The sequence below is a fragment of the Nostoc sp. genome (genome assembly GCF_036917555.1).
In the GTDB taxonomy this organism is placed as follows: domain Bacteria; phylum Cyanobacteriota; class Cyanobacteriia; order Cyanobacteriales; family Nostocaceae; genus Nostoc.
In genome coordinates this window covers 1-57,671 of record NZ_JBALDD010000032.1, presented here as the reverse complement: position 1 = coordinate 57,671, position 57,671 = coordinate 1, and the positions used below count along the sequence as shown (strand labels likewise).

The window sequence follows — 57,671 nt, the reverse complement described above, 5'->3', positions numbered from 1 at the left end:
AACTGGCTGGAACCAAAAAATTCTTTAATTGCTGCTACCAGTGGTTTGGGGTTCACCAAGGAAGCAGGAGTCAGCACTTCGGCATCAGATACTGTCATCCGTTCCCGAATTATTCTTTCTAGACGATTTAAGCCCACCCGCACTTGGTTTTGCAGCAATTCACCGACGCTTCTCACCCGACGGTTGCCTAGATGGTCAATGTCGTCAATATTACCAATGTCATATTCTAGGTTGATCAGGTAATCCACGGCTGCCAAGATATCCCCAGCAGTCAACACACGCATTGTGTCTGGGACAGAAAGACGCAATTTTTTATTGAGCTTGTAACGTCCGACGCGGCCAAGGTCATAACGTTTCGGGTCAAAGAAACGGGAGTCTAGGAGTTGTTGTCCACCTAAGACTGTAGGTGGTTCACCAGGACGCAGTTTCCGATATAACTCCATTAGGGCTTCTTCTTCAGAAAATTGCCCTTCTTTTTCAATGGTTTTTTGGAAATATTCGGGGTGGCGTAAGGCGTCAAAGATTTCGTTGTCTGACAAACCTAAAGCTTTTAGGAGTACCTGCGCTGAGAGTTTGCGGGTTTTGTCGATGCGTACCCATACCAAATCGTTACGGTCTGTTTCAAATTTCAGCCATGCTCCCCGGTTGGGAATTAAGCTAGCTGAATAAGTACGTCGCCCGTTTTTGTCGATTTCTGATTTGTAATAGACTCCTGGCGATCGCACTATTTGGTTGACAATTACCCGCTCGGCTCCGTTAATAATAAATGTGCCGCGATCAGTCATCAAAGGCAAATCCCCAATGAATACCTCTTGCTCTTTGATTTCCCCAGTTTCTTTATTAATTAGACGTGTGGGAACATACATTTGGACAGCATAAGTACTATCCCGCCGTTTGGCTTCTTCGACGCTGTACTTCGGCTCCTTGAGTTTGTAGTTATGACCCAAAAAGTGCAGTTCTAATTTACCCGTATAATCTGTAATAGGACTAAAGGAGTTCAGTTCTTCTATCAGCCCTTCTTCTAAAAACCAGCGAAAGCTTGACCGCTGGATTTCAATCAAGTCGGGCAACAGAAAGGCGGGTTCCATATATGTTTCTTTAGTCATGCCTCTTCCTTTGTCAACCTGGTACAATTTTCCCTTGGACACTGCTGTTTGATGCTTCCCACTGCTAGCCAGTGTCCTTAGCTGTTTGGGAACTTTTTCTTACACACTTGTGATTTATAGGTGTAGACCGCAGCAATTAAATCTGGTTGGAATGAGCAATTTTGACAAGGGAGCAATCACCCCTAATAGGGACTAAGTAATGGGTACTCAGTACTATGGGAGCAGGTAAAAACTTGCTGAAAGTATTTTCCCCCTGCATCTCATGTTCAATGACGCCAGTTGCTTCTCCTATCGCAGACGCTACACGTAGCTTACTTCCTCGCAAGGGTACAAGTCGGCAAAGACGCCCAACGCACTGGCTTTCCAATGCCCATTTCAAAAAGAATATCCAGTTAAAATATTCCTGAATTTGATTTACTTTCTTCACTTCCCCTCCAAAAAGCGCGTTAATTCGCTGACGCAGCTCTACACAGTGTGTTGTTAAATCCACCCCGCTGTTGATACTCTCAGTGATATCTTAGATATCCTAAGACTGAGGGAACGCTCTGCACCTTGTCGATTTTGAATCAGAATCACTTCATTTTGCTGGATTATACTCACAAGGCAATTTTTGTTTAACGATTTTGAATAGGTTCAATACACACTAAACCGATGTTATGCAAAAGTCTAGCTCAATTTAGGTTGGTACGGTTAGTCTATGCGTGGAGAGCATCCGCTTGTAGAGATTTTGAGGATGGGCAAGCCATAATAGTATGATGGAAAATTAAGATGAAAAGTTTTATGCACCTTCCTTTATTATTATGGCGCAAGCAAAGTGTTTTTGAGGGAATAATATTAGCATATTTTTGTCCCCCTATAGTTTTATTTTTTTAACACAACTTAACAAAATATACTAGGACACACTTGATATTGACAGACTGAATAATTCACAGGCATTTTGTGTGGTTTGATGGGCGATCGCCTCTACCGTTTCCTGACGCAGTTTAGCTACTTGCTCGGCTACATAAAACACGTAGGCAGGCTCGTTGCGCCTCTCGCCCCGTTTCGGAACTGGAGCGAGAAATGGGCAGTCTGTTTCAATCAGTAGGCGATCGCTACTTACCATTGCAGCTGAGGATTGGATTGCTTTGGCATTTTTGAACGTTACCGTACCGCTAAAGCTTATATAGAAGCCTAAATCGAGAAACCATTGAGTTTCTTCAGGTGTTCCTCCCCAGCAATGCATTACACCCCGTACTCTTTCTCCTTTGAGTTGCTGCCATTTTTGCAACACGTCTCTGGTTGCCACGGCAGCATCACGGCAGTGGATAATCACTGGTAAGTTTAGTTCAGATGCGATCGCCAACTGGGACTCGAACACCATATACTGTTGCTCATAGTTATCAGCTTTGTAAAAATCCAGCCCCATTTCCCCAATTGCTACCACATTTGAGTCAGAACTCGCTAAAGTTTTGATTTTCTCGGCTGTTTCGCTATTCCATTTATCGGCATCTAAAGGATGTAATCCTACAGCAAAACTAATTTCGGGAAACTCTTGGGCTATGGATTGAATACTGGAAAACTCCTCTGGGTGAACACAGGAATGCACTAAACGCACTACACCTGCTTCTTGCCACCGCGATCGCACTGTCGCTAAATCCGGCTGGAAACTATCAAAGTTAAGATGTACATGAGTGTCTATTAGTTGCATCTTTTGTCCTTTGTTGTTTGTCCTTCGTGAATTATCGTTTGTTTTGTTACCAATGACTAAGGACAAATGACCAACGACTACTCAGCTGTTTGTGTCACGGGTTTTAGTCTGTGAGCCAATCTTGACTTTTTTCTTGCCCCATTGTTTGGGTGAAGAACACCTCGTTTGATCGCCTTATCAATTTTCCCGTAAGCCTCGGATAACCGAGCCTGCGCTTCTTGTTTTAATTCTGGGGTAGGATTAGCTGTATAAGCAGCTACAGCTAAGAGGTATTTCTTCATCAGCGTCTTGACTGCTGATTTGTAAGCTTTATTACGCAGTCGGTTACGTTCTGCGATTTGGGCACGCTTGAGAGCAGACTTTGTATTCGCCACAGTCAATTCCAAAAATACGATGATTAATTATGTACACACACTACTAGACTTACTAATATAGCATCCAAATTGCCAATGTTATAATTTCCTAAAAAAATTATGGGATTAGGCATTGGGCATAAATAAAGATCAATATTAGTATTAGTTCCATAGTTTTTACTCGCCAATTCAGTATTTCGTCAATTGAGGAAATGCGTTAAAATAAAATACATCCATTAAATAACTGTCAACCTAACTCATCACAACCTGATTAAGCAATGTGATTGTCAATAAAGATAATTTGTCCGTAAACCAGATGTATCATTTAGAGACAGAAACTGCAAAGAGCTAAATTTCAGGGATTCTCAAGTTAAGTAGAGGATCGATATATCGTGCCTGTACACACATTAACTAGTAAAAGTTAGGGAAATAAGTAAAAATTATACTCAGACCCTGCCCCCTGTAAATTCAGGGGATTGGATGTGTAAACATACCATCTGCACCCCACAAGAATTGAGGAAAAGGGTGTAAGGGTAGTGGGAAATGGCACACCTGCTTCCTGCCGCTAGCCAGTAAAGGCTTGTTGGATTGAGCAATTAAGTCGCCTTCTCAAGCAAACTATACGCTGGTAGCCTTGAGAGTATCAAAAAAATCCAGGTTAAGCTAGAGAAGAGAATTAGAGTCAGCTTGCACACCCCAGTGGGTCAAGAGCAATACTAAATCTCAGGTGGCAATATTATAATTTTGGCATTGTCCTTACTCCATGCTGCGAATTATTACTCAGCAGGCAGACGTTAGAGCAGAACTACAACGGATCTGCGATCGCACCCATGACGAACAGGTACTTCACAAAGAAGCAACGGTGCGGGAAATTTTGCAATCAGTAAAGCGCCAAGGCGACAAAGCTGTATTGCATTACACGGCCGAATTTGACAAACAAACCCTGAAAGCAGAAGAACTCCGAGTTACAGGCTCGGAACTGGATGCAGCCTATCAGCAGGTATCAAAGGAGTTGTTGGGTGCGATTCGGCTAGCTTGCCGCAAAATTGAAGCGTTTCATCGTCAGCGAGTACCAAAAAGTTGGGTACACTTTGGTGACGATGAAGTAGTACTGGGCAAACGTTACACCCCTGTAGACCGAGCCGGGTTGTATGTGCCTGGTGGCCGTGCCGCCTATCCCAGTACAGTGCTGATGAATGCAATTCCGGCTCATGTTGCTGCTGTACCCCACGTGGTGATGGTAACACCACCAGGCCCAGGGGGTGCTATTAACCCAGCAGTCTTGGTAGCTGCCCAAGAAGCAGGGGTGCAAGAAATTTATCGCATTGGGGGCGCACAAGCGATCGCTGCTTTAGCTTATGGTACAGAAACGATTCCGAAAGTGAATGTGATTACTGGACCTGGTAACATCTATGTCACCCTAGCGAAAAAACTTGTCTATGGCACCGTCGGTATTGATTCTTTGGCAGGCCCCAGCGAAGTGCTGGTGATTGCCGATGAAACTGCAAATCCAGTACATGTAGCTGCTGACTTGCTGGCCCAAGCCGAACACGATCCAATGGCGGCAGCGATTTTGCTGACCACAGATCCTGCTTTGGCGAAAAACGTACAATTAGCCTTGGAAAGACAGCTAGTGGATCATCCACGGCGAATAGACACAGAAAAAGCGATCGCTCACTACGGCTTGATTATCGTTGTGGAATCGCTCCAAGCCGCAGCAGAACTCTCAAATGAATTTGCCCCCGAACACCTGGAATTAGAAGTCAAAGACCCTTGGGCACTCCTACCACAGATTCGCCACGCTGGGGCAATCTTTTTGGGTTACTCAACACCAGAAGCTGTAGGAGACTATTTGGCAGGTCCTAATCATACCTTGCCAACTTCTGGTGCTGCCCGTTATGCTTCGGCATTAGGTGTTGAAACTTTCCTTAAACACTCCAGTATTATTCAATACTCACAAACCGCACTGCAAAATGTGGCTGGTGCCATTGATGTGCTAGCAACAGCAGAAGGTTTACCTTCCCATGCTGATTCAGTGCGACGCCGAATTCAGCAAGAATAGTGATTTGGAATGCTTAATTTTTTCTGATAACTCAAAGTTTGGATAGTGATACCTACGGTAAGCTATGCTAAAGCACGCCATTTCCTATCCTACCTTCAGTCACCCTTTAAACGTCCACAAGTCGGGCATTGCCGACAGTAGTTTCTGGGGAAGGAAAACCCTCTTCCAGAAACTCGTGAAAAGCTTCTCCAGAAAAGTTGCTACAACCCATTCGCATAAAAGTGGCGTAAAACTAGCTGACCTATGGCGTAGCCTCAAATATATAAATTAAGTTGTCAGATAAAAAATTAGTTTAGTGTCACTGCCGACTAATTTTGCTAGATACTTATGTATGTAAGAGGTCTACTCTTTAGGAGACGAGAGCAGTGCTAAATAGTGTTTTGGTAGCTCTGGACGGTTCGGATATTTCAGAACGAGTAATTCAAGCTTTAGATAATTTGGTGTTTTCAAAAGACGCCAAGGTTATTCTGTGTCATGTGTTTCTCACACCAGAGTCAGAAATGGAACTACCTGCTGATCGCCCTCAGCCAGAGTCCCCAACGTTTTCTTATTTTCATATTGAAAAGCAACTGCAATTATATCAGGAAAAATTATCAGTCAGAAGTGAGTTAGAGTTAGTAACTGGCGATCCGGCTGAAGAGATTATTCGTCTTGCCAATATTTATAAAACTGACTTGATCGTAATTGGCAGTCGGGGCTTGATGGGGATGAAACGAATTGTTCAGGGTTCTGTTAGCAGTCAAGTTGTAGAAGAGGCTAATTGTTCAGTGTTGGTCGTAAAACCAAGGTAAAGATTTACAAGGGGAAGCAATGGTTATAACCACCCCAAAACTAGCCTTTGAAGAATACCTGAAATATGATGATGGCACTGATACCCGCTATAAATTGGTCAAGGGAAAACTAATTCCCATGAGTCTAGAAAGTGGACAACATGGTGCATAAAAGTTTAAGAATTTTAACCTATGCAATTCTGTGTTCTCTGGATTTAGAGTCGTTAGATAAATTACTTTTAAACCGCAAAGCTACAGAGGAGGACACTTGCATGAGCGGGTTTCCCTACATGAGCAAAGTGTCCGTGGCGCAGAGAGAAAAAAGAGATTTTTCGAGTTACCTTGCAATGGCTAGCCGTAAAGACAAGGAAAATCCCTTTTCTACGTTCAGTCAATTCAACGTTCTTGAGTTGCTAAAAACTGACGCAAGCTCAACAAGCTGAGTGTTTGACCCAAATTCAAAGGCAAAATTGAAACTCCTTCCAACCGTGACTGTACCCAACCTTCTCCCCAGTACCATTCGTGGAACCCGTCAATGCCTCCGCTGAGTACTAAGCGAAGGCAGTTGGATTTGACAACGTTTACTTGATGATGAATGGCGACTGGCCCAGTCCAGGTTGTAAACTGGAATCCGGGAAGCAGTTCTTCTGGCATTCCTGGCGCAAAACGTTGCCCTAAAAGCCATTTTTTTAGTTGCACGGGATGCAGTAGACTGTCACGAATTGCATCTGTTGATGCTTCGATTTCAATCCGCAGTTGGCTTTGTTGAAAATTACCCAGCATTTTTCTCGGATTACCTAAAGATAAGACATCGCTATTTCTAATATTGCAAATACAATCACTGATTATGACTAGGTGACTTTTCTCGCAGCAGAGAACTTAGAATAGAAAAAGTCAACTTGTTAAGAAATGTAAGGTTATTCATGGCGGATCAGTTAATTCGTGCAACAGCAGCCGAAGGTGGAATTCGTGCCGTAGGTGCGATCACCACACGTTTAACAGAAGAAGCACGGCAGCGCCACAAGCTTTCTTATGTGGCAACGGCAGCACTGGGTCGGACTATGGCGGCAGGCTTGTTAATGGCTTCTAGTATGAAGCGAACTGGATCGAGGGTGAATGTCCGCGTTAAGGGCGATGGACCTTTGGGTGGCATATTAGTAGATGCAGGCTTAGATGGTACGGTACGCGGATATGTTGGGAATTCATCTGTAGAATTGCCTCCCAACCCCAAAGGTAAATTAGATGTTGGTGGTGCTGTGGGTGGCGGCTATCTCTACGTTGTGCGAGATATCGGTCGCGGTTATCCTTACTCTAGTACGGTAGAACTAGTTTCTGGCGAAATTGGTGATGATATAGCTCATTATCTAGTGAATTCCGAACAAACACCTTCGGCTTTAGTTTTAGGTGTGTTCGTGGGAGCAGCGGGAGTAACTGCTGCTGGAGGATTACTGGTACAAATATTGCCCAAAGCCGCCAGAGAAGAAGCTTTAGTAGAAACGTTGGAATCACGGGTTGCCGGTCTAGCAGGATTTACGCCATTGTTGCAAGCTGGGAAGACGCTACCTGAAATCTTTGGTGACTTATTGGGAGACATGGGGTTGGAAATCTTTTCCGAACGCCAAATGTTACGCTTCCACTGTGGTTGCTCTTTTGATCGCGTTTTGGGGGCACTGAAGATTTTGGGAGAAGCTGAACTGCAAGATATGATTATTAAGGATGATGGTGCTGAAGCAACTTGCGACTTTTGCGGCAACGTCTACCAGGCAAGTAGCGATCAGTTAGCTCAACTAATTTCCGATTTGCAAGCCGAATCTGCTGTTTGAAAATAAAGTATAAAATAGCACTGATTTTTGAGATTGATAATGGTACTCTGTGGAGAGAGATAATCAAAAAAGTAGCTTTTTAATGACGAGAAAGTTACTATGTCAACAATGGAATTATCAACCTAAAACAGAGCGCTATTCAATTATTTTGGTGTGAGAGATGACAGAGCGGGATATTCCAGACAGTTGGTCTTCAGCCAGTGGAAGAGAGCCAGATCAAAGCAAAAGATTATCCCGAACAGAACAATTCGGTGAAACTCAGCCATTTGATGTCCCAGCTACTGGTTCTACCTCCAAGTCAGTGAAGCGACGAAAAAAAAACCATACGAAAGGATTACCTATAAATAGTAATTCAGAAGAAACTGCCCAACTCAATAGTACTTCTGGGAAATGGCCACGCTGGATGAAAAGCTGGACATTGTGGCTAGTACTACTAATGTTGATTCCCGGCAGTGTAGGATTCTTGGCAATGGCAATGCTGCTAAAGTTGCCAGCTGCCCCTAATTGCCCATCGATTTTCTGGCCGCTAGCTAGTGCTTCTGTGCGGCTACATTGCGCTCAGTTAGCGGCTTCTAAGCAAACAGTGAACGACCTATTACAAGCGATCGCTCTGGTGAAGCAACTACCACAAAATCACCCGTTGCATGGAGAAATCGATCGTTTCATCGAAGAATGGTCGCGGGATATTTTGAAGCTAGCCGATCAAAGTTTCCAAACTGGGAATTTAGAGGAAGCGATCGCTACTGCTCAAAAAATACCCGAAGATTTAGCAGCTTATAAATTAGTCAATGAACAAGTTGACAAATGGCAGTCAATTTGGTCAAAAGCTGAAGCCACATACAACGGTGCGATCGCCGAAGTAAAAGAACGGCGCTGGCAATCGGCGTTCATGTTATCCGCTAAAATGCTACGTGTAGACAATCAATACTGGGCGGGTACTAAATACGACCAATTGAATCGTCTCATTGCCACAGCGCGAGAAGATGGCGATAAGTTAGGAAAAGCCGAAAGTTTAGCAAACAGCAAAGTAGTCGATAATATCCTAGAAGCGATCAAGTTAGCCGAGTCGATTGGGCAGGAAAGTTACATTTACCAAAAAGCTCAGGAAGCGATTCCGGGATTTGGACGCAAAATGCTGGAATTGGCACAGGGGAAACTAGACAAGCAGGATGCAGATGAAGCGCTGAATATTGCTAGGCAAATACCGGAAAGTACGAAACTACAAGGCGAAACTGATGACTTTATTGCCATAGCTGACGCGAAAAGGAGTGCTTGGATCGGTAATGTTTCTGGTTTAGAGGCAGCGATCGCTCAAGCACAACAAATCGATCCCTCCAGACCAGTGTATAACGAAGCACAGCAACTAATTGCTCGTTGGCAGTTGGAAATTGAAGATGTTGCTCATCTGGAAAAAGCAAGAATATTGGCTAGCCAGGGAACAGTCCCTAATTTAACAGCAGCGATCGCCCAAGTACAGCTTATTCCTGCGAGTAACCCTAGAGGCGCAGAAGCTAGACAAGAGATAGGTCGCTGGAATGCCCAAGTGGAGACAATTGAAGACCAACCTTATTTAGACCGTGCCGAACAGATCGCAATATTCGACGATATTAACTCCTTGCAAGCTGCGATCGCCCAGGCCAGCGAAATTCGTAGAGGTCGTGCTTTATATCCAGAAGCACGGAAAAAAATTCGTACTTGGGTAGGAAAGATTGAGCGAATTCAAGACCAACCTTACTTGGATCAAGCACAAGAACTGGCTCAAAGTGGAAATCTCACCGCCGCCATTAGCACAGCTCAACAAATTGCCTCATCAGGAAGGGCGCTTTCACAAGAAGCACAAGCTGCGATAAATGGCTGGGAAGGGGAAATCCGCACCAGAGAAAACTGGAAAAAAGCCCAGGAAGTGGGGGCAGCTGGCACTCCAGAAGCCTTGGTTGAGGCAATACGACTGGCGGATCGAGTTTCAAACAATAGCATCTTACGTATGGATGCCAATCAGGCTATTGACCAATGGAGTCAGCAATTGTTAGAAATAGCACGCACTCAAGGTCAGTCTGATATTGCTAGAGGCATTGACATTGCCAAATCGGTTCCACGCGGTAGTGCTGCTTACAGTGCAGCGCAAGAGCAAATTAAGACTTGGCAGGAATTTCTCAATCCTCAACCTGAACCTCAGCCTTCGTCTGTGCCGGAATCTCTACCATTTCCCCGATCAACTACTATTAATGGTCAGTGATCGTCTATTAGAACAATTTTCAAGTCAATAGACCATAGTGTGGCTACTCACTAAGCATCTCAATATCGCCGATAGTGAGCAGTATTACTAATGTTTATCCTCAGTAAGAGGTTGTTTGAAAAATTGTAAAGTATATATACTCAAAATCTCTCTCCCAGCCTGTCCCCGAAAGGTCGAGAGGGTTTCAAACTCCATTCCCTACAAGAGAATGGGGGCGAGGAAGGGTTAGGTTTTCGAGGCTTAGATGTTACAAAAATACTTTTCAAACATCCTTTAAGACGTTAAATTTTCTTACTGAAAATAAGCACGAAGCTATGACCATAGACAATCTAGGATTAAGCTCCTTAGCTTAACCAAGTCTTCAATTCTTAGTTGGGTTTCTGGCAAGCGGATTTCTGCCAAATAGCTTGATGATGGTTTCAGCAAATTCTTTATTATCGTAAAACTCATGCATCAAAGTAATAGGTTGGGAATAAAGTTGATCGCTGGAGAAGATCGACTTCCAATCTAGTTGAGTGTTATTAACAACTCCAATATCTTTCATCTTTTTCAGGAATTCATAAGCAATCAACCCTTGACCAATCGCAGATGGATGAATCCCATCTAAACTAAATAGTCCACCTTGTCGTAGTCGTCCAGTTGTGTCTGCGTGGTAGTATTTTGTATTCACCTGGGGATAGATAAACTTGAATTCTTCTGGGAATTTATATTGCACTTGTCCAGCATTTCGCTTGAAGGCAATTTGTTGTAAAGCATTGGCAAGATCGACAATATGATAGCGTGGTTGCGGATACCGACTGTTCTTACTCTTGACTAGTTCTTTGATTATTTCATTGTATGTACGAATACAGTCATCTATGTAAAGGGCATCTTGTAGCGTCAGGTATAAGGTTCCGGTTTCTCTAACTGTATCCTCTTCAAAGGGGAAATAAGTGTAGTATTTGTAGTAAACTGAAGGTTTATCCTCTCCTGGCACATCAATTTCAGTAGTCGAACCTACACCTTTTGCCAATGGCGCAATAGTTACAAGCGGTATTGTCCCAATGAAGACATTCCAATTAGGGTTGGTGTTATTTTGCATGATTCCATCAACCCGATTGAGCAATTCTCGATATTCAGCCTCGAAATCATTGGGATGCCACAGGTTCCATTGTTCTCTTACCTCACGGAATGATTTGGGATCTTGGCTTGGGTTGTTAAGAGTCTGATTTGGGTCATTGGGAGTTTGATTAATTTGTAAACCAATCACAGTTCCAAGCGCATTGTTTGCTCCTAACCAGAGAATTAAATTTTCAACTCCCCCTGGAGCGGTTGCATGATGCTTCAACCAATCAAGTTGGCTATAGTCGTTAAAAATAGGATTTAAAGACGGGTTGAGAACTTTAAGTGCAGTTCGATAGAAGGCAGCATTGGGCAGAGTCAAGAAACCAGGCTTGCCATCTCCTTTATCGTTACTAAGTTTAATTTGATACTTGCAAACATTGGGTGTTATCATCCAAGAATCAGCAATATCAAAGCCCTGAATTGCTACATTATGGAAGAATTCAATTCCTCCTGGATAAGGGTATTCAGCACTACCTGCTCCCCGTTCAAAGAAATCTTCAGTTTCATCTAGTACACTCTCAAGAGTTGGTAATATGGTGAGCCAATCTAGGGCGTTGATATCTGAGCCATATTTTTTCTCCAAACGTCGTAGAATCTTCTCAATATTGGCTGGTAGTCCGCCCACTAACCATTCAGGATAGAGATATTGAGTACCAACTGCTTGCCCCATTGACCTGGCAATCAAAGTTGAAAAACAAAGGTCTGTCCGGGCTGCTGCCAAAGACATAAAGCCTTGAGAAACACTGTCACCAACTGTAAATAGCCTCATTTAATACCTTCTTTATTACTTTTTAAGTGTAAAGACTAAGGTAAAAGTCGTGATTCCCAAAGTATATTCGGAATTTGACTATATTTTAATTTTAAAAAGTTTTAATTTATAATTTTGGAGGAGCGTATAAGTCAATACGCTTAGGTTAAGAAAAATTGCACTTACTGTCTTGAATATTAGCGAAGCCCAACATGACCAAGGTATTTGTTGGGCTTTGCTCGTCAAACGCCACTTGACGTGAGAATAAACTGCTGTTAGAGATGCTACGCGAATAAGTCAACGAAACTAACAACAGTTCCTTCTTTGAAAGCAAGACGCTGGACGTAGCTTGCTTAGACATCTTGCAAAAGTTACTTTTGCAAGATATTTGGGTGCATGTTAAAGGTTAAAGGAAAATTTCATACCTTTACCTTTTTCCCTTTTCCCCACAATGCCAAGAAGTCTCTTCTCCACAGGGGTACAAGTCGAGAAAACTAATGTTAGCACCTAGCTCCCTACTGACTTCAGGCGTGAGATGAGCTTAAACTCTTTATTCCCCGATCGCTTCTCCCCATTCTTTTATGACTGAAAATAGTGATGAGTAATCATCATCAGCAAATGACATTTTCACAGCTGTTTGCAAGATTTGCCGCACTCCTTTAATACTGCTAAGATCCAAATTCTGAGATTTCGCTTCCGAGATAAATAATTCCGTATCTTTAAGTAAGTGTTTTGTGGGAAAATTGGGATCGGCATAGTTGCCATCTAACATCCGTTGTAGCTTTTTGTCAAAGGTAGGTGCGTAGAGTGGACTGTCGCGCAAGATTTGCATAAACACATCCACATCGACACCTTGACGCTGGACAAAAGCTAGACTCAGCGCAAAGCTAGTTGTTAGAGAAGCTATTAGTTGATTTAGTGCCAATTTAAGTGCCGCCGCAGATCCCACTGGCCCAATAAATAAAGGTTCTGTCCCAAAATTTTGGAGTAACTTCAAGTGGCGTTCGTATTGTTCTGGCTCGGCTCCTATCATAACACTCAACTTGCCAGCTTTTGCTTCTGGGATACTCCCTAATACGGGCGCTTCTAAGTACTCACCACCACCGCCAACAACTGCATCTCTAATTTCCTGGCTTTCTGTGGGCGTAATTGTTCCCATTTGGATGATCGTGCGTCCTTCCAAAGTTTGCCAAGCAGTATCTGAAAGCAACACATTATAAATGGCTGGGGCATTAGTCAGCATGAGAATTACGCACTCAGCAGCACGAATGGCGTGGCGGGGATGTGTAGCAATTTCAGCCCCAGCTGCTTGTAGTGGTGCTAATTTTTCTGGGGTACGATTGTAGGCAACTAGCTGTATATCTGCGGCTAATAACCTTTGAGCCATTGGTAGTCCCATCAGTCCAGTTCCCAGAAATGCCACCTTCATTTTTTACGTTCCTTTAATACAGCATTACCGATCGCGAGTCTTTGAGGATCGCAGCTCATCGGACATCGCGTTTGTATTGTTTGATTCAAATTAGCTGGGAAGTAGTTATTTGAGATTTAAGATACAATTCTAAATCCCAGTTTTTCTACTCCCTAACTCTGGCAATCAACCACCGGCAGCAAAAGTTAACATAATTATCACTGAAAGTAATATACCAGGGGTAAGTAGTGTTGCTAGCATTAACAGGTCATGAGTGGACATAATTATTACTTTGGTAGTGTGTTTAACTTTACAGTAATCACTGTTATGCTAATTCAAATAAGACTGATAGTGCATTCTTAAATAGAGTTTTAACTTTTCTTTCTTTACGCTTACTCTGGCAGAGTCAATCCTTTTAATGGTTGAGAAATTTCTGTCTTGTCCAAACCTTTGCTCTGAATTAAGACTCCAAAGCCGCCGAGTCCTGTGGGATCTAGAAGTTGGTGTAGTGCGTCTCGCTGCTGTAGTAACTGCAAGAGAGGTTGCTTTTGATAAGAAAGGGCTGCAATACGATCGCCTAACCCCAACGCCATCAAAAATAATCCCTGCTGGATAAAACCAACATTCTTTAAGTTACACTTCTCACCCCAACGTTCCAAAGCTGTAAAGTCAACATGGGCAGTGATATCTTGTCGCCCAATATTAATATAAGGGTTGTCATGGAAACGATGCTGGTAATAACACTGTAACGTTCCCTGCGATCGCCTGGGATTATAGTAACGACTGGCGGGGTAGCCATAATCAATTGTTAACACATAGCCGCGCTGCAAGCGGTCTGCTACTATACTCAACCAGTCTAGAGCAGCTAAATTAATTTCACTACGGTAGCCATCTGGATATGCACTTTGGGTTAAGTTTATTTCCAGTAAATTCAAATGTTCAGCTAGTTGGAGCGTTGAAGGTTCCCCTGTGACTTCCACAAATGATGAGCATGGGGCATTGGTTTCTTTCTCATTCTGATCTGTGGTTACATAAATTTCTCGAAGTTCTCCTGTTTCTAGGATGAATTGATGCATGGGGAACGCATCTACTAACTCGTTAGAGAAAAAGCAACCAGCGATCGCATTTGGTGGTATCTCCTCTAAATTGCACCAACGCACAGGGAAATCTTGCAAGCGTTGCTGCTGTTCTTGTCTTAAAGTTGGAGACTTTTCAACAATGATATACTCCAGGGCGGTAAAAAAATCTGGGTAATGTAGCTGATGATATTTAAGGATATGCAAAGCTAACAATCCTTGACCTGCTCCCATTTCTACCAGAGAAAAGGGTACAGGTTTCCCTAAAATCTCCCACATTTGCAAAAATTGTTCTGCTAGTAACTCGCCAAAGTCAGAGCAGAGGTTGGGAGAAGTGAAAAAATCACCACCCTGAAAGCCAATTTTGACTGCATCGCTGGAATAGTAGCCATGTTCAGGATGGTATAATGCCATGTCCATGAATTCGGCGAAAGTAATTCGTTGCTGGGGAGTAGTGGTAATGTGATTGGCGATCGCAGCACACAATGCTGGATTTGAATCCATAAAATTTGAGGTTTGAGATTGGGGAATTGAGAAAAATAAATGAATTATGAATGATGCAAAACAAAATTCATAATTCATTATTTCCCTAACGGTCTATAAACCCCATGATATCGACCACTGTGGTATAAGCGCTGGCATTTATTGACAGACAAAACTGGGGAAGTTTGCAATTCCTACAATCGCCACCAAATGGTTGTGCCCCTCTTGACATAAAATCCTTATTTTGTCAATACTTCCTTCAAAGCAGAAATTGAGGGTGCAAAGAAATAGCCGCCACCAGTGGAAATTACCCAGTCTTCAGGTGCAGTCAACTCTTTAGTTTGAGGTTGATTTTGGTCATCCTGAAGGTGGATAAAGAACTTGCGTGTGCGATCGCCACCTGGTTTGTTATTTTCACTTTGACCAATAATTGGATCGTGACCAAGAGTTAATTTACCTTCAAACTCGTGACCTTTAGCCGCCTCCTCACTAAAGTTTGGCTCGTTAGCCCAGAACCTAGTGACAAACTCAAACTGGTCTACAATCGAAGTCTGATAAGCCAAAAAGTGGAGACCGCGATCGACAAAGTTCGGGTCTTGTAGCGGATTGTTTGGCGTTGAAGGAGACACCGGGCCATAAGGAATGCCGCGACGGAGCAAGCGATGTGTTTGAGTGGTCACTTCACTGCGATCGATATCAATCTCGTCAGAACCAGAGACTTTGCCTCCTGGTGTTTTGTCATTGCGTGGATAAGTTTTGCGGGTATGGGCAATAAACGGACAGCGCAGACCCGTTGCATCTTTGGAAGGTGGAACTACATCGTTTTTGAAGAATTTTCCATCTGGTGGTTCGTCACCGTTGAATTCAAAATCATTGTTGGCATTGTCATCATCACCCAAACTTGGGGCATCTTCTTCCGGCGTGCGGACAGTGGGAGCGCCACTAGGCCAGCGACCAATCAGCTTTGCGCTCACCTTTCGAGCATCGGTGTCTAGGTCGGCAGCAATATCGTTTAAGAACTTGTGGAACTTATACACATCTTGACGCAATCGCCGGAATACAAGATAAGAGCCATCATTCGCCCAGTCTAGTCCTGCCGACACAATCTCACCTTTGCTATCTTCTAACTTTTTAGCATCTTTGTCCTGACCTTCATAGCCAAAAACGAATTCTCCTGGCCAGAGAAGATCCTGTCCTGGTTTGCCCTGGTTTTTATTCTCTGGGTTCTGCCGAGGAGTCAGAAGTTCTTTAGGATTATCAGCAACCCGGCCACGAATACCAGGTTGTGATATTCCATCTAAGTTGCCGAAATGCTCATGTCCAGTCAGGGGTGCGGGTAAGTTGGCTCCTTCTTCTAAAAAGGTAATTTTGGCTCCACTGCTTTTAGGCTTGCCTTGCTCGTCTGTAAATGTCACAATGCTTTCTAATATCCGCGAAACTTCTGCCAATAAGTCCGCGCGATCGTCGCTGGCAATAATCAAAACCACATCAACTTTGCCATTATCCGGCCCACCCACAACCCAGCCAATAGGCTTACCATCGTTATCTACTGGGTCTTTGAGATCGGTAGCGCGTGCTGCTAGCCCAGCTTTAAAGGAATCATCCCTAAATAAGTCGGCATCATTGGTTAGTTTCTTCAGCCCTTCAAAGGAGAAAGCTACATTGACCCAGGTTGCCTTAACAGTACCTTCGCGGCCTCGTCGTTGTCTGGCAGACTTAAATAGGCGGTTAAAGGCAATCACTTCTGAAGCGGTGGCAATAAAATTAATCTGTGACTCCAGCCAGTGCTTGAAGGCATTTGGATTTTCAATTTCAAGGAACAAGAGGGCTTGGTAGTCTTTATTGAACCCACCTAGAATGTTGCCTTGAATATTGTTGACATTGAGAATAGGCTCATTAGGCGCAGGGACGTAAAATGCGTTTGCCTGTTGACCTTCTAACGGTTCAGGAGCAGGCGCTTCACGAATTATTTGTTGTGTCATGATCAAAGTCCTGTTTATAGTAAAACTTATTGACTATTCCAGAATGGAAATATCAAATCAGGTATCTCTAATGGGAACCTGTGTTAACTTATCGGACTTAGGTAAGAAACTTATGCAGCAATTCTACCCATATTTAATGATTAGGAAGATTGCATTATATAAATTTTACATATTTAAAATATGGTGACAACTGGTAGTGTAGGGAAGATATAGCAAGAGTTTTGTATGTCTGCCTTAACCCTGTCACACGCAAAATCAAAGAAAAATAATTTTAATTTTAATAAGTAAGTTCAAAAATATAGCGATTTTTAATGCACCTAAGACCCTGCTATATAACACTGAAAAAGCACGTTCCATCAGGTATAAACAGATTGTTAAACTGGTCGCAATTGAAAGCCAGAGTACCATTCTTGGCAGATACGCTAAAACCATCTAAAAATTCTATGGCTGCTTCATTATCTGCATGAGGTCGATTTTGCTCATCAAGCAGTAATTTATGTGGACGTTGACAGGTGAAACAGAAATCTTGAAAAAAGAATGTCCAACCACACTCAGAAATGTATGTTCTTAGTGTGTTCCATAAGTCTTCCTCTATAAAGCATCCTAGCTCAGAGGTGCAGAAGTCTAACAATCCACAGCCCAATTAATCGCGTCCAAGGCAATTTGCTACTTAGCCACTCACCAACGACACCAGCACACCATTGAGATCGCGGACACGAGCAATAGTGTGTCCCCCAGGCTGGCTTTTAGGAGCATCTAGTGTTTTTGCGCCTGCCCCGATCGCTCTCATGTAAGCGCTGCCAACATCAGGAGTGATAAATGATATCTGAATTAATGGCGGTGGTTGTGTGGGATCGTTGGCATGGAAGCCACCAGAAAATAACTTTTGTGCTTCGCTACTAGAAGAGAAAGCCAATGTGGTGTTTCCGGTTTCGATTTCGGCCCAGATAGATTGTCCTTTATCTTGGAGAGTGCGATGAACTAGACCAAAAGCTTTTTCGTAAAACTCAACTGTTTTAACTACATCGTCTACCCAAATGACCGTGTAACCAAATTTCACAGTTTTTTCTCCTTATCTAGAAAAATCAGTACTGGCGAGGATTTCTGCTACTTAACTGTATGTTATTTGAATACACAGTTACTTAACTCTCCAGAATATTACGATCTGTTGCTAGAGTTTGTGCCCCTGTTTGCATCATTTCTATATCTGATGGCGACCAATTATGAGGCCCTTGACAGTGATGTGCTACTAGTAATCCCCATAATCCTCTAGGTATGACAATTGGTGCAACCAAGTTGGCACGAACCTGCATATTGCGGAGAAAATCTCGGTGACAAGGCTGGATTGGCTCTAATTCAATATCAGCGATCGCCTTTACCCGTCCTGCTAAGTATAAAGCACCATACTCGCTGTTAAAACAATCATCTGGGCCAGTGGAACCCAGTATTGAGTATTCTTTAGAACTCAAAGATTCAAAAGTCACCTGTCCTTGCCACTGTCCGTAAAAATAATACAGCACCACCCGATCGACCTGGAGCGATTCTCTGAGTTGATTCGTTGTTTGCCGCACTAACTCATCGCGCTGCATACTTCTGACAAGGCGAGCGAGCAATTTTTGCAAACCCTGTTCACGGCGATCGCGGCCGTGGTTAAATTCGGAGTGAGGATGAATTTGCACGGTTCTAAAATTACGACTAAGTAAATGCTGCCGGATTTATATAGTAATTTATTAGACTTTATTTAAATACATTATTGTATTTATAGCTGCAATTCAATTTTAACGGAACATAATACTATTCAACCTCTTCCCTACGGGACGCTACGCGAACGGTGAATTTCAAAGAAATTATTAAGAAACTCAATTTTTTAATTTGCACCAGAGAAAATTCAAAATTATAAATTTAAAATTAAGAATTTTGTAAATTTACAAATAATATGTTTGGTTTTTCTAAAATTTGAGGCAATAAATATACTTCAAGCAGTAATGTAACAATTCAGTTTGTATTGATAGTTACAGATATTTGTGATGCTGTTAGTATTCCTCGTTCCCATGTTCTGTATGGGAACGAGAGACTAAGCAGAGACTAATTCTGAGTTTGCAAACATTGGAGCAAAGTTACAGAAAGCTGACAATGCTGCTTCTTTAACGGTTGCATTCACAATCGGAAAGGTAGTGAGGATGTAGCTAAATTCATCTTCGGTTAAGCCGTAAAGATGGGCTACTATTCCATCGAGTTCAGCGCGGAGTTTAGCGCGTTCTGTTTCGTCGGTAACGCCTTGTTGATGGGAACCTAGACCGACTTCTTGCGCGAGTTCATCAAATTCTGGTGTGGTGCAGATGAGTTTGGCAGCGCGTTGTACAATATCGTTGAAGTTGCGATCGTTTTTTGTTAAACGTGGAATGGGTAGTTGGTAGACAATAAACATTGAAATAGATGTGGTGACTCTCTGGCGAATCATATAATCAAATACAAAAGAGTTAAATAATCCACAAATATACAAAAATCCTTTAGTAGTAATTGTTGATTTATTCAAGTCGCTGAGGATTAATTTATGATTTGCAAAAACATTTTTTGGAATAATTGTAGTAATTAAAGTTCGTTCATTTGTGCTAGCTGCTATTTCACGAAATGATAGTCTATATTTTTGATAACTTAATATTTGTCTAATATCTTCTTTTTTAGATAGTAACTGTTGACGCGCTTCTTTTTCATGAATCCAATATTTAGGTTGAGCGTATAAGTGAGTAAACTGATGGATCATTTTACCTTCATATAATTGCAACTTCCCTTGTCCTGACTGTTGTTTAAACAAATGGCTATCATTAGTCATGTGAAACTCGTTACAAAAGACTAAATTCCACTTACCCTCAATCTTTTCACCCAGCAAAGGGAACTTAAGCATTTTCTCAGCTAGGCGGATATCTACTTTATTTTTAAACTCCATCACAGATAAAGAGTCTGGTGAGAGTTGACGCACCATATTCACACTAATCTGCAAGCTATCCTCACTAGGAAACATTTGAAGTTCTTGTACATCCAAACGCATAAAAGCAGATGGAAATTCTGTTGTTGTACTACCTTTTTCAAAGGTAAGGACAACAAACTTAAAACGGCTATCAACTTCTTCAAAAATTATCTTACGATTCTCAAGACAGAATAAACCAGTCACTTTAGTTTGACTAAACAACATCTCCCGCAATTGCTTAGTCCCCAAATCAGTGTAAATCCCACTAGGAATTACAATTCCGCACTCACCACCTGAACGCAAAAGATTAAAACACTGTTCTGTAAACAGCTTATAGAGATTAATATCCGTACCTGCTTTTTTACCATTCACAATAGAAATCTGATTTTTATACTGTTCAGATGAACGATAATAAGCGCTGACATAAGGATATTGACTTTGATATTCTAACCAAGTACTTGCAATTATTGGATTTTGTAATAGTTTATTCTGTTCTTTCTCAAAATCCTTAATATCCATCTTATTCTTTGTCACCAGTTCATTATGCTGTGCAAAGAACTCTTTAGCCTGTGGCTTAAATATTTCCCAAGGTGGATTAGTAATAATCGCATCAAAACCACCGCGTTCTAAAACCTTGTCAAAGTGATAACCCCAGTGAAACGGCTTTAAAGCTGCAATATCCTCAACCTTCAAAACCCGCTTCTGTGATTTTCCAGTTAACTGAACCTCTTCATACTTGATACCTAAACGCTTACTAAATTCATCCAACAGCAAAAGATTTAACTTTTCTTGCGATTTCCTGTTTAGTTGTTCAATACTTCTGCGTAGATGTCTGAAGCAAGTATCTTTAGGTGTATCTGTATGAGGTAAATTTTGAGGTAAAAAGGCATATTCTTTATAAATTTTAATTGATTTATTCTTCTCTTCTAATATTTTTTTGTAATTATCGGCTGCTAAAGACTGTAAAAGATTACCTTGTAGAGAATTTCCGACCGTATCAAACGCTGTTTCATCAACTTTAACTAACCCAATCAGCGAATTACCTGCCATAATATTAAAATCAATATTCGGCAATGGTTCTAATTCATCAACATTTTTAGCAGAAGAAACCAGCGCTAAGAAAAGACGTAATTTAGCAATTTCCGTTGCTTCCTCCATAATATCTATACCATAGAGGTTATCCCTAATAATGAGCTTTCTGATAAAATACTCTATAGAAAGATGCTCATTTTTTTCAGTTTTTAGCCAGTCTTTTAATTTTTGATCTCCCTGTAATTCAATTGTCCCAATAATAGCAGTATATATAGAAATCAACGTCTTCATCGCTGCTACGAGAAAAGCACCAGAACCGCAAGCTGGGTCAAGAATTGATAAATTAGGAAGAATATCTTCCATTAATGAACGACAGACATTTGTATCCAGTTTGATCAGAAGTTCATTGATATCCTCAAATGGCTTATACTTATCAGAAAGCGCATCATTTACGCGGTCTACAATTAACTTGTGGATAGTTCTATCACAGAGATATTCTGTAATTTGCGGTTTAGTATAATAGGCTCCAAAAGCCTTTTGATTAATGTATTTTTCAAAAATATATCCTAAAACATCGGGATTTATCTCGTCGTCTTTCCCTTCCGGTGTATCATCCAGATTCCAAGAATAACGCCCAAATAAATCTAGAACTTGCTCAAACGCCTCATCAACTATAGATATATCATATTTATCTTCAATATGATGCTTGAGAAAAAGTCCACCATTTAGGTATTTAACCTTTCCTACCAATTCTTGTACAGATAAATCGCGTTCAAACTCAGGTTTAGCAAAGCTTTCAAAAAACAAAGCCTTGAGAAATTCACTATAAAAATGATTTTCAGCTTTTTGTTTACTTTGTTCAAGCTTATTTTGCAGATAATTTAAATCTTCATTATCAATAAAACCCTTACGCTGGAGAAAATAAACAAACATCAGGCGATTGAGAATTACCGATGTGTACCAACGTCTATCTGTCTCGTTATCAATTCCTTTAACAAACAGCAAAAACTTCTGGTGTTGCTCTTGAAATTCCTTGTAAAACTTCTTTGTTACTGGCTCAACATCAAAACTGCGTTGTAGTTTATAAGCAATTTCAACAACAGTCGGTTCCCCATGTTCTAATTCAGTAATATCAATGACTAAAGAACCAAGCTTGCTTAAAAATAAGTCTCCTGGTTGACCTTTTACATATAAATGGTCACGAACGGAGGTTTTAGTTCCTTCTCGTTTCACCCAATACCAAAGACTACGTGTGCGTTCTTCAGTAATAAAAATTAGGAGATTTTCAGCTATCAGCTTATTAATTTCTTTGTAAATCTCATCTCTAACTTTAGCCTCTGGTATTTTCCCGTCTGCTGCGGTGACTTCAAAAATTGCAACACCTGAAAGTTCAGCAATCTTCTGGTATTGATATTTCTTGTTGTCAATCTTTAAAGTTACAGGTTTTTGTCTTGAGGGTTGCGACCAACCCAATTCCTCTATAAATAAATCACTAAATTAAAAGTTAGAGAGTAAATCGCGTGTTCGTTGAAAATTAAGTGGCATAAATTACCATGCTTGATTTTTATTTTCCAGGCATGGTAATTTTGCCATTCAGAAAATAAATCTGTGGCTTTAAAAATTAAGTCTGCACTGGCGGACTTTAAGAAACCCTGTTTATAGGAGTTAAATTTTTACCATGCTTTTTATACTTTATAAATCCTTTATCTTTCTTGCGCTTGAGAAATATTACTGAAACATTACCGATTTTTCTAAGCGGCGGCTTTATTTGTACAACCATGATTTTTAATTGTCAGGTATATTTGCTGATTACTTTATCAAAATGCCTAATTGCTTTATAAAAATGCTCGTTTACTTGCTCAAAATACCGAAATGCTTTCTCAAAATGAGCTTTGACTTACTCAAAAGAAGCTTTTGCTTTCTCATTTTGGTGTTTTCCGCAAGCAAAAGCAGCTTTGACTTACTCAAACCCCAGTTTGCTTACTCATTTCGGTGTTTTCCGCAAGCAAAATGAGCTTTGACTTACTCAAACCCCAGTTTGCTTACTCATTTTGGTGTTTTCCGCAAGTAAAACAAGCTTTGACTTACTCAAACCCCAGTTTGCTTTCTAATTTAAGTATTTTCCGAAACATAACAAAGACGCGATAAATTGCCGTCTCTACAATAATTAGCTCTTTGTGGAGATGGCGATTCATCGCGTCTCTTGTTTTAAGCGAAGTATTAGACGTAGGTTGGGTTACGCAAAGCCTCCATCCAACCTACAATTTTTTTGCTAACTGTCATTTTAACTATTTAACTTTTAACCAACTAAATATATCTGCTGGCGTAATTTGCCAATCTGTTAATACATCAAGAACAGTCAATTTATCATTATTATATTTTACTTCAGGCAATTTATTAGGTTGAAATACCATCACTGATTTATCGTTAGAGTCAATAAACCAACCTAATTTTGTACCATGATTAATACAGAAAATAATTTTATCAATCACCCGGTTAGGAAATTGATCAGGTGATAAAATTTCAATTATCCAATCTGGATAAATTTGAAACTTATTGGCAATTTCTCCATCTTCATCAACAATCAGCCGTGACCACTCAAATACAGCAATATCTGGAACTAAAGAACGTCCCCCAAATGTGCAGCGTAATTCAGTTAATGCTAAAGCTTTTTGCTCAGGTTCACTTACCTGATTAATCTCAGTTGATAAACGAGTTTGGATTCTGCTATGTTTTCCCTGTGGCATTGCTTTTTGGTAAATTTTTGCATCAATATATTCACTAGCTGGTTGAGTTTCTGGTAATTGCAGAAACTCTGTTAAAGAAATATTAGATGATAATATAACCATAAAAATTACTCCTAAAATAATTCAATTATATCTTTAAAGCTTTGTAGATAATAAAAATGCGATAAATCGCCGTCTCTACAAAGGACTGATTATTGTAGAGACGGCGATTATCGCGTCTATTGCCTTAATTAAAAATTACGAGTTATAAAATAATCCTAAAGAACAAATAATCTGAGGTTCTCGTTTCTCCAGTTCTTCTGTCACAATACACAAACGGTCATCCATCCGTAGTGCCACTACTAACTCAGCCAACTGCTGATTATTAATACCACTTCTCAGTTGACGATTAAGACTATCAATAGCTGACTGTCGCAAAGGATAACGGTAAATCTCATCAATTGCTTTTAAAAGTTCTTCACTAACAAATAGTGTGTCTTTCATTTCTTGAACATAACTTTTCAGTCGTTCATAACTGCGGAACCTTGCACCTGATGGTCGCCCTAATTGACCACCTGCATTTTTCTCTTCTTCAGCAATCAGTTCAGCACCCTTTTGTACTAACTCGTGATGCTGTTTATCTCTCGGTATCGCTGGGGTAGATTCTTCACACGCCGCCACCCGAAGTACTGCTAATTGTGATTGAGTAACGCTATTTCCATTCCGGTCAACATAAATTAAAGAATCATTTCCCTCGGTGGTTTTCATATAAAGCAATATCCCTTCTGGTTGCACAGGTTGCGGAGTATGGGCGCGGGTAGAATAAACCACATTTTGCATTTCTTCAATCGTTTTTTTCAAGCCCGGATTACTATCAGTGGCTTTTTTCCAAATTTGAAACGCTTCTGATGTCAAGTCAACTTCTGTATCTTCTTCGCCATCTAAAATCCCAGATTTCTCGTTGTATAGGTCAAGAATTACTCGTGCATCATCATCTTCAAAAAATGCTTCATCGGTTCCCACAACTTCTGCATTTTCTTGCAGTCGTTTGCGGAGTCGTCCCCGTAAATTAATAATGCGTTCTACTCCCTCAGCTGGTAAAAAAGAATAACAAAGAATTTTATCAGCATTTTGTCCAATGCGGTCTACTCTTCCTGCACGTTGAATTAAACGAATAATCGCCCAAGGTAAATCCCAATTGACGATAATTGCACAGTCTTGCAAATTATGACCTTCACTTAAAACATCGGTGGCGATTAAAATACGCAACTCATCTGATGATGAAATTTGCTCCCGTTTTCCATTACTCACAGGGCTAAATCTTCCCGTCATTACTGTCGGGTCTTTAGATTGACCTGTCACCCCAGCAACATTAGTAATATGACTCGACTGCAAATTGTCTGTAAGATAGCGGACTGTATCAGCAAATTGGGTGAAAATTAGTATTTTATCTTTTGGGTGAGTTTTTGTTAGCAGTTTGATTAAAGCAGCAAGTTTTTCATCTTTTTGAGGATTCCACTGGCCACACTGTTGCAGTACATTAATCAGTGCTTTGGCATCTTCTAATAAATCCCGTTTCAGTTTTTTAATATCAAAAATTGTAGAACGCAACCACTTAAATCGCCGTTGATATCGAGTTGTATATTCTTGATAAATTGATTCTGCCCTTTGACGAAAAACTTTTTCTGTTTTAGATGCTTTCTCATCTTTATTAGAAAAAGGAGTTACTTCTTCCTCTCTCTCTACTTGCAGCGAAGTAGCAGAATCATCTTCTTCTGTTTCTGTATCAAATAATGCTGCTACTACAGAATCGGCATCTTCATCATTATTACTTGTATCTAATAACTCAGCTTCCTGAGTTCCAATCGGAATATCAAGCCCCTGCTCTAAAGCATATAAATAAATGAAGTTCCGTAAAATATGGCGTTCAATTGATTGAATAAAAGCAACACCACTACTTTCTAAACGCTTAAATAAATTAGTGCGAGAAAAACCCATTAACCTCCTACCGCCACGGAATAAGCTATTAATAAAGCGTTGCTCTGTGTCTGTAGGCGGATGTTTTTGTTTAGCAACAACGTAATTTCCTAGCCCATAACGAGGTAAATTAAGTTGATTAATTACTTCTACTACTAACTCAGAGTAAAGGCGAGAATAAAAGTCAGTATTAGAACCTTCTAGAGGAAACTTAAGACTACGAGGTAGACGCTGGGGAAAATAAGAACGTCTCCCATCAGCAAATTCTAAATATTTCCGCCCTGTTTCATCTGTGTGGGCATAATTATCTTTAATAAACGAGCGAGTGCGTCGTACCATGTAACGCTTCATCAATTCTCGCCAGTCATCAGGGTGTTCACTTTTCTCAAAGGCAGCTAAAGAACGCACAAAACACTGATGCTTTCTATTAAACTCTAATTCTCCTACAGAACTACCACCCAGTTCATTAATTAAAGCTTCTGGTCTTAATCCCAAATCTTCGTCTTCTGGTACAAATAGCCGAAGTTGAGCGGAAAGGTCAAGATAACTTTTATTGTAAGGAGTAGCAGATAATAAAATACATTTACTTTCGTTAGCAGCAATATATTCTGTAATTGCTCGATAACGTTTGCCTTCACGGTTCCGTAAATTATGACTTTCATCAATTAACACAACTCGATAACGGCGGAGTTTTGGTAATTTATTTTGTACTTGACTAATTGCCATAACTTCGGCAAGTAACCGATAGTTGTTTACATATTCTTGCCACATTGGCACTAAGTTTTTTGGGCAAATAATCAGTGTTTCTAAAAAACAATCTTCTTGTAATATCTTGGCAAGAGCGGTTCCAACTAACGTTTTGCCCAAACCAACTACATCACCCACTAATACGCCGCCACGCCTTGTTACATGACGTGCTGCTAGCTGTACGGCAGCTTTTTGGAAATCAAATAAGTTGTTAAATTCGCGGGGGATGCGAAATTCGGAAAGTCCGGCGATCGCTTCATGGGATAAGTGGTAAGCTATCTTCAAGTAGATGTAGTACGGTGAAACTAACTCATCTCTTGCCCAACTCTGATCGATAATTTCTGCCAATTCTTGGGAAATATCTACACAACCGTAATCTTGCCAGCGATCGCTAAACCATTTTTGCAGTTTATTACAAGCATCATGGTCTAAAATATCAACATTCAACTCCCCTTGTTTCGCCAGTCCGGGAAGGGTTAAATTACTACTACCCAAGAATCCTACTGTGGGAATGTTAGCGTCATGGCGATGCACAAGATATAACTTGGCGTGGAGAGAATGCCGGAGAAACAGTTTAATAATTACTTTCTCAGTTTTTAGCTGATGACTTAACTGCCGCAACCCCGCTTCATCTTGATTAGTCGGCGCACCGATAGTCAACTGCTGGCGAAATTCTGCCGCCATGCGTTTTTTAAACCGCACAATGCTACTATTGTCAATCCGTCCATCACTACTACTAAGAGAAAATGCCGCATGAACTTCATCACTAGGCAAGCTTTGCATCCCAATTAGCAAACGGCAACAAGCATTTTCACTACCAACATACTGTTCAATTAAATCATCAATCCTTCGCCAACCTCTGAGGTTGAAATAGCCAACGCAAAAATCTGCCCGATAAGAGATTTTGAGGGTTTCTCGTAAAATCGGTAGCAATTGTAAATCAATGTTGTCAAAAATGCGGGGCATTATTTAAAACGCTATAAATATTTTGTACATCTGTTATATGAGTAAAAAATATTTATAGCTAGAGAAGGATTGGTTCTGCGAAGGACTGATTATTGTAGAGACGGCGATTTATCGCGTCTCCTGCTTTAACCCAAGCGTATTGTAATATAGTTAGTAGTTTTACCCAATGCTAAAAAAATAGAGCAGTTGTACTGTAATACAACTGCTCTAAAAAGCGATTAGATAGATATTTTCTACCTATCTACAGACCCCATGATTACGTCAACACTGCCGAGAATAACCACGATATCTGCAACTTTCATGCCGCGCAGTAAATGGGGGACAATCTGGAGATTGTTGAAATCTGCTGCACGAATCTTCCAACGTGCAGGGAAGACATTATCATCGCCAACCAAATAAATTCCCAATTCACCTTTGCCACTTTCTACACGAGCGTAGATTTCACCCTTAGGCATCTTGAAAGTGGGAGAAACTTTTTTACCAATGAATTGGTAGTCAAATGCATCCCACTCAGATTTTTTACCTGCGGCTAAACGCTTGGCTTCCAGATTTTCGTAAGGGCCGCCAGGAAGTCCTTTAATTGCCTGGCGAATAATTTTTACAGATTCGCGCATTTCCCGCATCCGTACAACGTAACGGGCAAAGCAATCACCGGCGGTTTCCCACTGTACGTCCCAGTCAAAATCGTCGTAGCATTCGTAATGGTCAACTTTCCGCAAATCCCATTGCACGCCAGATGCACGTAACATTGGGCCAGAAAGTCCCCAGTTAATTGCTTCTTCACGGGTGATAGTCCCAAGACCCTCAACACGTCGCCGGAAGATGGGGTTATCTGTTACTAAGCGTTCGTACTCATCAACTTTAGGCAATAGGTAGTCGCAGAATTCCAGACACTTATCTACCCAACCGTAAGGTAAATCGGCTGCTACTCCACCAACGCGGAAGTAGTTGTTATTCACCATCCGATAACCTGTAGCAGCTTCCCACAAATCATAAATCATCTCCCGTTCGCGGAACTGGTAGAAAAAGGGAGTTTGTGCGCCTACGTCAGCAAGGAACGGGCCAAACCACAGCAAGTGGTTAGCGATGCGGTTCAACTCCAGCATAATCACGCGGATGTAGCTAGCACGTTTGGGGACAGCGACACCTGCAAGTTTTTCTGGGGCGTTGACAGTGACGGCTTCGTTGAACATTCCCGCAGCGTAGTCCCAGCGACTAACGTAAGGGACGTACATTACATTAGTGCGGTTCTCAGCAATTTTTTCCATTCCCCGGTGCAAATAGCCGATAACTGGTTCACAGTCAACGACATCCTCGCCATCCAAAGTCATGATTAGCCGCAGAACCCCGTGCATCGAGGGGTGGTGTGGCCCCATGTTTAGCACCATAGGTTCAGTGCGGGTTTCTAGTCTGGTCATAGATTTCGTGTTCTCCCGTTGTGTTCGCGTAGCGTGCTGAAGGCAAATTTTGAATTGAACCGCTCAGATGCCAACCAAAATGTTTCATTTTGTTGCACTTCTTCAACTATTATATGGAAGCTTGATATGCACTTAATTGAGGTATCAGATTTTTTTCATCTCATTGTGCTGCGACAGGGGGACAGGTCGAATAATTTAATCATTAATGACTAATGCTATTGAGTTCTGAGCTTTTACGTAAGGTAGAGAGATATTCTGTCGGTTATATTACAGCTTTATAGCGCTTTTCGTTTGCGTGAGGTACACCGTAGGGGCACGGCACTGCCGTGCCCCTACACCCGACGATATAATGTTGTACCACATCTGAATGGGAACCGCTTTATTAGGCTTATACATATCTCAACAGCATTTTAAAAAATCATAATTCATAATTTACAATTCATAAATTCTGTACTGAAAAGGGAATTTCAACCCAAACAAAAACTTTAAAAATCTTGGTACTTGTATCGGGTAAAAACAATTTTTAACTATGAACTATGAATTAATAATTCTAAATTAGTTTGATACTCTAATTCATCACTTAGAAGCTCTTGCTAATAAATAAACGTTAAATAATTGGACAATAATCCATGTTTAATTTGATAAATTATTTGACGTGGCTATAATTTAGAGCAAGTAATATCTCAGATAAGCGTTTAATATCTCTGATTTTATTGATAGCGATCGCGCAACCTTCTCGCCTACAATTCTGCTACAATCCAACGACAAAAAACTATAGCAGTATGGCTAGATCAAATAACGGTGAGTCGCATCTTTATAGAACATTTTTTAGGTGGCAACAACGTATCCCATCCCCTGTGCGCTATGTGCTAGTCGTAGCAATCTATCTTATTATCTGGACGATACTGGACAAAGTAGCAACGAAGTTTGAAACAGCGCCCGAAATTCAAATCTGGTATCCGCCGTCAGCTCTCGATTTCGTACTCTTATTGGTGTTCGGTCTGCGCTACACTCCAGCACTGTTGTTGAACACGCTGGTACATGAATATGTGGTCACTCAGCGCGGCCTCAACTTTATCACACTGGAATTGTTTAACTTAATCACAACGGCAGGCTACGCTGGAGCCTGCGCCTTGCTGTTGTTTAAGGTACGGATTAACCCGCGCTTGCATCAGTTACGTGACGTGGTTTGGTTTAACATCATCGCCATCTTTTTTGCCCCACTCATCGTTGCCTGCCTGCAAGTTATAAACTTTGCCTATAGTGGGATCATCCCTTGGTCGAATTGGGTCACATACACCCTACATTACTGGGCTGGAGATGCAACTGGTATTGCGATGTTAGCCCCAGTTTTGCTAATTTTGTTACGTAAGCTCCCGTGGGTTTGGTTACACAAAGAGCAAGAACCGCCTGCAACTCAGGGCGAACTACGCTGGCCCACACGCCAAGAAATACCAGAATTGCTGATTGAGGGTATCGCGCTCGGCATAGGAATTTGGATTGGGTATGGCACGCCTAAAGGCAGTAATCTGGACTACACCTATTTTGTTTTTTTACCGTTAATCTGGAGCGCTTTACGCCACGGTTTTGAGAGGGTAGCAGCGACGGTTTCGACGATTAATATCGGCGTTGCACTTTTGGTGAGAATTAAGTTTGGTCAATCTAATCTTTTGGCATTGCAATTCGGCTTAATGGCAATGTCGCAAACTGGTTTGCTTTTAGGTGCTGTCACCACCCAACGCCTACATACCCAGAAAGCTTTACGAGATTCTAACAAGCAATTGACATACAATGCTTTTCACGATCCATTGACAGGTCTATTTAACCGCTCTTTGTTCATGAAACACTTAGAGTATGCAGTAGAGCACCGCAAAAAATACGAAAATTTTCAGTTTGCTGTAGTTTTTATTGACTTGGATGGCTTCAAAGTGATCAATGATAGCCTTGGACATCTATTTGGAGATCAGTTGTTAATTAACATTGTTAGCAAACTTAAAGCTTGCTTGCGACCTACAGATACAATTGCACGTTTGGGGGGAGACGAGTTCATAATCCTGCTTGAGGATCTTTCGGATGTCAACGATGCAATACTTGTTGCTGAACAAATACAGGCAGAACTGATATTGCCCTTCATGCTTAATAGACAAGAAGTGTTTATTTCGGCAAGTATCGGCATTGCTATGAGTGCATCGAGTAACACTAGCACAGAAGACCTCTTGCGTGATGCTGACATTGCCATGTACAGAGCGAAGAAGTTTGGCAAGGGACGCTATGAAGTATTTGATCCAAGTATGCACCTTCAGGCTGTGGAACGCCTACAAATGGAGACAGATATCCGCCGAGCAATTGAACGTCAGGAGTTTTTGATTTACTACCAACCGCTCGTATCATTAGTAACTGGTAAAATTATTGGTTTCGAGTCCCTAATACGCTGGCAACATCCGCAACATGGCCTGCTTTTCCCAGCTACATTTATTTCAATAGCGGAAGAAACTGGACTGCTGAGATTTATCGACGAGTGGGTAATGCGTGAATCTTGTCACCAGATACAGCAGTGGCAAGAGCAAATACTTACCACTCCCCCCTTATTAATTAGTGTGAATCTTTGCAACAAACATTTCGCTCAACCGAATCTAGTTGAGCAAATTAGCCAAATTCTGCAACAGACGAACTTAGATGCCCCTTGCTTTAAATTGGAGATTACCGAAAACGTGATCGTGGAAAATGCTCTGTATGCAGATACTTTGCTCTTACAACTAAAAGCCTTGGGAATTCAGTTGTGCATTGATGACTTCGGTACGGGCTATTCATCATTAGGTCGTCTACACAATCTTCCAATTGATGAGTTGAAGATTGATCAGTCTTTCATTAAGAACCTCAATAATGACAGAAATTTGGAGATTACTGAAGCGATCGTCACGCTCGGTCTAAAACTTAATGTGAAAGTAACAGCAGAAGGAATAGAAACGTCAGAGCAACTCGCTCAACTTAGACAGATGAAATGTGGGTATGGACAGGGATACTATTTTTCTCACCCATTGCCCACTAATGCGGCAGAGGCGTTAATCTTAGCAAATCCTCAGTGGTAGCTGATTTTTGCTACTATTTCTAAACGATCTAAGTTTTGAATCTCAATGTCTTCTTTTTGAGCATCCATCTTTTATTCGATTTTATTATTGTTGCTTTCTTACTAATTTTCTAACTTTTAGCGTCAACCTGATTTTTTAACTAGGAACACACGAAAGACACAAAGAAAAAAATAGATAATTAAAGTTCATTCATCTGTGGTTTTTTGCCCTAAGTCTCATGAATCGTCAGCTAGCTATCGAAGAACCGATATTTTCCCATCTACCAGTGTTACCGCAGGAAGTAATTGCAGGTCTAGCGGTTTCTCCAGGAGGTCATTATCTTGATGTGACGGTAGGTGGTGGTGGTCACAGTCGCCTAATCTTAGAAGCTGCTGCGGATGTGCGGGTAACGGCGATTGACCAAGATGAGGATGCTTTAGCAGCAGCGAGGAAAGAATTAGCTGAGTTTGGCGATCGCATACAATTTATTCATCGCAATTTTGCTGAGTACGAATTTCCCCTCAACACTTTCGATGGTATTTTAGCCGATTTGGGGGTAAGTTCTTACCATTTAGACCAAGCAGAAAGGGGTTTCAGCTTTCGCCAAGCCGCAAATTTAGATATGCGAATGGATCGAGGGCGATCGCTAACTGCTGCTGATGTGATTAATAATTGGGATGAAGCGGAATTAGCAGATATTTTCTTTAAGTACGGAGAGGAGAGATTATCGCGGCGCATTGCTAGACGCATTGTCGAACGGCGACCGTTGCACACGACTACAGAATTAGCTGATGCGATCGCTTCTTCTGTTCCCCCGAAATACCGTTATGGGAGAATTCACCCTGCTACCCGTGTTTTTCAAGCTCTGCGAATTGTCGTCAACGATGAGTTAAAATCTCTAGAAACCTTTTTAGATAAAGCACCAAATGCCCTTGTCCCTGGTGGTAGAATTGCGATTATCAGTTTCCACAGTTTGGAAGACCGCCCGGTGAAACATGGTTTAAGAAATTCACCTTTGTTAAAGGTATTGACAAAAAAGCCGATTATTGCTCAAGAAGAGGAAATTGCTAAGAATCCGCGATCGCGATCGGCCAAACTGAGGATAGCCCAAAAGTTGCTGTAACTACAATGCAGCGTTAAACTGCTTCATCTCATGGCTCAGAACTGCTGCGAATACGCTCAATGAAATGAGGATAATTTTCTAAATCCTGTTCTGACTCTAACGGTGGCATTTCAATCCAATTACCTTCGAGATGCAGCTTATCTACATAAGCGTAGAAGGCTTCTTGATCTTCCTGATGAGCAAGAACGTAATCATGTAATTCTTTCTGACTCGTTGCATAAAAATTAGGCTTGCTCATCCTATGTATCTCCATTTACCGTTAATGAAGCGGAACTGGGTAATCGTCAATTAGTAATCGGTAGTTAGAATTAGTTCATTATTTGTTACTGATTTTGCTCTAAAACTTTTGACTCTAATAGTACTCTAAAATGACAAATAGATTTGTTCACTACAGTTATTGAGGAAATATTCCATGACTATTTGGGTAAATGAGCAAATTGATCCGTCTGGGATGATTCATGCCTGTATTGCCACTCGTAATGAATCTCAAGCTAAAGATTGTCATGATTCTTTTGAGAATAATTTGACCAAGACGCAAAAGGCAGCAGGTTGGGTAGCGCGATTGCGGACAGTCGATTCTTGGGATGAAGTGCCGGTAAATTCTTTAAAACTCAATTAATTGGGTGCTATAGAAATTAGGCTGCATCGCTGAAGTATCTCTTGGCAGACATAATTACTTTCGTTATTTTCTGCTTACTCCAACCTGCTTTGCTTTTTTGGGATTTTGATCGAATATATTTCATCTGCATAGGCGTAGCCCGCCAGAGGCATCGCTTGTCTACCACAAGCTGAACCTATGCCAATGCCTACAGCGATCGCAGCAAATTCCATGAGAACAGGTTAATAAAGGATAAAATTCGGATTAAATTTCTCAAATTATTATTAACTGCTTCCTAAAAAAGTAACATATTATAGGAAAATGATGATTTTTCTTAACTTTTAAGAGGTATCATCTATACCGTAGATTAAATTAAAAAATTTGTATAAGCCGAATCAATTTAGTGAACTATCCCAAAGTTTACACTTCGGAGCAAGCCTGTCCCATTAATTTAGTTGGCGAAACAGGACAAGCGGTTCAAATTTCAATTCATGCTCCCAGTCAATATATCTGTGCCAACTGCGAACGGATATTACCAGATTGGAAACGGCAGCCATTTTTACGAGTAGTGATTGTATTACAGCAATCGCGTTATCAATTAGTCAAAAAGACAGCAGAAGTAGAGTCAGAGAAAGAACGCTTACGAGAAAAGTTTATGAGATTTGGCTGTGATTTAGCATTTAATCTGCGCGATCGCGGCTATTTAACTGACCTGATTGACCCTCGTACAGGCTATCCCTTACTGTCCCATCCTGGAGCAATTCCTCACGACGATACAGCAGTCGTTAAAGCTTTGCTCAACTATCCAGTGATTAAAAATCAATGCCGTGTGTTAGTTCATCCCAATTGGGGTGCAGCAGTTTATCCTAGTATTTTGATATCAGAAGCTCCCCCAATTGTGATCGAATGGGTTACAAAAGGCATAGCATCTATGCATGGGTGGAAAGAAATTAATTATTAGTTATTGGTCATTGGTCATTGCTTATTAGGTATGTAAAGACGTATATCAGCACTTGTGTCTCCAAAGAAATTTTTCCAAGAAGCTAGGATAGTCGAAGCAATAGTGCGGTTTGTTACTTCTCTCTCATAAGTAGACGCTACGAAGTCAAACCGGGGATAATGGCTTTTGGTTCCTGTTTGGGTGACACTGAGGCTGATCGGCAGATATTTCAAATTGATGATAATTTTACACACTACTGTCAGACTAAACTTTTAGCCTATAGCGAAGAGAATGGTATTTTAGCAGCATCTGCGGGAATTATATAACTATAATTATCGGGAAAAATCCTTTTCCCAACTTTCTGCATATAAGTAGATGGGTGAGGAAATTTATAACTATGTCCGTAGCGAAGGCAGCGTTCGCAAAGCGTGTCTCGTTGGGACTCAGCGAAGTGTTCGCGTAGCGTCTCGTAGAAAAGCAATCACAAGGGTTTCAAGCTTTTTATATCTCTTAGATAGTTAGATTTATTTGTGCTTACCTACCTTAGACACCAAGTTGATTCTGAGCAAAGTGAAATACTTGTTTCATAGTTATGCTCAACCACAATTCCCATAAATACAAATTTTCCCATACGTGATGTATGAAAATATTAATTCAACACCGTCATTACGACAATGAAATTAGTGGAGTTTTAACTTACATTTATTCTATTATTCCTGAGTTGGAAGCTAGATTAATTGAAGTTAAAACTATTTCTACTAGACAAGATAATATTGCCAAATGGTTTAGTTATATTTTTTGGGCAGATATAGTACACATGAATTCAAATGATTTATTTTTTACTTTGTTATGTAAAGCTTTGCAAAAAAAGATAATTATTAAATACCATTATTCCCTTTATCAATCTACTCATACTAGTTATGAGCAGATGAATTTGACGCAACGTTTAAAAGCTGAATTTAAACACACATTACCGAAAGCTAATTATCCATTAAAGTGGAAATTACACACTTTTATCAAATGGGCACGCCTAACCACCCGGCTTTCTACTGCCTTCTTAGCTGATTATCATACAGCTTGTAGTAACTTTTTAGGAGAATCTTCTGCTTTTCCTTGGCCAGTTGATACTTTATATAATCCGATTGAAATCAAGTTGGAAAACCAGCTTAAAACTTTAGAAAATTTATCTCAGCCATATAATTTTATTTTTGTCGGTAGATTAGCTACAGACAAAGGCGTAGATATTTTATTAAAAGCAGCACGGATTTTACAAGATGAAAATAAAGAGTTTAAAATTACTATTATTGGCGATGGCGAACAATCTCAAGAATTAAAACAGATAACTTCTGATTTAGGAATTGCCAACAAAGTTAATTTTTTAGGTAAAATTCCTCAAAAAGAAGTACTTCTAAAAGTCCAAGATGCTTTGGCTTTAATTGCTCCATCTCGTTGGCAAGATCCCGCACCTTACGTAGTGCAAGAAGCCTCTAGCGTTCAAACCTGCTCCATTGTCTCAAAAATGGGAGGATTGTCAGAAGTGGCAGGACCGCACAGCCTATTTTTTGAAAATGAAGATGCAGAAGAATTAGCCAAATGTATGCGATATTGCTTAGATAATCCAGATGAAGCAATTAACCGGGGTTTTCAGTCCAGCCAATACGTTGCGGAAAAGTTTTCAGCTGCGCATGCTGTTGCTCGACTACTGGAAATTTGTAGTCAACTTACTCCTAAAGCATTGGTAGCAAAATCTGATACATAATTTTTGTTATAGGGCAGCAACCCTGTAACGGAATTATTGCAAGCTCTACCAGCTAGAACCCCTACCTTAGGTTTAATCTAATATAGGACTTACACACACTCTACGAGACGCTACGCGTTGGCAGAAGCATATTGCAGATAAGGCGGTTCGATAAATTAAGTTTTTTGGGGATTTCTGCGTAAGTCCCATAATACATTTGCACTTCCTTATGGCCCAGAAAACACAGCTTGTTCTACATCATCCCGACTAAGAGAATACTTAAATGAGCGTTGGATATCTTGTCCATTTTCCCCAGATTGAACATATCGCACTACAATTTGCTCAACATCAAGCCATAATTCAGCTTGCCAACTGGGTCGCTGTACACGCCAGCAATGCCTTTGTGTTTCGTCTTGTTGACAGCCTTGGTCTTTTAGCCATTGCTCAATTTGTGGCAGGGGATGATTATATAGGGGAGTATCAGAGGGAAGAAGAGGCATGGGAATTTTAGATTTTGGATTAGGGAATTGTTTAATTCTTAATTATCAGATGGGTAATTAGTTGCGACAGATAGGTAATCTGCTGTTGTATAGATGCGGCTGATTGCAGCTTATGGGAATGGATCGCAGCCTCACCACGAGTTAAGCCAATGGCAACTGCTAATAACAGACAACCTACAAATGTTAACACCAGCATAAATAAAGCAAAGATTTCGCCAGATGATAAGGGGCGATCGCTCGCATCGAGGTAAGCTGATTTTGACCAGTTATACGAACGCGAGACGGGATGATTCAAATCAGGGGGTGGTTGAATCACTCCAAAGCGGGAATAGCCAATTTTTAAATCGTAGCTTAATCGGCGTTCTGGATGGCTAAGGGTAGCGTAGGCTTCGTTGATTTGCTGAAATTTGGGAGTGGCGATCGCAGTCGGCAAGTCTGTAGTATCAGGATGATAGAGTTTGCTCAGTTGCCGATAAGCGCGACGAATGTCAATTACCGATGCCCAGGGATGCAGTCCTAGCAGGGAGTAATAAGTTGGTTCACTGCTTTGTGGCATTGCCCCGTTTTGATTCACGGCTGTTTGAGTCACCTTGCAATCAAGTTTTTTCTAGTATTGTAAACCTCTGCCCATTCCACAGAGGCAAAAATGGCTGATGAGATTCTGGCATCATGCCCAAGCCTTTTATAGGTAAGGACTTGAATGGTTGTATTTATATACTGTACAATAGTATTTAGAGGGACGAACGTCGGCTTCATGCTGTGTGTCCGAGTAGTAATTCTACTTAGACCTAGCCCCTTTTAGCTTTTCAAGAGTTAATGGGTTGCGATCGCCATAGCACTCTCCATAAGGTTTGTTGCGATTATCGTCCAAGTCCATAATGAGTCTATATTTCTTTGCAAAGGGCAGAAAAAACTGGTCATTGTCGCGTTCATAGCATCACTGTACAGCCCACAGGTAATAGTCGATAACTTGTAAACCAGCAACCTCAGATGGATAAGTAGGCTCAATGATAATCGAACTATTTGAGCTAATTTTCCATTTAAGACTCAAAGTTTTTCTGAGCTTGGTTGATGGCTTGTTCTAGTGCTTTTTCGCGTACTGCCTTACTGCGTCTAGCAATAGCAATATTGATAACATCTGCTTTATGCAACAGATTTTTGAACACCCGTGTTATGAGATCGTCATAAATTGCGTTCTGCTGAAGCTTTGTACCTAAGCTCTTAAAGTTTGCTTTTGCTGATTCTGCCATATCAGCTTTACTCCGAATTACAATTAAAACTTTGATATCGAAAGACTCCATCAGTTCAAAAACCTTTTCACGAATTTCGGGCTGGTCGTCCTTAGCGTGAAAGGTAATCGCAGTCTTTTTCGCTTCAGGTTGCATAGAGGCAATATTTTTGAAGCGAGGATGAGTCATCAAGCTTGCGTGGAGTGCATTCAGTTCCTAGTTAACTTGTTCTGGATCAGAAATTTGAGCAACACCAACCATAAAAAATTTAGATGCTCCGGGTTGACCCACGATGATGCGTCCCTTTTTATCGAAGAATGTAAGATCACCTGCTTCGTCAACAAAGTAGTGACGAAATTTGATTTCTGCTGACATGCACTAGAGATAAGGTAGATTTGACCTATTTTAGGTCAATCACTGATGTGAGTCATGGATTAATACACTACTTCATCCCTAACGGATTAAATCAGCACGGGGTTTAAAAGTTTCAATTTGCCGTAACTTTTCGTAAAGTTCCCGTTCTTCTTGACTAATATTTTTCGGTGTAACTATTTGAATTTCTACTAATTGATCGCCACGTTTACCGTCATCGTTAGGATAACCTTTATTGCCTAATCGAAATTTTTGACCAGACCTAACTCCGGGAGGGGTGGTCATTTTTACAGGCCCATCAAGAGTAGGTGCTTCTACCTGTCCTCCTAAAACTGCCTCGCTGGGAGTAACAGGTACTTGGCAGACGATATTTAAACCTTCTAGCTTAAATAATCGATGAGGCTCAACGGTAATTTTTAAGTATAGATCACCACCACCAACGCCTTGGTTCCGCAAACGGATGGTTTGACCTGTTACCATCCCTGGAGGCATATTAACTTCTAGCGATCGCCCATCTTCCAAACGAATGCGTTCATTACCACCTTGATAAGCTTTTTCTAGTGGAAGCGTTAATCTGGCTTCTATATCTCGACGGGTTGTGCGAGGTGGAGTGTTAACGGTGTAGGCAACTTTTGTTCTGGGGGTACGAAATGGATCGCTAGTATTGCCATTACTGGAGTTATTTGCCGCACTCTTATTTTTAACGCCGATAACTTGATTAATAAAGCTTTCAAAGTCGGAGAATTGGCTGGGATCTACGTCCTGATTCCCGTTGCGATCGCTAGCGCTACTCTGCCAAGTTTTAGCCTTTGGTGTCTGTTTGTTACCTGCAAAGCCTTTTTGCTTCCAGTAGCGGCTAAACTGATCGTACTGCGATCGCTTGGCTGGATCGGAAAGAACTTCATAAGCCTCGCCGATATCCTTAAATTTTTCCTCAGATTCTTTGTTACCCGGATTGAGATCGGGGTGATATTGCCTTGCTAACCGCCGATAAACCTTTTTAATTTCCTCACTAGAGGCATCTTTAGATACTCCTAAAATCTCGTAGTAATCGCGAAAGTTCGGCAAATTTTGCATAGTCAGTTATTTAAATTTTAGATTTTAGATTTTGGATTAATTAAGAGTTAGCACAGAGGAGTTAGGAGTTATGAGTTGAAAGATTTATTTTTAACTCCTAACTTCTAACTCCTAACTTTTCTTACAACCAATCATTGTCTTCTTCATCATCCCAGTTATCTTGGTAGCTGGGGCGGGATTTGCGTGGAGGACGGCTTTCATAGGAGGAAGAACGATTATCGCGGCTATAATCTCTGCCATAGTCTCTGCCGTAATCTCTGCCGTAATCTTTACTGTATGAGTCGCGTTCCCGATATGTATCTCTGGGAGATTCGCGTTCTCGTTCTTTATCACCGCCAGTAAAGATGTCGCGGATAGTACCAAACAAGTCATCGTCTTCATCTTCAGCATAAGTCTGGCGGACTTCCCGATTTAGCTCATAGAGAGCATCTTGCAAGTCGGCGTAGGCTTGATCGATACCGCGATCGCTATTTTCCTGAAGACTTTCTCGTAGTTGTCGGCAAATATTATCAATTCTTTGGCGGCGGCTGCGGGCAAACTGCATACCAAATTCCAGCGCGACTTCTCTCAGTTGTCGTTCTGCTTGGAAAATCAACGCCTCAGAACGAGTCCGCTTTTCTATTCTTTCTTTACGTTCGCGATCGACATCAGCATATTTTTGAGCGTCTTGAATCATCCGATTCACTTCCGACTCGTTTAAGGTGGAAGCGCCTTGAATGGTGATACTCTGCTCTCGCCCAGTGGTTCTATCTAAAGCTGTTACCTGTAAAATACCATTAGCATCAATATCAAATGACACTTGAACTTGAGGAATTCCTCGTGGCGCTGGTGGGATACCATACAGCTTGAACCGTCCTAAAGACTTGTTGTTTGCTGCCATTTCCCGTTCGCCCTGAACTACGTGAATTTCCACAGTATTTTGGTTATTTTCAGACGTAGAAAAAATATCAGAACGACGTACTGGAATCGTCGTGTTGCGAGGAATAAGTTTTTTCATCACGCCGCCGATGGTTTCCAATCCCATAGAAAGGGGAGTAACATCCAAAAGCAGCACATCTTTGAGTTCGCCTGCAAGAATTCCGGCTTGAATTGCGGCACCCACTCCCACGACTTCATCGGGGTTAACGTTCTCGTTGGGTTCTGTACCAATTAAGTCCCGCACTAGCTGCTTTACCATTGGCATTCGTGTAGAACCGCCAACTAACACAACTTCTTCAATGTCTCTAGGTGAAAGTCCGGCATCTTTGAGCGCTCGTTTTACTGGTGTCCGCAATCGCCCCACCAAATCACCACACAAACCTTCAAACTGGGAACGTGTTAAACGAGTTTCGAGATGTTTGGGCCCATCTTCCGTGGCGGTGATGAAGGGTAAATTAATCTCGGTGACACTGACAGCAGAAAGCTCAATTTTGGCTTTTTCCGCCGCTTCCATCAGACGTTGCAAAGCTTGGCGATCGCGTCTTAAGTCTACCTCTTCTGTTTCCAGAAATTGCTCTGCTAACCAATCTACTATTATTTTGTCAAAGTCGTTCCCACCAAGTTGCGTATCGCCACTGGTAGCCTTGACTTCAAATATTCCATCGCCTACTTCTAAAATCGACACGTCAAAAGTGCCACCACCCAAGTCAAATACTAAGATCGTTTCTGTATCACCCCGATCCAATCCATAAGCCAAAGATGCCGCAGTCGGTTCATTGAGAATCCGCAGCACCTCTAAACCAGCAATTCTGCCAGCATCACGGGTTGCCTGCCGCTGAGAATCGTTAAAATAGGCGGGTACTGTAATCACTGCCCCTGTAACTGGTTCACCCAAATAGCGGCTAGCATCGTCTGCCAATTTCTTCAGCACCATTGCCGAAATTTCTTCTGGGGCAAAATCTTTATTCAGACGAGGACAGGCAATTTTAATATTACCTACTTCGTCTTTGCGGATGGTGTAGGGCACACGCTTAGAATCTGCATTAAGTTCACCATACTTCCGCCCAATGAAGCGTTTAACTGCAAAAAAGGTATTTTGGGGATTGAGGACGGTTTGTCGCCGTGCCATTTGCCCAACCGTCCTTTCACCTTCTTTGCTGAAGCCAACTACGGAGGGGGTTGTTCGCATTCCTTCTGCATTGGCAATCACCACCGGCTTGCCACCCTCCATAACGGCGACTACTGAGTTGGTTGTACCCAAGTCGATGCCGACTACCTTGCCCATGCGTTACTCTTCTCCTAAAGTGTCTTATATATTTATTATGATTGGGCGGAACTACCTCTAGCTTTGTGCTACAAGATAAAAACACCTCAATGTATAATACTCAAATCTGATCATTAAGGCAGTAAGCTAAGAAGTGCAGCTAGAGGAGATAGTTGCAAGACTAGAATAGCATTGAGATGGTTGGTGTGCCCAAGCAGCCTCGATTCTTGTTATCCGCCTACTTTTCGTTTACAGTATCCGCAAGTTGGTAAATTCACTTTAATAATGCTTGCTCTACTTTTTTGAGTGCCTGAAAACTCTAATATTATTGCCACTACCTTAAAAATTTGAATTTAACAGAGCGATTACAGATTTCCCTGAGTGAGATAGCGCGAGAACGCGATCCTTACATGGCAACGGCTGGGCATTTTTTTGTCCAAGAATACATCCGCCAGGAATTTTCACAATGGGGGAGTGTGGAAATCCACACCTTTGAAGTTAGAGCCAAAGTCTGTAATAACTTGATATTAAATTTACCATCCCAAGCTAGAGGGCAAAAAAAGCATTTGCCACCGATTTTAATTGGCGCTCATTATGATGGAGTTCCAGGAACAGTTGCGGCTGATGATAATGCTACAGGTGTGGCGGTGTTGCTGGAATTGGCGAGAAAGTTTGCTGCCGAACCTGTCAGATATCCCTTAAGACTGGTTGCTTTCGATATGGAAGAATACGGCTTATTGGGTAGTGCTGACTATGCAGCCCTGTTGCATCAACAAAAGCAACAGCTACGCTTAATGATCTCCTTAGAAATGCTGGGCTATAAGGATTCTACACCTGGTTCCCAAAGTTATCCCCCTCCTCTGGAACGCTTCTACCCAGATACAGGTGATTTTATTGCTTTAATTGGCAACTTGCGGACATTGCCTGATTTAATTGGGATGAGCCGTAATATTCGCAAAGCTGGCGTATCTAGTCAATGGCTACCCGTGCCGAATCGAGGTTTAATAGTTCCTCAAACCAGACTTAGCGATCATGCACCATTCTGGGATTTAGGTTATCCGGCAATGATGGTGACAGATACGGCATTCTTGCGAAATCCACATTATCACAAAGCTAGTGATGCGATCGCTACTTTGGATTTAGATTTTCTTACTCGTGTATGTGAAGGTTTAGAGATGGCGATTCGGCGGTTGTGAAAAGATATTAGGAGAGGTTTATAGTTCGCCAAACCATACTTAGCGATCGCACCTCTTTTTTAAATGTGGTTTATCTGCCATTATAGGTACAGATACAGTATTTTTGCAGAATTTATAATTATGTACAAACCGAGTGTATCGCCACTGAGATGATGTCTGATGATTCTCAGTTTTTTTCAATTGGTTATACTATTTTGCTGATGCGATCGCGTATTGGGAGTCAAAGTAATTAAATCGTCAATATTACGCTTCATTGTCTCGCAAATTGCATCTAATGGTAAATCATTAGCGTCATAACCAAAGGGGTTTTCTATTTCTAAGCCAATGGCTTCAATGCCAAACACAGTAAACCCAACCAAAGCAGAAATTAAACCTGTCCACCAACCGAGATTCTCTACTATTTGAAATGGTAGTAGAAAGCAATATAGTATTAGCAATTGCTTCAAATGAATAGCATAAGCAAGCGGCATAGGAGTTTTTAAAATTCGTTCGCAAGCACCTAAATTATCTACAAGATTATTCAATAATTCTTGCATAGATGTTAGTTGGTAGCTATTAAGGCAATTACGATTATACTGTTCCTGTAAATAATCTCCTATCCAAAAGGCAACCTCTATAGGAGGATTATTCATAATCTTCAGTTTTATGTACTTAGTAGATGGCATTAAGTCTTCTAACTCGCTATTGACAGCTTCTCCTCGCAAATGTAATTTAGTTGTTACAGCAAAAGCTGCCAATAAGTTTAATGCCGTAATTTTATTGTCTTTATCTTCTGGTGAAATTTCATCAACTGCTACCCAAATTTGTCTCGCTAGATTTCGGACGTTATTTACTATAGAACCCCAGCATTTTCTCCCTTCCCAAAATCGCTCATAAGCAGTATTTGTACGAAAGACAAGTAACAAACCTAAAACAATACTAGGAATAACACTTCCTAAACTAGGATGGGATACAGGTTTGTCAAAATGGTAAAGCAGAGAAATCAAAAATCCGAAAGCTCCACACCATAAAATATGTTTAAAAATTGCGTTCATTACTGAACCTTTAAGCTGTAATGCTGTATGCACCCATTTGATTTTTCCAGCTATCATGTAGTCACCCTAATAAAATATTTATTGAACCGATAAATTCAGCATTTGTTAGCTTAAAAATAATCATTATAAAAATAGTATATTTAGTAAATAGATACTTCAAAAACTATTCTTGCTAATAACATAATAAACTGGCGACTATATATTGTATTCTAGTTTCTATTAATTTCAAGTCTGGTTAAATACTTATTATTAAGACTGACGCAAAGAGTTTTTTGATCGTCAATTAGATAGACATTATATAAAAGTCAAGAGCAATGCCTACAGGGGAATTGTAAAGATATATAAATATTTCCCAGTGGCAGCATAAATTCCGTATTTTATCCCGATAAATCTATGGAAGAAAAGGTATATTCCTATCGATAATGTTCATACAGCATTAATCGGTATCATGTACCCCAGTAAATCAAAAAGTTCTAGCCTGTAAAAATCCTGCCCTGTAAATTAAACGTCTAGACATAACTTATTTGGTTATGTCTTTTTTCTTGTCGTTAGTCTTGAAACGTTGAATTTCAATCAAATAACCATCAGGATCGCGGAAAAAACAATGGTAAATGTTGTATTTTTCATTTAATGTAGGTGGCTTTTCAAATTCGACGCCACGTTTTTTGAGATATTCAAACCATTCATCCACCTGTTGTGTTACTAGGGTAAAAATAACACTTGATTGCTTATCTGGTGAAGGAGCCGATGTTTCGCTTGCTTGACACAATCCTAAGTATCCAGAACCACTAATAGTATAAATTCGGCAGGTTCCTTGGTCAAGCCATAGCTCCAAACCTAGCTTTTGTTCGTAGAATTCTGTAGATACATTGAGGTTATGGGTAGAAAAGAAGGTAACTTGTTGGTCGATTTGCGGATGAGTAGACATAAAACACATTTGAGTATATACCCTAACGACATTGGGCGATCGCAGATGTAAAAATTGATTGATGTTAGAAACCTGTTACTGCTCCAGAATGCCTTAAGTGCATCTGGAGTTTCTTTTTGGAAAAAGCCATAAAAATTTTCTCAATCATCCTGATATGCCAAAACATGGCTGAATAAGGATGCATACTGAATTATCTATATTTAACACGGGCATCACTTATTGATGTACCCTTCCTGCCAAACAACTCTCGCAAAACAGCCTTAGCTTATCTGGGGCTGTTTTGCGTTAATTCCAACAGAGAAGGAATGTAAACGAGAATCCTCAAACACTTTTATCTACATTTGAGTGTATACCCTGATGACGTAGGATTTTCTCAGGGTGAAAATTTGGTATAGGTAAATGCGTATCTTTCCTGGCTCCAGATTTGTCACAAACATTTCTGGAGTTTTTTCATTATTGGAGCTTGAAATCAGCAATTTAGTCTAGACTCTAGTGAATATTTGATTTTGATTATGAACATGCATATTATATAGGACTCCTATAGGAATCCTATTTGATTTTTGAACAAGACTCAGTACGGATTTATCCCTTCTTTCCTGTTCACTGTTCGCTATTCTCTGTTCCCTGTCCACACTAATAAACTCAAGAATCAAAACGGATTCCTATAGCTGTGGAGTAAAATAAATATAAATTAGGAATTTTTATAAAAATTACTGAGAAAGTATGGAAATCTCAAATTCTACTCCTCAGAGAGACATGCCACAGCTACAAGCTTCAGAAACACTTGTACAAGCTAAGAGTATCAGCCGTCGGGAGTTTATGAAATTGTCATTAGAAGAACGGCGATGTATATTGGCAGCACAGGCTGAGTTAATGTTATTACATTACGAGCAAGATAGAGAATGGCAGGAGTTACAGACAGGAGATTTAATTGATTATTAGCTCTTTTACTTATAAATAGGGTTATCTTGCTTGCTGATTTTGATCTGACAGTGAGAGCGTAAATAACAAAAATATGCTCTGTTTTTAAAGTAAGTTTAAAAAGTTCTTATTTATCATTATCATTGTCATCTTAATGTCTCCCAAAATTTAATATATTCTCTATACTTTTATGTATATAATTTTTACTTGATTCCGCCGATTTAATCACATTTGTTAGGTTCTTAGACAAACCATCAGCGACAGCAATACCATTATGTCCTACGATTTCTTTAGCCTTCTCCACTTGAGGACTAATTGGTTCACCTGTCTTACAATAATGTGCAAAATGCTCACAGTTATTATAAAAAATATTGTAGTTTTTCTCTCCTAATCTTCGTTTTGCTCTCATGAAGACAACTATTGGAGGATCGCATTTATCATATTTCTTAATATAAATTTTCCTATTTTTAGCAAACTCAGTCATGGGAACCCAAAGGATTATTCCATCCTTCTCATGTTTATAATTATTTTGATAATGAATAATAGTGTCATTACCACAATCAATTCCATGATGATACAGAGATTTACTATTATTATAAATACTACAGTATATGTGATCTCCTTGTGCCATTATTGATCTCCAGATATAACTATATATTTTTAAATCTTTAGGCACATTTTATTAAATGTATTATTTATTTGTCAGTAGTAAAAACCGTAAAGTTTTTCGATAAAGTTAGAACCAAATCTTTAAGTAGAAATTTTTAAATACTAGAATTTTCTTTAAGTAAATACTGAGTAATATCAAGAGATAAACATGAAAATTTATATAAATAGCTTTAGAAAACATGAAGTAAATAATAAGTGCGATTGCACCTATTCTTATTGATTCGACTCAGAGACAAAATAGTTAAGCGATCGCACTTCCAATTTTGACTAAATCAAAGTGCAATCGCACTAAATATAAATGTTTATTTCGTTGTGTATGTCACAAAAATATCCTTTTTCATTTCAACTTCTGCCAGAGCATCTGGATTATAAGCTGGTGATAATAAAAAACTAGCAAACGACGGTAAAGGAACTCCAGTTTTAGAACTACATGAGGGATAAAATAATGTGTAAAATGGCTCGGCGACAGAAGGAGTACTAAGTTTAACTTCCATTGCAGTTGCTAAAGCCTGAGCGCGGCTTTGAGCATCTTTCATCGCTGATTGATAAACTGAACTCTGCAAAGCCTGACAGTCATTAACTGCGTACTCAACACCCACACTCTTGACAGAAAGGTTTTCAATTTGGCTCGTGGACTTGTTTACTGTAGCAACAATTTCCTGGACGCGTTCGCGTGTTGGTTTTTCTAGTCTCACCAATATTTTGGCGTTATTTTCACTGGAATTAGGGTTAATTTGCACTTGAATTTTATCAGCCCTAATGCCTTTAGCAACTAAGCTGTCTACTACAGGCTGAAGAGTTGCTTTCGTTGGGGATTTTTTGTTTGGTAAAGGTTCTGCTGCTGTTTTGTAATTAAAAAGTAGAGTTGGTGAGGATATGCGGCGGGTTTCGGGTAGAGATGATGGTTGCATTTGTAACTCATCATTGCTGCCTCCACTACTGAATACTAACTCAATATCCGCTGTATCTGCTGGCACTCTCACAACCCCTTGACCGATTACCATTAATGAATGGCGATCGCTTGCTGGTGGGTAAAACAATTGGGCATTAGTGACTTTGGGTGCTAATGCTTCCACCCCGACACTCACGGAAATACTTAGCATTAGAGCAGTTATTTTTCTCATATCCTGGGAATATCCTTTGAACTTAGTAATTGTCAAAGTTTACACCTCAAGAGGAATCTACTTAAAAAAATATTGAGCTAATCCCACAGCCTTTGGTTGTGGGATTAGCTCAAAAATTCAAAATTCACTGCGGACGTTATGATATCTCAGCAGAGAGCCAAATCTTGTTAAAACTATTAACCAAACCAGTGAGAGGGTTCACAAGCTGGTTGAACTGTTTCACAAACACGATGGCTAATCCAATCTGACTTTTCTTGAACGATTAAAGAAATACCTTGGTGAATCAAATTCTGTAAATGTAGTTGCTGTTCTAAGGGTTTACGAGGCAATTTGTAATAAGCCAAGCTTCCTTGTTCAGCCTCCGCTAGCGGAATCTGTTCGTCAGACATGACGCTGTAAAAGGAGGGAATGCGGTTGAGGACGAAAGTAATTAGCTCTTGGCGTAAATCAGGAATCGCAAAAGCTTGCTGATATGGATGGGCTGGGTATGTATTCAAAATACTTTCAATTTCTCCCACTATTGATTGTTGTGTTAAATTAACTACCGTTTTCATGATTTTTAAACTCCTTTTTTAATCAAGTCAATGCTTGGTGAAGAGAATAACTTTTTTAGATGGCAACGTCGTGATGACAATCAGTTAAAATTAATTCAAATTACAGATGCAATCAACCCCGAAACTAGCCTCTTATCTTGGTACAATCTCAGACATTTGGCTTTGCTTATTTTAGTTAAAGTTTATACTGTCTCACAGCATGACTTATTAAAATAGCGTCCAATAAGCTGGTAAATTATTGACATTTTATATTTATAATCCTAATTATTTCAAATTTCTGCCAGAAAAGCAAAAATCTACATAAAACGCAGCATTAAGGGCAGGGGATCAAGATTAACAGCAATCAAACAACTTGAATTATGAACAAGTTTTTCATTAAGTTAAGCTTTTTGAGTAATTGACATCACTTTTTAGGTTCGTAGCAAAATTTGCTATTTCATCTAAAAAACTTATTTGTTGCACTTTGATTTAGTCAGTTATAAAAATACCGACTCACATGGTGCAAAATCAGTCTAGCGACAGATGAAATGATCGTGTAAAAACGTTTAAAAAGTTCACATTATCAAAAGGTAGATGACCTAATTGATTATTAATTTCATCAGCCGCAGCTAATCCAGAAAGCATCGCACCTTCTACAAGATTGCCCCCACACCAATCACCACAGCAAACTAAAGGTAAAAGAGTTCCAGCAGATAAAAAAGCTTGGTGCCAAGGACAGCTAGGAAAGGCATAACGCCAACGATGTACTTGCATCCATTCGGGAATATTCAGCCAAGGAAGGGACAAAGATTCAGCTGCTCGTTGCAACATATATTGTCCTGCGGGTTGTAAATCCTGTGATTTGAGATGAAGTTGGGCAAAATCAGCGCTACTTTGCACCACAAAATGTGGTTGTTGAGGGTTAGAACGCTTGCTACTGTCTAAACCAATCCATGCTAAATCAGCATTATCCACAAAAGTTAGAGCTTTCCACTGAGGGAGGGGTTGAGATGTACAAGAATATCCAGCGATGTCTGACGACAAGCCGCTCTGCATCTACGCACTAATCGAAGGATAAAATTCTACAGAACGCAAGTTATCAAGAAAGGCTGCATGCAATACACTCTCACCCAAAGGTTCCAATAACATTACAGCTTGGGGTGCAGGAATAGCGACAACTATAGCTTTTGCAGTTAATTCTTCATTACTAGATTCGAGAGTCAAACGCCAGCTATTTTCAAGAATTGGGGTAATAGCGATGACACGCTGATTCAGTAATATTTCTAGACCAGGGGCGAGGGATTTAGCGATGTCTGACGACAAGCCGCTCCGCGTCTACGCACTCATTCCCCCAGGTGCAACATAACGCGGACTGCGGTTTTTCGGTTCAGATAAAGGAACACCTGTTGTGAGTTCGTAAACCTCATCTGTCCAAACTTCGAGGATATGGCGCGATCGCAATATCTCCACAAAACGTCTAAATAATTCACCCTTTGGCTTCAGGTAACAAGCCCCATGATCCGCCAAAGTTCCATGTAAGCGGCGTGTAGCTAGTCTTCCTCCCAAACCACGCGACTTTTCCACCATTACCACCGAATATCCAGCTTGACTTAACTGCTGGGCACAGACTAAATCGGCAATTCCGGCACCAATCACTGCAATATCAGTCATGAGTCAATAGTCCCTAGTTAATTATTGGTCATTAGTTATTGGTTATTATCAAAGGACAAAATTACTACTAATGACTGCTGAAAGCTAATAGTAGAATAAGGTACAGAAAGCTGCACAGAAGGGAGGAAGGGAAATTGGATGAAATGAGGGCGGCGCTAGAGTTAGCGACCGAAGAAGAATTGCAAGACTTAACGGCAATTCTATTTAGTCGTAAGTTCAATCCCTTAGACTATGTACACACACCCGAACCCATCGAAGTGCAAAGCCAAGACCGCAAAGCTTGGTTAGACGCACTAGAGAGCCGCTTTCGTTTTTTGGCGGCAGATGGGATGACAGTATTACGGGGACGCACAGGGCAGGTAACTTACCGACAAGCCTTAGTTCAAGTATGTAAGTATCTAAAAATTCCCTATTCTCATCAGCTGGCAACCATTGATTTAGAAGCAGAAGTATTTTTGCATCTGCTTGGACAGGTGTGGAAAAAATTACCGGAACAGGAAAAGCAAAAATTGACTGTACAGGTGCAGCGTCAGCTGCTCAAATCAGAACTAAAACAACCCCTACCACTTTTATTACAACGTGACCCCTTGGGGTTGCTTTTCAAAGGCGGTAGTGCGCTAGCGGTTACTTCTCTTCTCCAGCCACTTGTACTGAAGCAAATTGCTCGTCAATTTGCCATCCACTTTGCTACTTATGAAGTAGCCAAACAAGCGGCAATTACAGGCTCAGAAGCAGCTGCAACGCAATTTCAAAGCTATGTAGCGATGCAAATGGCGCAACGGGTTATGACAGTAAGTGCAGCTCGTTATGGGGCAGCCCGCACGATATTTGCCGTAATTGGGCCGATGATGTGGACTTGGTTTATTGCGGATTTAGGCTGGAGAGCGATCGCCACTAACTACGGTCGAATCATCCCCACTATCTTCACCTTAGCTCAAATTCGCCTCACCCGTGAGGAATGTTGGGAGCCAGCTTGAACAAGGTTTTTGACTATTTCAAATCTCGTTGGCAATCTTCTTGGAACTACTCTCTATGGGCACTGTTAATCTTCCCATTGAGTCCTTTAGTGGGGGCTGTGACTGTAGGTTTTGTCTCATTAATAACTTGGCTGAAACAATCCCGCAAAATTAATCGCCGCCCCCTCAACTGGGGATTTGCCCTACTGAGTGTATTACTGATCGTCAGTGCTGGATTTGCCCAAGACAAAACAGCAGCTTTCCTCGGCTTATTTAATTTATTACCATTCTTTTTACTTTTCGCTGCCCATAGCGCTCTGATTCAAACATTTACCCAATTGCGGCAAATGGCTTGGGTTTTGGTGATTGGTTCCATGCCAGTAGCAATTATGGGCTTGGGACAATTATTTTTAGGCTGGAGTTTCAAGTTCCAGTTTGTGTGGGTTGTGTTTAGTTGGACAATCAGACCAGGCGGAAACCCACCAGGTCGTATCGCTTCACTTTTCTTGCACGCTAACACCTTCGCAGCTTATCTAGTAATAGTTTTCATCCTTGGTCTAGGGTTGTGGATCGAACAATGGCGATTGAACATAAAAGGCAGAGGGGCAGCACTTCTCTACGAGACGCTGCGCCAACGGCTACGCAGTTCGACTACGCTCACCGTAAACTCAGTGACCGAGGGGCAGAGGGGCAGAGGGGAAAGACTTAGTGCGCCCCAGTCCCCAGTTCCCTTTATCTTCCTAACCTTGGCGGTGATTACAAATTTCATTACCTTGATTTTCACCAACTCGCGTAATGGGTGGGCGATCGGTATTTTTGCCTGTTTAGCTTATGCACTCTACCAAGGTTGGCGCATTCTTGTAGCTAGTGTTGCTGCGATCGTTTCTAGTATTCTTTTAGCGGCTTTTGCTCCCTCACCAGTCGCTCAAATTTTTCGCTTGGTAGTTCCTGCCTTCTTTTGGGCAAGGTTAAATGACGATATGTACCCAGATAGACCAGTCGCTTTAATGCGAAAAACTCAGTGGGAGTTCGCCTGGTATTTAGCTCAACAACATCCTTGGACTGGTTGGGGATTACGCAGTTTTAGTACACTTTACAGAGCAAAGATGCAGATTCCCTTGGGTCATCCCCATAACTTGTTTTTGATGTTATCTGCTGAAACTGGTTTTCCCAGTGCTTTTTTATTTTGTGGCTTACTAGCTTGGATTTTGATTATAAGTGTCCAATTACTCCAAAAGTCAAAATATATAAATACAGGAGACAAATTGATATTTTTCAGTTATCTTCTGTCCTTTGTTGGGTGGATTTTATTGAATACAGTAGATATAACCCTCTTTGATTTTCGTTTGAATGCGCTTTCATGGCTAATTTTGGCTGCTATTTCTGGAGTAGTACATCGTTATCACGAAAAAGACAGGCTTGCATCTCATCAAAATTAGCTATTAGTTTTTTCAGTGTATGCACTGGGGACATTGAGAGTTTTAAGTTAATAATATTGTTATATTCACGTCTGTGAGTGTGACTAATACCTAATTAGTCACTGTTGCTGATTGTTGGGAAGGTGTAGGGACATCCCTTTGGGGTTTTCCTGCATGACGGGCATCTCTTGTAGATGCCCTTTTGTATATTTATTATTTTTATTCAGTTAAACACTATCTTAAAAAGATTGAATTTGACGCAATATCTGAAAAATTTTTATCTTTCATAAAGGAATGTAAAACATGATTGCTGAAGTAAAATTAGGTCTTTGTAACCCACCAGAACCTATTTATTTATATGTAAAAAAAGGAGAATTAAGCGGGGAATCCTACCTATGGTATAATTATGATATTAATAATAAAATGACTATTCCTGTGCAGCAAAAAGGGCTGACTGGTTATTTATCAGATATTAAATTAACGACGAAAGAGTTTAGAGAAAGGGACAACATTAAGTTAGACATCGTTGTTAGAGCGGATGAAATTTATGTTGTTAGGACTGGGAAAGAAACGAACTTTGCTAAAAGTTTCCTCTTAGCTGTATCGCTAGTCCAAGACTTTTCCAAGCCACTGATTATCGCTGCAACTGCTGGAGAAGGAAATGTGGTTTTTTGTAACCTCTACGACGCAGCAACTAAAACCAGGATTCACTCTGAATGGAACAGAGATGCTGATTGGCTAGCAATAATTGATAGTATTCAAACTAGGTTGCAAACATCTAAAAATTCCCATATCGTCTCTGGTGAGCCAATACTATTTTAGAAAAACTGAGGAGGCTGGGGAAGTCGGTTAAGCAATTCTTTCCCAGTTTTATTCGCTAAAACCTAACAAAATTAAATTACTCACTAACAGAATGATTATGTGTTTTTTAGCTATGGCTCTAAGCCTTGGCTACATTTTTCTTGGATGATTTGTTGTAGCTCATCTACAGAATTAAGACGTTTGCCATTAGACTGAACATGTAATGCTAGGGCGTGAATTGCTTCTGCCTCACCACAATTTTGTAAGATATAATCTCGCAATTGCTTGCGTGTCATTTCTCTAAAGTTAGGCTTATTCATAATCAACCTCTCCTTCTGGATTAATTACTACAACTGTCTCTTCACCTGCTATTACTACGATGTTATCTGTTCGCTCATCTTAGCTAGCTAGGTAAACCGGGAGATACATTCGCGTTAGCCAAGTCAAGACTCTGTATAACTGTTTCAATTGTTCTGAGGTTGGCTCCATTCACTGCTAAACTTAGGCTAAACACAAGTTGAAACTTTATTTATTATGATCGATAACCTTTAGGGTGTATTCTTTGTGAAACTGCACAAAATTAGGCTTGGTGATACAAGAGGCTTGAGCAAGTTGTTCGATCTATGCAACCTCACAGGTAATCGGTGTAAGCTCTCGGTAAAATGGGTGTGTCGGTAACGAAAAAAAGACGCCTCCATAACCAACCTTATGCTCACAACAGCTAACTTTCTTCAGTACACCCAATGGGCAGGTATAGCTACATTGGTATTTGCTGCCTTGACATTTTTGGCTTTTATTCTCAAATGGGGCATCCGCTTTCGGTTGGTGGGTACGACTGGCTTTATGCTGGTGGTGACTGCTGGTTTATTTGGACTCTCAATAGTGCCCTTGAGTCGGACTGTGATTCCGGGATCAGTCCGGTACACTTTAGTTTATGACAATGGCTCAACACAAGCGGTGATTGCCACATCACCCCAAATTACACCCACACAATTAGAAGCAACTTTACGTCAAGCAGCTAGTAATCTTTTTTCTTATGGTCGCTCAGGTACACGGGAAGACGAAAATTTGACAGTTCGCGCCCGTACTATTATCCACCCGGAAACAGGGATTTCTGTCCCAGTTTACTTGGGTGAGGTCAAGCGCTCGCTGGTTTCTCATCAAAATTCCCCGGTAACAGTCAAAATTTACACAGACAATTTTGCCAAATTGCCAAAACCTACTGCTTAAAAGGCAGGGAGCAAGGGGAGCGGAGGAGAAGATTAACAATTCAAAATTCAAAATTCAAAATTCAAAATTAAAGACATTTTCAGATGGGGATTTAAATCCCGACTGAAACTGATACTACGTATAGACGTAGGGGTCTTAAACCCTTTAATTTACGATAATTAATGCCTCATGACAGCAGTTGCTCCACTTGGGGAAACCCCATCGCCTTTGGCGTCTCCCCTTGGGAGAAGACTGCACTGCCTCCCCCATGCCCCATGCCCAGAGAACAAAAGTAATTTACCTGTTATCAGGATAACAAAAGTTATTTTGTATTTACTGATACATTAATGGTTATTTTTAGATTAAGATATTTACACTTTAGTGGTTATACTGTGGGAAAAAGTTTATCAGCGTGGGGTAATGGGTACTGACAGTTGTAATTTGTCAGTTGTTGTCCTAATTGCCCATGTTGCCATTTTCAAAATTCTTTGCAGCAAATCGAGGGGTTGTAAAGGCATATATTTGCATACTTTATATATATATCTGTAGCTAAAAATTGCATAAGATAGCACGATCGCCAACACATTATCAATTATCGATTGCTTTTCTTGAGAATCTGACAATGGTAATGTTAATTAATTATACGGTTATTCAAAACTTTAATAGTTCGGAATTTCAGGTCAATGGGTATTTATAGATTCAAGCAATGTCGTCAAACTACTCAATCAGTCGGCAACAGGACTTGTCTATTTAATTGCTTGGCTAAAATGCAGATAAGCCGGGTGTCAGGTTGGAGCCATCCAAAAACCAGCTTGGCAACAAGTATCCTCGATCACCAGTCTATTTGATTAAGAAATATCAAGGTTTTGGCAAACGAGATTATATGCCCAATAATTTTTCAACTCAACCTTCTTTGTCTACTCAAACCTCTAGTTCATTATTTACGCTCACAGTTTCCCCCACAAAAGTAATCCGTGGTTCTGGGGTGTTGCAAACAGCCGCAGCAGAAATTGCCTGTTTGGGAAGTTGTCCCTTAATTGTGGCAGGTAAGTCTACTCTCGCCATTAGCCAACAAAATTTACAACCAGTTTTAGAAGCGCAGCAGTTACATACTGTCCAAGCTTCTTATGGTGCAGATTGCTGCGAAGCTAGTCTGAAATCTTTACAGAAAAAGGCAAAAGAACATAAAGCTGATGTAATTATCGGTGTTGGTGGTGGCAAAGCCCTGGATACAGCGAAATTAGTCGCGCAGCAGTTACATCTACCAGTGGTGACAATTCCTACTTCCGGGGCTACTTGTGCAGCTTGGAGTGCCTTATCGAATGTTTATTCGGAAGATGGGGCTTTTGTCTACGATGTGGGGCTATCTCGTTGTCCCGATTTATTGATACTCGATTATGACTTGATTAAAACTGCACCACAAGGTACCTTAGTAGCTGGAATTGGTGATGCGATCGCTAAGTGGTACGAAGCCTCAGTTAGCAGTGGACACTTGCAAGACACTTTAATTATTGCTGCGGTGCAACAAGCACGAGTTTTGCGAGATATCCTCTTGCAAAAGTCAGCCGCCGCCCTCGAAGAACCAGGTAGTCAGGTTTGGCGAGAAGTCGTAGATGCCACTGTTTTATTAGCTGGGGTAGTTGGGGGACTTGGAGGGGCACAGTGTCGCACAGTTGCCGCCCATGCCGTGCATAACGGTTTAACTCATATTTCAGGACATGGCAGTATTCATGGGGAAAAGGTTGCTTTTGGGATTTTAGTGCAACTGCGTTTAGAAGAAATGCTACAAGGCAATCAACTAGCAGCATCGGCACGGCAACAGTTGTTAAAGTTCTACACAGAAATTGGACTACCCCAAAAATTAAGTGATTTGGGATTGGGGAATATTACATTAGGCGAATTGCAAATAGCCGCCGAAATGGCTCTAGTTCCTAATTCTGACATCCATCGACTACCGTTTAAAGTCGCGCCAGAACAGTTGATGGCAGCAATGGTTTCTACCACTGCACCTATAGATAGTAGAGATACTACAAATCGAGTTTCGCCCAAGGGAATGAGTGACGAGGTTTTATGAGTTTAAATTGGATTGTCCCAGCAGAACGCATACAAAAACTACCACCTTATGTATTTGCTCGTTTAGATGAACTGAAAGCTAAAGCACGGGAACAAGGGTTAGATTTAATTGACTTGGGTATGGGAAACCCCGATGGTGCAACGCCAGCACCAGTAGTAGAAGCGGCGATCGCTGCTTTAAAAGATCCTGCCAATCACGGTTATCCACCCTTTGAGGGCACAGCTAGTTTCCGCTGTGCCATCACTAACTGGTATCATCGCCGTTATGGTGTGGTTCTCGATCCTGATAGCGAAGCCTTGCCATTGCTGGGTTCTAAAGAAGGATTAACCCATTTAGCACTCGCCTACGTTAACCCTGGTGATTTAGTTCTGGTTCCTTCCCCGGCTTATCCTGCACATTTTCGCGGCCCGGCGATCGCTGGCGGGAAAATCCACAGCTTGATTCTTAAACCTGAAAATGACTGGTTAATTGATTTAGCTGCCATTCCTGACGAGGTTGCCAAACAAGCTAAAATTCTCTATTTCAACTATCCCAGCAATCCTACCGCCGCCACCGCCCCCCGCGAATTTTTTGAAGAAATTGTCGCCTTCGCCCGCAAATATGAAATTTTGCTGGTGCATGATTTGTGTTATGCCGAGTTAGCTTTTGATGGTTATCAACCCACTAGCTTGTTAGAAATTCCCGGTGCGAAAGATATTGGTGTGGAATTTCACACCTTATCTAAAACCTACAATATGGCTGGTTGGCGCGTCGGGTTTGTTGTGGGGAACCGCCATGTAATTCAAGGTTTGCGGACGCTGAAAACTAACTTGGATTACGGCATTTTTGCAGCATTGCAAACAGCAGCTGAAACAGCTTTGCAACTGCCAGATGTGTATTTGCATGAGGTACAACAACGCTACCGTACCCGCCGCGATTTCCTCATTCACGGGTTAGGAGAGTTGGGTTGGGATATCCCCAAAAGCAAGGCGACGATGTATCTTTGGGTGAAGTGTCCCGTTGGTGTTGGTTCCACAGATTTTGCCCTGAACGTGTTGCAACAAACAGGCGTTGTGGTTACTCCAGGTAATGCCTTTGGGGTTGCAGGTGAGGGTTATGTCAGGATCAGTTTGATTGCAGACTGCGATCGCTTGGGTGAAGTTTTACATCGCTTCAAGCAAGCTGGCATCCACTATCAGCCTGAAGCTGTAGTCCCTGCTTCAGAGGCGATCGCCGATCTCGTTAGTTGATTAGAAAAAAGAAAACCAATATTACATGACTAAAATTTTTGCTGATGATCTTTGAGATCGTGTAAAAAAGTAGAAAGAGTTAACAATGATTGGTACTAATATTTACATCAGTCAAGAAACTCAAGAATCTTGAATTACAGCTGCTGCTTTAAAAGAAGTATCTGTTGAAGAACTAGCTTCTTCTCTTTTAAGGGAAAGTATTCAAAAAAATTTTGGGCAAATTCGCTATTTTAGTTGCAAAAGATACTACAACTAGAGGATTTACTGAAAGAAAAGGCTATTGGCGTGGCAAGACTAAAATATTGCATTAAAATCACCTGTTTGATCGGGTTCAAAAATTGGATAAAGATGTTTAAGTTTGACACGAGCGTCTTCAGTAGTAAAACGCCAAATTACTTTACTAGCG

At 40.8% G+C, this 57,671-nt stretch carries 50 protein-coding genes and 2 pseudogenes (1 of these 52 running past the window's edge); 19 read left to right on the top strand and 33 right to left on the bottom strand.

All coding sequences use genetic code 11. From position 1 onward, the window contains the following. From rpoB to rpsT, 4 genes are all read right to left on the bottom strand, one after another. A protein-coding gene (gene rpoB / locus V7K60_RS14010) for a DNA-directed RNA polymerase subunit beta (protein ID WP_334926387.1) crosses the window boundary here: on the bottom strand, positions 1-1,106 show its start. Its footprint begins 2,194 nt before the window's first position; the window shows 1,106 of its 3,300 coding nt (coding positions 1-1,106); it begins with the start codon at positions 1,104-1,106; its stop codon lies off the left edge, out of view. Positions 1,107-1,242: 136 nt separating this feature from the next. Beyond that, a complete protein-coding gene (locus tag V7K60_RS14005; RefSeq protein ID WP_334926385.1) occupies positions 1,243-1,533 on the bottom strand; it encodes a hypothetical protein in 291 nt (96 codons plus the stop codon). 465 nt (positions 1,534-1,998) lie between these two features. Continuing rightward, on the bottom strand, positions 1,999-2,796 hold the full coding sequence (locus tag V7K60_RS14000) for a TatD family hydrolase (RefSeq protein WP_334926383.1): 798 nt from the start codon (positions 2,794-2,796) through the stop codon (positions 1,999-2,001). 77 nt (positions 2,797-2,873) lie between these two features. After that, positions 2,874-3,170, bottom strand: a complete 297-nt coding sequence (gene rpsT / locus V7K60_RS13995) for a 30S ribosomal protein S20 (protein WP_334926381.1) — start codon at positions 3,168-3,170, stop codon at positions 2,874-2,876. A 742-nt stretch (positions 3,171-3,912) separates the two neighbouring features. Here rpsT and hisD point away from each other — a divergent pair. From hisD to V7K60_RS13980, 3 genes are all read left to right on the top strand, one after another. Beyond that, complete coding sequence (hisD, locus tag V7K60_RS13990; protein WP_334926379.1) at positions 3,913-5,211, top strand: histidinol dehydrogenase; 1,299 nt, start codon at positions 3,913-3,915, stop codon at positions 5,209-5,211. 365 nt (positions 5,212-5,576) lie between these two features. Beyond that, on the top strand, positions 5,577-6,002 hold the full coding sequence (locus V7K60_RS13985; RefSeq protein ID WP_334926377.1) for a universal stress protein: 426 nt from the start codon (positions 5,577-5,579) through the stop codon (positions 6,000-6,002). Between the two features lie 19 nt (positions 6,003-6,021). Then, entirely contained in the window at positions 6,022-6,153 is a 132-nt protein-coding gene (locus tag V7K60_RS13980; protein WP_334926375.1) for a hypothetical protein, read from the top strand. Between the two features lie 224 nt (positions 6,154-6,377). Here the strand turns inward: V7K60_RS13980 and V7K60_RS13975 are convergent, their stop codons facing one another. After that, complete coding sequence (locus V7K60_RS13975) at positions 6,378-6,764, bottom strand: hypothetical protein (protein ID WP_334926373.1); 387 nt, start codon at positions 6,762-6,764, stop codon at positions 6,378-6,380. Between the two features lie 140 nt (positions 6,765-6,904). Here V7K60_RS13975 and hslO point away from each other — a divergent pair, with 140 nt between their 5' ends. Both hslO and V7K60_RS13965 read left to right on the top strand, forming a co-directional pair. Continuing rightward, complete coding sequence (gene hslO, locus V7K60_RS13970; protein ID WP_334926371.1) at positions 6,905-7,804, top strand: Hsp33 family molecular chaperone HslO; 900 nt, start codon at positions 6,905-6,907, stop codon at positions 7,802-7,804. A gap of 160 nt (positions 7,805-7,964) precedes the next feature. After that, positions 7,965-10,040: a chromosome segregation ATPase gene (locus V7K60_RS13965; RefSeq protein WP_334926369.1), complete on the top strand. Its 2,076-nt coding sequence runs from the start codon at positions 7,965-7,967 to the stop codon at positions 10,038-10,040. Positions 10,041-10,401: 361 nt separating this feature from the next. Here the strand turns inward: V7K60_RS13965 and V7K60_RS13960 are convergent, their stop codons facing one another. The 11 genes from V7K60_RS13960 to V7K60_RS13915 form a co-directional block, all read right to left on the bottom strand. Continuing rightward, positions 10,402-11,913, bottom strand: a complete 1,512-nt coding sequence (locus V7K60_RS13960) for a hypothetical protein (RefSeq protein WP_334926367.1) — start codon at positions 11,911-11,913, stop codon at positions 10,402-10,404. 529 nt (positions 11,914-12,442) lie between these two features. Continuing rightward, on the bottom strand, positions 12,443-13,321 hold the full coding sequence (locus V7K60_RS13955) for an NAD(P)-dependent oxidoreductase (protein ID WP_334926365.1): 879 nt from the start codon (positions 13,319-13,321) through the stop codon (positions 12,443-12,445). A gap of 371 nt (positions 13,322-13,692) precedes the next feature. Next, a complete protein-coding gene (locus V7K60_RS13950) occupies positions 13,693-14,880 on the bottom strand; it encodes a class I SAM-dependent methyltransferase (RefSeq protein WP_334926363.1) in 1,188 nt (395 codons plus the stop codon). Positions 14,881-15,098: 218 nt separating this feature from the next. Then, on the bottom strand, positions 15,099-16,841 hold the full coding sequence (locus V7K60_RS13945) for a Dyp-type peroxidase (protein WP_334926361.1): 1,743 nt from the start codon (positions 16,839-16,841) through the stop codon (positions 15,099-15,101). A gap of 328 nt (positions 16,842-17,169) precedes the next feature. Further along, positions 17,170-17,472, bottom strand: coding sequence for a DUF6745 domain-containing protein (locus tag V7K60_RS35250; protein WP_442944397.1), 303 nt, complete (start codon positions 17,470-17,472; stop codon positions 17,170-17,172). A gap of 39 nt (positions 17,473-17,511) precedes the next feature. Continuing rightward, on the bottom strand, positions 17,512-17,901 hold the full coding sequence (locus V7K60_RS13940) for a VOC family protein (RefSeq protein ID WP_334926359.1): 390 nt from the start codon (positions 17,899-17,901) through the stop codon (positions 17,512-17,514). A gap of 82 nt (positions 17,902-17,983) precedes the next feature. Further along, positions 17,984-18,520, bottom strand: coding sequence for a GAF domain-containing protein (locus V7K60_RS13935; protein ID WP_334926357.1), 537 nt, complete (start codon positions 18,518-18,520; stop codon positions 17,984-17,986). Between the two features lie 395 nt (positions 18,521-18,915). After that, the gene (locus V7K60_RS13930; RefSeq protein ID WP_334926355.1) at positions 18,916-22,314 is read right to left on the bottom strand and encodes an Eco57I restriction-modification methylase domain-containing protein; all 3,399 of its coding nucleotides are present in this window, start codon (positions 22,312-22,314) and stop codon (positions 18,916-18,918) included. 815 nt (positions 22,315-23,129) lie between these two features. Continuing rightward, a complete protein-coding gene (locus V7K60_RS13925) occupies positions 23,130-23,690 on the bottom strand; it encodes a Uma2 family endonuclease (RefSeq protein WP_334926353.1) in 561 nt (186 codons plus the stop codon). Between the two features lie 135 nt (positions 23,691-23,825). Then, a complete protein-coding gene (locus tag V7K60_RS13920) occupies positions 23,826-27,257 on the bottom strand; it encodes a helicase-related protein (protein WP_334926351.1) in 3,432 nt (1,143 codons plus the stop codon). 233 nt (positions 27,258-27,490) lie between these two features. Further along, a complete protein-coding gene (locus V7K60_RS13915) occupies positions 27,491-28,675 on the bottom strand; it encodes an NAD(P)H-quinone oxidoreductase subunit H (protein WP_334926349.1) in 1,185 nt (394 codons plus the stop codon). Positions 28,676-29,457: 782 nt separating this feature from the next. Between V7K60_RS13915 and V7K60_RS13910 the strand changes: the two genes are divergently transcribed. Beyond that, positions 29,458-31,764: a putative bifunctional diguanylate cyclase/phosphodiesterase gene (locus V7K60_RS13910; protein ID WP_334926348.1), complete on the top strand. Its 2,307-nt coding sequence runs from the start codon at positions 29,458-29,460 to the stop codon at positions 31,762-31,764. Positions 31,765-31,981: 217 nt separating this feature from the next. Then, a complete protein-coding gene (rsmH, locus tag V7K60_RS13905) occupies positions 31,982-32,866 on the top strand; it encodes a 16S rRNA (cytosine(1402)-N(4))-methyltransferase RsmH (RefSeq protein WP_334926347.1) in 885 nt (294 codons plus the stop codon). Between the two features lie 28 nt (positions 32,867-32,894). Here rsmH and V7K60_RS13900 read toward each other — a convergent pair whose 3' ends face one another. Beyond that, positions 32,895-33,104 carry a DUF6887 family protein gene (locus V7K60_RS13900; RefSeq protein WP_334926345.1) on the bottom strand — a complete coding sequence of 70 codons (210 nt, stop codon included), beginning with the start codon at positions 33,102-33,104 and terminating at the stop codon, positions 32,895-32,897. 174 nt (positions 33,105-33,278) lie between these two features. On the opposite strand from V7K60_RS13900, the gene V7K60_RS13895 reads away from it, so the two are divergent. Next, a complete protein-coding gene (locus V7K60_RS13895; protein WP_094351122.1) occupies positions 33,279-33,485 on the top strand; it encodes a glycogen debranching protein in 207 nt (68 codons plus the stop codon). Positions 33,486-33,559: 74 nt separating this feature from the next. Here V7K60_RS13895 and V7K60_RS13890 read toward each other — a convergent pair whose 3' ends face one another. Then, positions 33,560-33,697 carry a hypothetical protein gene (locus V7K60_RS13890; RefSeq protein WP_334926343.1) on the bottom strand — a complete coding sequence of 46 codons (138 nt, stop codon included), beginning with the start codon at positions 33,695-33,697 and terminating at the stop codon, positions 33,560-33,562. A 170-nt stretch (positions 33,698-33,867) separates the two neighbouring features. Here V7K60_RS13890 and V7K60_RS13885 point away from each other — a divergent pair, with 170 nt between their 5' ends. The 3 genes from V7K60_RS13885 to V7K60_RS13875 all read left to right on the top strand — a co-directional run bounded on the left by V7K60_RS13885 (position 33,868) and on the right by V7K60_RS13875 (position 36,163). Then, on the top strand, positions 33,868-34,425 hold the full coding sequence (locus V7K60_RS13885) for a methylmalonic aciduria and homocystinuria type D protein (protein WP_334926341.1): 558 nt from the start codon (positions 33,868-33,870) through the stop codon (positions 34,423-34,425). Between the two features lie 158 nt (positions 34,426-34,583). After that, positions 34,584-34,730: a hypothetical protein gene (locus tag V7K60_RS13880; protein WP_334926339.1), complete on the top strand. Its 147-nt coding sequence runs from the start codon at positions 34,584-34,586 to the stop codon at positions 34,728-34,730. A 314-nt stretch (positions 34,731-35,044) separates the two neighbouring features. Beyond that, positions 35,045-36,163, top strand: coding sequence for a glycosyltransferase family 4 protein (locus V7K60_RS13875; RefSeq protein WP_334926337.1), 1,119 nt, complete (start codon positions 35,045-35,047; stop codon positions 36,161-36,163). 206 nt (positions 36,164-36,369) lie between these two features. Here the strand turns inward: V7K60_RS13875 and V7K60_RS13870 are convergent, their stop codons facing one another. From V7K60_RS13870 to dnaK, 6 genes are all read right to left on the bottom strand, one after another. Then, positions 36,370-36,642: a DUF3143 domain-containing protein gene (locus tag V7K60_RS13870; protein ID WP_179063775.1), complete on the bottom strand. Its 273-nt coding sequence runs from the start codon at positions 36,640-36,642 to the stop codon at positions 36,370-36,372. A 31-nt stretch (positions 36,643-36,673) separates the two neighbouring features. Further along, positions 36,674-37,198: a J domain-containing protein gene (locus tag V7K60_RS13865; protein ID WP_334926403.1), complete on the bottom strand. Its 525-nt coding sequence runs from the start codon at positions 37,196-37,198 to the stop codon at positions 36,674-36,676. Between the two features lie 484 nt (positions 37,199-37,682). Then, complete coding sequence (locus V7K60_RS13860) at positions 37,683-38,060, bottom strand: hypothetical protein (protein ID WP_334926335.1); 378 nt, start codon at positions 38,058-38,060, stop codon at positions 37,683-37,685. Between the two features lie 27 nt (positions 38,061-38,087). Then, positions 38,088-38,246 (bottom strand): hypothetical protein, encoded by a 159-nt coding sequence (locus tag V7K60_RS13855; protein ID WP_334926334.1) that lies wholly within the window; start codon positions 38,244-38,246, stop codon positions 38,088-38,090. A 78-nt stretch (positions 38,247-38,324) separates the two neighbouring features. Next, positions 38,325-39,320, bottom strand: coding sequence for a J domain-containing protein (locus V7K60_RS13850; protein WP_334926333.1), 996 nt, complete (start codon positions 39,318-39,320; stop codon positions 38,325-38,327). Positions 39,321-39,441: 121 nt separating this feature from the next. Further along, on the bottom strand, positions 39,442-41,523 hold the full coding sequence (gene dnaK, locus V7K60_RS13845) for a molecular chaperone DnaK (RefSeq protein WP_334926331.1): 2,082 nt from the start codon (positions 41,521-41,523) through the stop codon (positions 39,442-39,444). 326 nt (positions 41,524-41,849) lie between these two features. On the opposite strand from dnaK, the gene V7K60_RS13840 reads away from it, so the two are divergent. Continuing rightward, the gene (locus tag V7K60_RS13840) at positions 41,850-42,698 is read left to right on the top strand and encodes a M28 family peptidase (protein ID WP_334926329.1); all 849 of its coding nucleotides are present in this window, start codon (positions 41,850-41,852) and stop codon (positions 42,696-42,698) included. Between the two features lie 176 nt (positions 42,699-42,874). Here the strand turns inward: V7K60_RS13840 and V7K60_RS13835 are convergent, their stop codons facing one another. After that, positions 42,875-43,789, bottom strand: a complete 915-nt coding sequence (locus tag V7K60_RS13835) for a bestrophin family protein (RefSeq protein ID WP_334926327.1) — start codon at positions 43,787-43,789, stop codon at positions 42,875-42,877. Positions 43,790-44,252: 463 nt separating this feature from the next. Next, entirely contained in the window at positions 44,253-44,660 is a 408-nt protein-coding gene (locus V7K60_RS13830; RefSeq protein ID WP_334926326.1) for a VOC family protein, read from the bottom strand. Between the two features lie 723 nt (positions 44,661-45,383). Here V7K60_RS13830 and V7K60_RS13825 point away from each other — a divergent pair. Next, positions 45,384-45,602, top strand: a complete 219-nt coding sequence (locus V7K60_RS13825) for a hypothetical protein (RefSeq protein ID WP_334926324.1) — start codon at positions 45,384-45,386, stop codon at positions 45,600-45,602. 130 nt (positions 45,603-45,732) lie between these two features. Here the strand turns inward: V7K60_RS13825 and V7K60_RS13820 are convergent, their stop codons facing one another. The 4 genes and pseudogenes from V7K60_RS13820 to V7K60_RS13805 form a co-directional block, all read right to left on the bottom strand. Further along, entirely contained in the window at positions 45,733-46,212 is a 480-nt protein-coding gene (locus tag V7K60_RS13820) for a lecithin retinol acyltransferase family protein (RefSeq protein WP_334926323.1), read from the bottom strand. Positions 46,213-46,552: 340 nt separating this feature from the next. Beyond that, on the bottom strand, positions 46,553-47,410 hold the full coding sequence (locus V7K60_RS13815; protein ID WP_334926321.1) for an SIMPL domain-containing protein: 858 nt from the start codon (positions 47,408-47,410) through the stop codon (positions 46,553-46,555). 140 nt (positions 47,411-47,550) lie between these two features. Then, complete coding sequence (locus tag V7K60_RS13810; RefSeq protein ID WP_334926319.1) at positions 47,551-47,928, bottom strand: hypothetical protein; 378 nt, start codon at positions 47,926-47,928, stop codon at positions 47,551-47,553. A 507-nt stretch (positions 47,929-48,435) separates the two neighbouring features. After that, positions 48,436-49,578, bottom strand: a pseudogene (locus V7K60_RS13805) (NAD(P)/FAD-dependent oxidoreductase). A 134-nt stretch (positions 49,579-49,712) separates the two neighbouring features. On the opposite strand from V7K60_RS13805, the gene V7K60_RS13800 reads away from it, so the two are divergent. The 3 genes from V7K60_RS13800 to V7K60_RS13790 all read left to right on the top strand — a co-directional run bounded on the left by V7K60_RS13800 (position 49,713) and on the right by V7K60_RS13790 (position 52,774). Then, entirely contained in the window at positions 49,713-50,555 is an 843-nt protein-coding gene (locus tag V7K60_RS13800) for a YaaW family protein (protein WP_334926317.1), read from the top strand. Beyond that, a complete protein-coding gene (locus V7K60_RS13795; protein ID WP_334926315.1) occupies positions 50,537-51,973 on the top strand; it encodes an O-antigen ligase family protein in 1,437 nt (478 codons plus the stop codon). The genes V7K60_RS13800 and V7K60_RS13795 overlap by 19 nt, the downstream gene beginning before the upstream one ends. Before the next feature lie 282 nt (positions 51,974-52,255). Next, entirely contained in the window at positions 52,256-52,774 is a 519-nt protein-coding gene (locus V7K60_RS13790; protein ID WP_334926313.1) for a hypothetical protein, read from the top strand. A 110-nt stretch (positions 52,775-52,884) separates the two neighbouring features. Here the strand turns inward: V7K60_RS13790 and V7K60_RS13785 are convergent, their stop codons facing one another. After that, positions 52,885-53,073, bottom strand: coding sequence for a DUF6887 family protein (locus tag V7K60_RS13785; RefSeq protein WP_334926311.1), 189 nt, complete (start codon positions 53,071-53,073; stop codon positions 52,885-52,887). Next, positions 53,066-53,242: pseudogene (locus V7K60_RS35245) on the bottom strand (DUF6888 family protein). Before V7K60_RS35245 ends, V7K60_RS13785 begins: the two are co-directional and overlap by 8 nt. 219 nt (positions 53,243-53,461) lie before the next feature. On the opposite strand from V7K60_RS35245, the gene V7K60_RS13780 reads away from it, so the two are divergent. Continuing rightward, positions 53,462-53,983, top strand: a complete 522-nt coding sequence (locus tag V7K60_RS13780) for a Ycf51 family protein (RefSeq protein WP_334926310.1) — start codon at positions 53,462-53,464, stop codon at positions 53,981-53,983. A gap of 386 nt (positions 53,984-54,369) precedes the next feature. On the opposite strand, the gene V7K60_RS13775 is transcribed toward V7K60_RS13780, so the two are convergent. Continuing rightward, entirely contained in the window at positions 54,370-54,585 is a 216-nt protein-coding gene (locus V7K60_RS13775; RefSeq protein ID WP_334926308.1) for a hypothetical protein, read from the bottom strand. 260 nt (positions 54,586-54,845) lie between these two features. Here V7K60_RS13775 and V7K60_RS13770 point away from each other — a divergent pair, with 260 nt between their 5' ends. Continuing rightward, positions 54,846-56,036 carry an iron-containing alcohol dehydrogenase family protein gene (locus V7K60_RS13770; RefSeq protein WP_334926306.1) on the top strand — a complete coding sequence of 397 codons (1,191 nt, stop codon included), beginning with the start codon at positions 54,846-54,848 and terminating at the stop codon, positions 56,034-56,036. Then, complete coding sequence (locus tag V7K60_RS13765; RefSeq protein WP_334926304.1) at positions 56,033-57,265, top strand: aspartate aminotransferase; 1,233 nt, start codon at positions 56,033-56,035, stop codon at positions 57,263-57,265. The genes V7K60_RS13770 and V7K60_RS13765 overlap by 4 nt, the downstream gene beginning before the upstream one ends. Positions 57,266-57,671: the final 406 nt, after the last annotated feature.

Coding starts and splice junctions, on each gene's coding strand:
- V7K60_RS14000 (WP_334926383.1), bottom strand. CDS start 2,796: ATGCAACTAATAGACACTCATGTACATCTTAACTTTGATAGTTTCCAG.
- hisD (WP_334926379.1), top strand. CDS start 3,913: ATGCTGCGAATTATTACTCAGCAGGCAGACGTTAGAGCAGAACTACAA.
- V7K60_RS13980 (WP_334926375.1), top strand. CDS start 6,022: ATGGTTATAACCACCCCAAAACTAGCCTTTGAAGAATACCTGAAATAT.
- V7K60_RS13975 (WP_334926373.1), bottom strand. CDS start 6,764: ATGCTGGGTAATTTTCAACAAAGCCAACTGCGGATTGAAATCGAAGCA.
- hslO (WP_334926371.1), top strand. CDS start 6,905: ATGGCGGATCAGTTAATTCGTGCAACAGCAGCCGAAGGTGGAATTCGT.
- V7K60_RS13965 (WP_334926369.1), top strand. CDS start 7,965: ATGACAGAGCGGGATATTCCAGACAGTTGGTCTTCAGCCAGTGGAAGA.
- V7K60_RS13960 (WP_334926367.1), bottom strand. CDS start 11,913: ATGAGGCTATTTACAGTTGGTGACAGTGTTTCTCAAGGCTTTATGTCT.
- V7K60_RS13955 (WP_334926365.1), bottom strand. CDS start 13,321: ATGAAGGTGGCATTTCTGGGAACTGGACTGATGGGACTACCAATGGCT.
- V7K60_RS13950 (WP_334926363.1), bottom strand. CDS start 14,880: ATGGATTCAAATCCAGCATTGTGTGCTGCGATCGCCAATCACATTACC.
- V7K60_RS13945 (WP_334926361.1), bottom strand. CDS start 16,841: ATGACACAACAAATAATTCGTGAAGCGCCTGCTCCTGAACCGTTAGAA.
- V7K60_RS13925 (WP_334926353.1), bottom strand. CDS start 23,690: ATGGTTATATTATCATCTAATATTTCTTTAACAGAGTTTCTGCAATTA.
- V7K60_RS13920 (WP_334926351.1), bottom strand. CDS start 27,257: ATGCCCCGCATTTTTGACAACATTGATTTACAATTGCTACCGATTTTA.
- V7K60_RS13915 (WP_334926349.1), bottom strand. CDS start 28,675: ATGACCAGACTAGAAACCCGCACTGAACCTATGGTGCTAAACATGGGG.
- V7K60_RS13910 (WP_334926348.1), top strand. CDS start 29,458: ATGGCTAGATCAAATAACGGTGAGTCGCATCTTTATAGAACATTTTTT.
- rsmH (WP_334926347.1), top strand. CDS start 31,982: ATGAATCGTCAGCTAGCTATCGAAGAACCGATATTTTCCCATCTACCA.
- V7K60_RS13900 (WP_334926345.1), bottom strand. CDS start 33,104: ATGAGCAAGCCTAATTTTTATGCAACGAGTCAGAAAGAATTACATGAT.
- V7K60_RS13895 (WP_094351122.1), top strand. CDS start 33,279: ATGACTATTTGGGTAAATGAGCAAATTGATCCGTCTGGGATGATTCAT.
- V7K60_RS13890 (WP_334926343.1), bottom strand. CDS start 33,697: ATGGAATTTGCTGCGATCGCTGTAGGCATTGGCATAGGTTCAGCTTGT.
- V7K60_RS13880 (WP_334926339.1), top strand. CDS start 34,584: ATGGCTTTTGGTTCCTGTTTGGGTGACACTGAGGCTGATCGGCAGATA.
- V7K60_RS13875 (WP_334926337.1), top strand. CDS start 35,045: ATGAAAATATTAATTCAACACCGTCATTACGACAATGAAATTAGTGGA.
- V7K60_RS13870 (WP_179063775.1), bottom strand. CDS start 36,642: ATGCCTCTTCTTCCCTCTGATACTCCCCTATATAATCATCCCCTGCCA.
- V7K60_RS13865 (WP_334926403.1), bottom strand. CDS start 37,198: ATGCCACAAAGCAGTGAACCAACTTATTACTCCCTGCTAGGACTGCAT.
- V7K60_RS13860 (WP_334926335.1), bottom strand. CDS start 38,060: ATGACTCATCCTCGCTTCAAAAATATTGCCTCTATGCAACCTGAAGCG.
- V7K60_RS13855 (WP_334926334.1), bottom strand. CDS start 38,246: ATGTCAGCAGAAATCAAATTTCGTCACTACTTTGTTGACGAAGCAGGT.
- V7K60_RS13850 (WP_334926333.1), bottom strand. CDS start 39,320: ATGCAAAATTTGCCGAACTTTCGCGATTACTACGAGATTTTAGGAGTA.
- dnaK (WP_334926331.1), bottom strand. CDS start 41,523: ATGGGCAAGGTAGTCGGCATCGACTTGGGTACAACCAACTCAGTAGTC.
- V7K60_RS13835 (WP_334926327.1), bottom strand. CDS start 43,789: ATGATAGCTGGAAAAATCAAATGGGTGCATACAGCATTACAGCTTAAA.
- V7K60_RS13830 (WP_334926326.1), bottom strand. CDS start 44,660: ATGTCTACTCATCCGCAAATCGACCAACAAGTTACCTTCTTTTCTACC.
- V7K60_RS13825 (WP_334926324.1), top strand. CDS start 45,384: ATGGAAATCTCAAATTCTACTCCTCAGAGAGACATGCCACAGCTACAA.
- V7K60_RS13820 (WP_334926323.1), bottom strand. CDS start 46,212: ATGGCACAAGGAGATCACATATACTGTAGTATTTATAATAATAGTAAA.
- V7K60_RS13810 (WP_334926319.1), bottom strand. CDS start 47,928: ATGAAAACGGTAGTTAATTTAACACAACAATCAATAGTGGGAGAAATT.
- V7K60_RS13795 (WP_334926315.1), top strand. CDS start 50,537: ATGTTGGGAGCCAGCTTGAACAAGGTTTTTGACTATTTCAAATCTCGT.
- V7K60_RS13790 (WP_334926313.1), top strand. CDS start 52,256: ATGATTGCTGAAGTAAAATTAGGTCTTTGTAACCCACCAGAACCTATT.
- V7K60_RS13785 (WP_334926311.1), bottom strand. CDS start 53,073: ATGAATAAGCCTAACTTTAGAGAAATGACACGCAAGCAATTGCGAGAT.
- V7K60_RS13780 (WP_334926310.1), top strand. CDS start 53,462: ATGCTCACAACAGCTAACTTTCTTCAGTACACCCAATGGGCAGGTATA.
- V7K60_RS13770 (WP_334926306.1), top strand. CDS start 54,846: ATGCCCAATAATTTTTCAACTCAACCTTCTTTGTCTACTCAAACCTCT.
- V7K60_RS13765 (WP_334926304.1), top strand. CDS start 56,033: ATGAGTTTAAATTGGATTGTCCCAGCAGAACGCATACAAAAACTACCA.